Annotated in this window: 56 protein-coding genes and 2 pseudogenes (2 of these 58 only partly in view); 31 read left to right on the top strand and 27 right to left on the bottom strand. The window is 70.1% G+C overall.

The window, feature by feature from the left end; translation table 11 throughout:
* A protein-coding gene (gene helR, locus NQU55_RS14920) for an RNA polymerase recycling motor ATPase HelR (protein ID WP_168094895.1) crosses the window boundary here: on the top strand, positions 1-84 show its end. 2,070 nt of this gene lie to the left of the window's left edge; 84 of the gene's 2,154 nt are visible here — the last part of the coding sequence; the start codon falls outside the window, past its left edge; its stop codon occupies positions 82-84.
* Between the two features lie 284 nt (positions 85-368).
* The gene (locus NQU55_RS14915; protein WP_168094893.1) at positions 369-1,679 is read left to right on the top strand and encodes a M14 family metallopeptidase; all 1,311 of its coding nucleotides are present in this window, start codon (positions 369-371) and stop codon (positions 1,677-1,679) included.
* A 31-nt stretch (positions 1,680-1,710) separates the two neighbouring features.
* On the opposite strand, the gene NQU55_RS36815 is transcribed toward NQU55_RS14915, so the two are convergent.
* A complete protein-coding gene (locus NQU55_RS36815) occupies positions 1,711-2,661 on the bottom strand; it encodes an amidohydrolase family protein (RefSeq protein WP_256790664.1) in 951 nt (316 codons plus the stop codon).
* Positions 2,662-3,206: 545 nt separating this feature from the next.
* Between NQU55_RS36815 and NQU55_RS14905 the strand changes: the two genes are divergently transcribed.
* The gene (locus tag NQU55_RS14905) at positions 3,207-3,908 is read left to right on the top strand and encodes an aspartate/glutamate racemase family protein (protein ID WP_168094894.1); all 702 of its coding nucleotides are present in this window, start codon (positions 3,207-3,209) and stop codon (positions 3,906-3,908) included.
* 46 nt (positions 3,909-3,954) lie between these two features.
* On the opposite strand, the gene NQU55_RS14900 is transcribed toward NQU55_RS14905, so the two are convergent.
* Positions 3,955-4,608 (bottom strand): SRPBCC family protein, encoded by a 654-nt coding sequence (locus NQU55_RS14900; RefSeq protein WP_256790663.1) that lies wholly within the window; start codon positions 4,606-4,608, stop codon positions 3,955-3,957.
* A gap of 144 nt (positions 4,609-4,752) precedes the next feature.
* Between NQU55_RS14900 and NQU55_RS14895 the strand changes: the two genes are divergently transcribed.
* Entirely contained in the window at positions 4,753-5,406 is a 654-nt protein-coding gene (locus tag NQU55_RS14895; RefSeq protein WP_256790662.1) for a TetR/AcrR family transcriptional regulator, read from the top strand.
* An 18-nt stretch (positions 5,407-5,424) separates the two neighbouring features.
* Here NQU55_RS14895 and NQU55_RS14890 read toward each other — a convergent pair whose 3' ends face one another.
* The 5 genes from NQU55_RS14890 to NQU55_RS14870 form a co-directional block, all read right to left on the bottom strand.
* On the bottom strand, positions 5,425-5,880 hold the full coding sequence (locus tag NQU55_RS14890; protein ID WP_256790661.1) for an SRPBCC family protein: 456 nt from the start codon (positions 5,878-5,880) through the stop codon (positions 5,425-5,427).
* A complete protein-coding gene (locus NQU55_RS14885; RefSeq protein WP_256790660.1) occupies positions 5,877-6,599 on the bottom strand; it encodes an ABC transporter permease in 723 nt (240 codons plus the stop codon). Before NQU55_RS14885 ends, NQU55_RS14890 begins: the two co-directional genes overlap by 4 nt.
* Before the next feature lie 86 nt (positions 6,600-6,685).
* The gene (locus NQU55_RS14880) at positions 6,686-7,321 is read right to left on the bottom strand and encodes an ABC transporter ATP-binding protein (RefSeq protein ID WP_168096545.1); all 636 of its coding nucleotides are present in this window, start codon (positions 7,319-7,321) and stop codon (positions 6,686-6,688) included.
* Between the two features lie 167 nt (positions 7,322-7,488).
* Positions 7,489-8,874 carry an FAD-binding oxidoreductase gene (locus tag NQU55_RS14875; RefSeq protein ID WP_256790659.1) on the bottom strand — a complete coding sequence of 462 codons (1,386 nt, stop codon included), beginning with the start codon at positions 8,872-8,874 and terminating at the stop codon, positions 7,489-7,491.
* Between the two features lie 48 nt (positions 8,875-8,922).
* Positions 8,923-9,900 (bottom strand): antibiotic biosynthesis monooxygenase, encoded by a 978-nt coding sequence (locus NQU55_RS14870; RefSeq protein ID WP_256790658.1) that lies wholly within the window; start codon positions 9,898-9,900, stop codon positions 8,923-8,925.
* 110 nt (positions 9,901-10,010) lie between these two features.
* Between NQU55_RS14870 and NQU55_RS14865 the strand changes: the two genes are divergently transcribed.
* Positions 10,011-10,577 carry a nucleoside deaminase gene (locus NQU55_RS14865; protein WP_168095885.1) on the top strand — a complete coding sequence of 189 codons (567 nt, stop codon included), beginning with the start codon at positions 10,011-10,013 and terminating at the stop codon, positions 10,575-10,577.
* A 270-nt stretch (positions 10,578-10,847) separates the two neighbouring features.
* Here NQU55_RS14865 and NQU55_RS14860 read toward each other — a convergent pair whose 3' ends face one another.
* Positions 10,848-11,378, bottom strand: a complete 531-nt coding sequence (locus NQU55_RS14860) for a GNAT family N-acetyltransferase (protein ID WP_168095886.1) — start codon at positions 11,376-11,378, stop codon at positions 10,848-10,850.
* A 124-nt stretch (positions 11,379-11,502) separates the two neighbouring features.
* On the opposite strand from NQU55_RS14860, the pseudogene NQU55_RS14855 reads away from it, so the two are divergent.
* Positions 11,503-11,906 (top strand): annotated as a pseudogene (locus NQU55_RS14855) (glycosyltransferase family 2 protein); the annotation flags it as partial.
* 26 nt (positions 11,907-11,932) lie between these two features.
* On the opposite strand, the gene NQU55_RS14850 reads toward NQU55_RS14855, so the two are convergent.
* The gene (locus tag NQU55_RS14850) at positions 11,933-12,391 is read right to left on the bottom strand and encodes an Lrp/AsnC family transcriptional regulator (protein ID WP_168095887.1); all 459 of its coding nucleotides are present in this window, start codon (positions 12,389-12,391) and stop codon (positions 11,933-11,935) included.
* A gap of 62 nt (positions 12,392-12,453) precedes the next feature.
* Between NQU55_RS14850 and NQU55_RS14845 the strand changes: the two genes are divergently transcribed.
* The 6 genes from NQU55_RS14845 (at position 12,454) to NQU55_RS14820 (ending at position 19,141) form a co-directional block, all read left to right on the top strand.
* Complete coding sequence (locus NQU55_RS14845; protein WP_168095888.1) at positions 12,454-13,209, top strand: AzlC family ABC transporter permease; 756 nt, start codon at positions 12,454-12,456, stop codon at positions 13,207-13,209.
* Positions 13,202-13,531, top strand: a complete 330-nt coding sequence (locus NQU55_RS14840) for a branched-chain amino acid transporter permease (protein ID WP_168095889.1) — start codon at positions 13,202-13,204, stop codon at positions 13,529-13,531. The genes NQU55_RS14845 and NQU55_RS14840 overlap by 8 nt, the downstream gene beginning before the upstream one ends.
* An 885-nt stretch (positions 13,532-14,416) precedes the next feature.
* Entirely contained in the window at positions 14,417-15,469 is a 1,053-nt protein-coding gene (locus tag NQU55_RS14835) for a cucumopine synthase-related protein (protein WP_256790657.1), read from the top strand.
* The gene (locus NQU55_RS14830; protein ID WP_168094911.1) at positions 15,466-16,578 is read left to right on the top strand and encodes an NAD(P)/FAD-dependent oxidoreductase; all 1,113 of its coding nucleotides are present in this window, start codon (positions 15,466-15,468) and stop codon (positions 16,576-16,578) included. Before NQU55_RS14835 ends, NQU55_RS14830 begins: the two co-directional genes overlap by 4 nt.
* Before the next feature lie 143 nt (positions 16,579-16,721).
* Positions 16,722-17,780 carry an AMP-binding protein gene (locus tag NQU55_RS14825; RefSeq protein ID WP_168094910.1) on the top strand — a complete coding sequence of 353 codons (1,059 nt, stop codon included), beginning with the start codon at positions 16,722-16,724 and terminating at the stop codon, positions 17,778-17,780.
* Positions 17,780-19,141 carry an aldehyde dehydrogenase family protein gene (locus tag NQU55_RS14820; RefSeq protein WP_168094909.1) on the top strand — a complete coding sequence of 454 codons (1,362 nt, stop codon included), beginning with the start codon at positions 17,780-17,782 and terminating at the stop codon, positions 19,139-19,141. The genes NQU55_RS14825 and NQU55_RS14820 overlap by 1 nt, the downstream gene beginning before the upstream one ends.
* Before the next feature lie 45 nt (positions 19,142-19,186).
* Here the strand turns inward: NQU55_RS14820 and NQU55_RS14815 are convergent.
* From NQU55_RS14815 to NQU55_RS14805, 3 genes and pseudogenes are all read right to left on the bottom strand, one after another.
* A pseudogene (locus NQU55_RS14815) lies at positions 19,187-19,843 on the bottom strand (histidine phosphatase family protein); the annotation flags it as partial.
* A gap of 106 nt (positions 19,844-19,949) precedes the next feature.
* Entirely contained in the window at positions 19,950-20,831 is an 882-nt protein-coding gene (locus NQU55_RS14810; RefSeq protein ID WP_168094908.1) for an LLM class F420-dependent oxidoreductase, read from the bottom strand.
* A gap of 67 nt (positions 20,832-20,898) precedes the next feature.
* Complete coding sequence (locus tag NQU55_RS14805; RefSeq protein WP_256790656.1) at positions 20,899-22,887, bottom strand: ABC transporter ATP-binding protein; 1,989 nt, start codon at positions 22,885-22,887, stop codon at positions 20,899-20,901.
* Positions 22,888-22,986: 99 nt separating this feature from the next.
* Here NQU55_RS14805 and NQU55_RS14800 point away from each other — a divergent pair, with 99 nt between their 5' ends.
* A complete protein-coding gene (locus NQU55_RS14800; RefSeq protein WP_256790655.1) occupies positions 22,987-23,427 on the top strand; it encodes a hypothetical protein in 441 nt (146 codons plus the stop codon).
* Positions 23,428-23,436: 9 nt separating this feature from the next.
* Here the strand turns inward: NQU55_RS14800 and NQU55_RS14795 are convergent, their stop codons facing one another.
* Positions 23,437-24,519, bottom strand: coding sequence for an NAD-dependent epimerase/dehydratase family protein (locus NQU55_RS14795; protein WP_168094305.1), 1,083 nt, complete (start codon positions 24,517-24,519; stop codon positions 23,437-23,439).
* Between the two features lie 162 nt (positions 24,520-24,681).
* Here NQU55_RS14795 and NQU55_RS14790 point away from each other — a divergent pair, with 162 nt between their 5' ends.
* The 5 genes from NQU55_RS14790 (at position 24,682) to NQU55_RS14770 (ending at position 31,458) form a co-directional block, all read left to right on the top strand.
* Positions 24,682-24,867: a hypothetical protein gene (locus NQU55_RS14790; RefSeq protein ID WP_168094306.1), complete on the top strand. Its 186-nt coding sequence runs from the start codon at positions 24,682-24,684 to the stop codon at positions 24,865-24,867.
* 20 nt (positions 24,868-24,887) lie between these two features.
* On the top strand, positions 24,888-26,228 hold the full coding sequence (locus NQU55_RS14785) for a lanthionine synthetase C family protein (RefSeq protein WP_168094307.1): 1,341 nt from the start codon (positions 24,888-24,890) through the stop codon (positions 26,226-26,228).
* Between the two features lie 89 nt (positions 26,229-26,317).
* Positions 26,318-29,638, top strand: coding sequence for a lantibiotic dehydratase (locus NQU55_RS14780; RefSeq protein WP_168094308.1), 3,321 nt, complete (start codon positions 26,318-26,320; stop codon positions 29,636-29,638).
* Positions 29,635-30,564 (top strand): phytanoyl-CoA dioxygenase family protein, encoded by a 930-nt coding sequence (locus tag NQU55_RS14775; protein WP_168094309.1) that lies wholly within the window; start codon positions 29,635-29,637, stop codon positions 30,562-30,564. The genes NQU55_RS14780 and NQU55_RS14775 overlap by 4 nt, the downstream gene beginning before the upstream one ends.
* 24 nt (positions 30,565-30,588) lie before the next feature.
* Positions 30,589-31,458, top strand: coding sequence for a phytanoyl-CoA dioxygenase family protein (locus tag NQU55_RS14770; protein WP_168094310.1), 870 nt, complete (start codon positions 30,589-30,591; stop codon positions 31,456-31,458).
* A 43-nt stretch (positions 31,459-31,501) separates the two neighbouring features.
* On the opposite strand, the gene NQU55_RS14765 is transcribed toward NQU55_RS14770, so the two are convergent.
* Together NQU55_RS14765 and NQU55_RS14760 are read right to left on the bottom strand one after the other, a co-directional pair.
* Complete coding sequence (locus NQU55_RS14765; protein WP_168094311.1) at positions 31,502-32,233, bottom strand: alpha/beta fold hydrolase; 732 nt, start codon at positions 32,231-32,233, stop codon at positions 31,502-31,504.
* Between the two features lie 113 nt (positions 32,234-32,346).
* A complete protein-coding gene (locus tag NQU55_RS14760) occupies positions 32,347-33,042 on the bottom strand; it encodes an SDR family oxidoreductase (protein WP_168094312.1) in 696 nt (231 codons plus the stop codon).
* 143 nt (positions 33,043-33,185) lie between these two features.
* Here NQU55_RS14760 and NQU55_RS14755 point away from each other — a divergent pair, with 143 nt between their 5' ends.
* Positions 33,186-34,142: a LysR family transcriptional regulator gene (locus tag NQU55_RS14755; RefSeq protein ID WP_256790710.1), complete on the top strand. Its 957-nt coding sequence runs from the start codon at positions 33,186-33,188 to the stop codon at positions 34,140-34,142.
* Here NQU55_RS14755 and NQU55_RS14750 read toward each other — a convergent pair.
* From NQU55_RS14750 to NQU55_RS14740, 3 genes are all read right to left on the bottom strand, one after another.
* Complete coding sequence (locus tag NQU55_RS14750) at positions 34,069-35,652, bottom strand: TROVE domain-containing protein (RefSeq protein ID WP_168096728.1); 1,584 nt, start codon at positions 35,650-35,652, stop codon at positions 34,069-34,071. The two genes, NQU55_RS14755 and NQU55_RS14750, sit on opposite strands and share 74 nt — an antisense overlap.
* Positions 35,653-36,141: 489 nt before the next feature.
* Positions 36,142-37,431, bottom strand: coding sequence for an MFS transporter (locus tag NQU55_RS14745; RefSeq protein WP_256790654.1), 1,290 nt, complete (start codon positions 37,429-37,431; stop codon positions 36,142-36,144).
* Positions 37,428-38,033, bottom strand: coding sequence for an ArsR/SmtB family transcription factor (locus NQU55_RS14740; protein WP_168094578.1), 606 nt, complete (start codon positions 38,031-38,033; stop codon positions 37,428-37,430). The genes NQU55_RS14745 and NQU55_RS14740 overlap by 4 nt, the downstream gene beginning before the upstream one ends.
* 247 nt (positions 38,034-38,280) lie before the next feature.
* Here NQU55_RS14740 and NQU55_RS14735 point away from each other — a divergent pair, with 247 nt between their 5' ends.
* The gene (locus NQU55_RS14735; protein WP_168094577.1) at positions 38,281-38,799 is read left to right on the top strand and encodes a hypothetical protein; all 519 of its coding nucleotides are present in this window, start codon (positions 38,281-38,283) and stop codon (positions 38,797-38,799) included.
* 90 nt (positions 38,800-38,889) lie between these two features.
* Positions 38,890-39,699, top strand: coding sequence for a hypothetical protein (locus tag NQU55_RS14730; RefSeq protein ID WP_168094576.1), 810 nt, complete (start codon positions 38,890-38,892; stop codon positions 39,697-39,699).
* Between the two features lie 43 nt (positions 39,700-39,742).
* Here NQU55_RS14730 and NQU55_RS14725 read toward each other — a convergent pair whose 3' ends face one another.
* From NQU55_RS14725 to NQU55_RS14710, 4 genes are all read right to left on the bottom strand, one after another.
* A complete protein-coding gene (locus NQU55_RS14725) occupies positions 39,743-40,063 on the bottom strand; it encodes a hypothetical protein (RefSeq protein WP_168094580.1) in 321 nt (106 codons plus the stop codon).
* 168 nt (positions 40,064-40,231) lie between these two features.
* Positions 40,232-41,140, bottom strand: a complete 909-nt coding sequence (locus NQU55_RS14720) for a lysozyme (RefSeq protein WP_256790653.1) — start codon at positions 41,138-41,140, stop codon at positions 40,232-40,234.
* 276 nt (positions 41,141-41,416) lie between these two features.
* Positions 41,417-41,668, bottom strand: coding sequence for a hypothetical protein (locus NQU55_RS14715; RefSeq protein WP_256790652.1), 252 nt, complete (start codon positions 41,666-41,668; stop codon positions 41,417-41,419).
* Between the two features lie 101 nt (positions 41,669-41,769).
* A complete protein-coding gene (locus NQU55_RS14710) occupies positions 41,770-42,582 on the bottom strand; it encodes a DUF899 domain-containing protein (RefSeq protein WP_256790651.1) in 813 nt (270 codons plus the stop codon).
* Between the two features lie 187 nt (positions 42,583-42,769).
* Between NQU55_RS14710 and NQU55_RS14705 the strand changes: the two genes are divergently transcribed.
* The 6 genes from NQU55_RS14705 (at position 42,770) to lepB (ending at position 48,741) form a co-directional block, all read left to right on the top strand.
* The gene (locus NQU55_RS14705) at positions 42,770-43,435 is read left to right on the top strand and encodes a DNA alkylation repair protein (RefSeq protein WP_372504723.1); all 666 of its coding nucleotides are present in this window, start codon (positions 42,770-42,772) and stop codon (positions 43,433-43,435) included.
* 169 nt (positions 43,436-43,604) lie between these two features.
* Positions 43,605-44,153 (top strand): hypothetical protein, encoded by a 549-nt coding sequence (locus NQU55_RS14700; RefSeq protein ID WP_168096847.1) that lies wholly within the window; start codon positions 43,605-43,607, stop codon positions 44,151-44,153.
* A gap of 321 nt (positions 44,154-44,474) precedes the next feature.
* Entirely contained in the window at positions 44,475-45,224 is a 750-nt protein-coding gene (locus NQU55_RS14695) for a 2OG-Fe(II)-dependent halogenase WelO5 family protein (protein ID WP_206330226.1), read from the top strand.
* Between the two features lie 2 nt (positions 45,225-45,226).
* Positions 45,227-46,024, top strand: a complete 798-nt coding sequence (locus NQU55_RS14690; protein ID WP_256790650.1) for a tRNA-dependent cyclodipeptide synthase — start codon at positions 45,227-45,229, stop codon at positions 46,022-46,024.
* Positions 46,025-46,059: 35 nt separating this feature from the next.
* Positions 46,060-47,613: an MFS transporter gene (locus tag NQU55_RS14685; RefSeq protein WP_168094433.1), complete on the top strand. Its 1,554-nt coding sequence runs from the start codon at positions 46,060-46,062 to the stop codon at positions 47,611-47,613.
* A 234-nt stretch (positions 47,614-47,847) separates the two neighbouring features.
* On the top strand, positions 47,848-48,741 hold the full coding sequence (lepB, locus tag NQU55_RS14680; protein WP_168094440.1) for a signal peptidase I: 894 nt from the start codon (positions 47,848-47,850) through the stop codon (positions 48,739-48,741).
* A 21-nt stretch (positions 48,742-48,762) separates the two neighbouring features.
* Here the strand turns inward: lepB and NQU55_RS14675 are convergent, their stop codons facing one another.
* Together NQU55_RS14675 and NQU55_RS14670 are read right to left on the bottom strand one after the other, a co-directional pair.
* Entirely contained in the window at positions 48,763-49,410 is a 648-nt protein-coding gene (locus tag NQU55_RS14675; protein WP_168094434.1) for a GNAT family N-acetyltransferase, read from the bottom strand.
* 134 nt (positions 49,411-49,544) lie between these two features.
* Complete coding sequence (locus NQU55_RS14670) at positions 49,545-50,405, bottom strand: LysR family transcriptional regulator (RefSeq protein ID WP_168094435.1); 861 nt, start codon at positions 50,403-50,405, stop codon at positions 49,545-49,547.
* An 82-nt stretch (positions 50,406-50,487) separates the two neighbouring features.
* On the opposite strand from NQU55_RS14670, the gene NQU55_RS14665 reads away from it, so the two are divergent.
* Entirely contained in the window at positions 50,488-51,387 is a 900-nt protein-coding gene (locus NQU55_RS14665; RefSeq protein ID WP_168094436.1) for an MBL fold metallo-hydrolase, read from the top strand.
* A gap of 75 nt (positions 51,388-51,462) precedes the next feature.
* Here the strand turns inward: NQU55_RS14665 and NQU55_RS14660 are convergent, their stop codons facing one another.
* Positions 51,463-52,191, bottom strand: coding sequence for a DUF4097 family beta strand repeat-containing protein (locus NQU55_RS14660; protein WP_168094437.1), 729 nt, complete (start codon positions 52,189-52,191; stop codon positions 51,463-51,465).
* Between the two features lie 373 nt (positions 52,192-52,564).
* Between NQU55_RS14660 and NQU55_RS14655 the strand changes: the two genes are divergently transcribed.
* Together NQU55_RS14655 and NQU55_RS14650 are read left to right on the top strand one after the other, a co-directional pair.
* A complete protein-coding gene (locus NQU55_RS14655; protein ID WP_168094438.1) occupies positions 52,565-52,765 on the top strand; it encodes an SCO3870 family protein in 201 nt (66 codons plus the stop codon).
* Positions 52,766-53,231: 466 nt separating this feature from the next.
* Entirely contained in the window at positions 53,232-53,633 is a 402-nt protein-coding gene (locus NQU55_RS14650) for a hypothetical protein (RefSeq protein ID WP_168094439.1), read from the top strand.
* A gap of 166 nt (positions 53,634-53,799) precedes the next feature.
* Here the strand turns inward: NQU55_RS14650 and NQU55_RS14645 are convergent, their stop codons facing one another.
* Positions 53,800-54,141 (bottom strand): hypothetical protein, encoded by a 342-nt coding sequence (locus NQU55_RS14645; RefSeq protein ID WP_206329680.1) that lies wholly within the window; start codon positions 54,139-54,141, stop codon positions 53,800-53,802.
* Positions 54,142-54,534: 393 nt separating this feature from the next.
* Between NQU55_RS14645 and NQU55_RS14640 the strand changes: the two genes are divergently transcribed.
* Positions 54,535-55,602 (top strand): serine hydrolase domain-containing protein, encoded by a 1,068-nt coding sequence (locus tag NQU55_RS14640; protein WP_284702532.1) that lies wholly within the window; start codon positions 54,535-54,537, stop codon positions 55,600-55,602.
* A 66-nt stretch (positions 55,603-55,668) separates the two neighbouring features.
* Here the strand turns inward: NQU55_RS14640 and NQU55_RS14635 are convergent, their stop codons facing one another.
* Positions 55,669-56,089, bottom strand: the 3' portion of a protein-coding gene (locus NQU55_RS14635; RefSeq protein WP_168096784.1) for a hypothetical protein. It continues 155 nt past the right edge of the window; only the last 421 of its 576 coding nucleotides appear in the window; its start codon lies off the right edge, out of view — the gene reads right to left on this strand; its stop codon occupies positions 55,669-55,671.

Genomic DNA, 56,089 nt, shown 5'->3' with positions numbered 1-56,089 from the left:
GGCACGGGCATCGAAGGAGCCGTCGACCGCTATGTCGCGATGACCCGCGCGACCCGGCAACTCGTCATCCTCACCAGTTCCTGACGCCTTCCCCGCTCGGCCGCTGCCCGTTCCCGGTGCCGGGTGCACATGCGTGTCCCTATCCGTGCCCCTTGGCCGCCTCGTGCGACCAGGGGCACGGCGCGCGCAGGGGTGCCGACGGGCCGGCAGATTCGGCACTCTGTTGCGCAGGAGTGGACCGGAGTACTTTCCGCCCCATGGGGACACGCGCGCGGACCACCCGCATGACGTACAGATCGCTCCTGACAGCGGCCGTATGCCGCCCCTTTCGACCGGTCGACCGGTCCCGGCCCCGTAGGCGCCCACCGATGACGGCTCGCACCCGTACCCGTACGCGCACCTTGGCCACCGGCTTCGCCGCCGCCGCACTCGCCGTGACGCTCGTCCAGGCACCTGCGCAGGCCGCTCACGCCCCGCACCGCACCGGCTTCGAAACCGGCTTCGAACTCAGCGACGGAAGCCGCTGGACCACTCAGGACGAGGAACAGCGGCTCCTGGCGGCCCTCGACCGGTCGAGCGACCGCGTCGCCGTCCGCCGCATCGGCACCACCCGCCAGGGCCGGCCGCTCCAGCTGGTCCGCGTCGGCCCGGCCCGCCGCACCGCCGAAACCCTCCTTCTGGCCTGCAGCCAGCACGGCGACGAACCCGCGGGCCGGGAAGCCTGCCTCATCAGCATCCGCGACCTGGCCCACGCCACGGACCCGGACACGCTGCGCTTCCTCGAACGCACCACCGTCCTGGTCGTCCCCACCGCCAACCCCGACGGCCGCGCCGCCGACACGCGCACCAACGCGGACGGCGTCGACATCAACCGCGACCACCTCGCCCTCAAGGCCGCCGAGAGCCGCGCGCTGGCCGCTGTCATCCGGGACCACCGGCCCGACATCGTCTACGACCTGCACGAGTACGGCGCCACCCCGCCGTATTACGAGAAGGACCTGTTCGACCTCTGGCCCCGCAACCTCAACACCGATCCGCGCGTGCACCGGGAGGCACAAATCCTTTCGGCGGACTACGTACGCCCGGCCGCCCAGGACGCCGGGCACAGCACCGGCACGTACGGCATCTGGACCGACCCCGTCACCGGCGACCCGGTCAAACAGGTGGCCGGCGACGGACAGGAGCGGATCCTGCGCAACGCTTCCGGCCTCAAGCACGCCATCGGTCTGCTCATCGAGAGCCGCGTCAACCCGATGACGGACGCGGAGAAGGCGGACCCGGCCGTGAACAACCGGCGTCGCGTCGAGTCCCACCTCGCCGCGCTCGACGGGACCTTCGCCTTCGCGGACGAACGACGTGCGCACATCACCGCGGCCACGGCCGCGGCACGCGTCAAAGGCCTCGCCGACCGGGGCCCGGTCCACCTCGCCGGCGCCGACAACGAACCCGCACCCCCCGACCGGACCCTGCCCGACCCGCCCTGCGGCTACCGGCTGACCGCGGAGCAGTACGCGGACACCCAGGACGAGCTCGCCCTGCACGGCGTCAAGACCGTACCGTCGCCCGCGGGCGGTGCGCTGGTCCCGCTGCGCCAGCCGCTGCGGGCCCTGGTGCCGCTGCTGCTGGACGCCAGGGCATCGTACGAACTGACCGCGGCCGAACCCGTGGACCACTGCTGACGGCTGAGACGCAGGTGTGCGGGGCGGGACGTCACTCCGCCCCACACACCTCCGGGGCCTCCTTCTTCAGGCCGAGCAGCCGGAAGTAGTTCTGCCCGAGGGCGATGTGGCGGAACGCCTTGTCGCCCAAGGCCTTGTTGATGCGGCTGGTGACCTCGAGCTCCTGCTCGTAGACCGAATAGTCCTTGTCCCGGGACGCGACGAAGTCGGTGCCGGGAATGGCCCGGGTCGGATACCGGTCGAGGAACGCGGCGTACTTCTGCCGGACACCTGGCTTGCTGAAGTACTGGTCCTCCAGCACGCGCCAGCTGAGGTCCAGGTTCAGCTCGGGGTGGGCGTCCAGGAGCCTTGTCATGATGGCGATGTGCTCGTCAGGGTCCATGGTGGACAGTTCCTTGGACAGTCCCATGTGCGCCCACACGATCTTGTTCTGCGGGTAGCGCCTGAGGGTCTCCTCCATCAGGTGGAGGTACTTCAACGGTTCCTTGTCGTTGCCGAGATCCGAGTGAATGGTGATCGGGATCCCCCGGTCCCGCAGCACCTTCATGAACGGCGCCCAGTTCTTGATGTTCTCGCTGGTCGCGGACGTGTGGTGATTGGGGAACAGCGCCTGCTTGACGAGGTTCACCTCCCCCGCCCACCGGAACATCCCCGGGAACTCCTTGTCGTAGAGCGCGATCCCGGGCGGGATCGTCTCGGGGTGGTTGAGGTCCATGAAGGTCATGGAGAGCGCGAGGTCGGGGTCCTTCGGCTTCGCCTCCATGTAGTTCACGGCGTTGGCGAAGTCGTTCTTCATGCTCGGCACCACGGGTGTGCCGGGACAGTTGAGGTAGTAGGTGCAGTCGGAGTCCACCGGCAGCATCTGCCCGATGCCGTAGATGCTCGCGTGGTGGACACCGCTCTTGTTCAGATAGCCGTTGAGCTCCTCGAACGGAACCGGCCGGCCACCGAACGGACGGAAGTGGAGGTGGCTGTCGACCACCGAGGTGTACGGCTCTCTCGCACGGTCGAAACAGCCGTGTTCCGCCAAGGCGCTGCCCGCGCCTGCCGGAGAGGCGGCGACGGCCACCGCCGTCAGAACCGCGCCGGCGATACCGAGGCGCCTGCTGATCCGGGTCGCGCTGCTGATGACGGCCTCCGCTCATTCCGTGCGAACGGAGGCCGGGCCAAGCCTTCGAGAAGGTGCCGGCACACCGCACACTTTCGTCACAGAGCGCTACTGAATCATTCCCCCGCACGCGTACGGGAGGGCGCGCGGGGTGCACCTGAAGCATCCTCACCGGCTTTCACACCTACAGGTGGCACCGCGCTCCCCCACCCGGCGGACACGGGGATCTGCAGCACGGATCCGGGCGGCCAGGTCCGCGTAGGGGACGGTTCTCCCGTCCGCAAACCACGCGACTGGCGGCGACACCTTGAAGCACTCAAAGCAATCCTTATCGAGATGCCGAATGCCTGGCGCCTACCTTATGGTTCGCGTAAGCGCGGTGACGTACGAGGAGCGGGAGCACAAGCGTGGACACAGGCATGAAGACGATCGGGCTGATCGGCGGGATGAGTTGGGAGTCGACGGCGGAGTACTACCGGATCCTCAACGAGCGGACGCGTGAGCGGCTCGGTGGTCTCCACTCGGCCCGCTGCGTGCTCTACTCCGTGGACTTCGCGGAGATCGAGCGGCTGCAGGTCCAGGGCCGATGGGCGGAGGCCGGCGAGGTTCTGGCCGGCGCCGCCCGGTCGTTGGAGGCGGCCGGTGCCGAGCTGCTGCTCATCTGCACCAACACCATGCACAAGGTCGCCGGCTCCGTCGAGGCGGCTGTCTCGGTCCCGCTCCTGCACCTCGCGGACGCCACCGCGGCCGCCGTCCGCGCCGCGGGACTGCGCCGAGTGGGGCTGCTGGGCACCGCGTTCACCATGGAGCAGGACTTCTACCGGGGCCGGCTCGCGGCGGGCGGGCTCGACGTGTGCGTCCCGGACACCGAGGGGCGTGCGCTCGTTCACCGGGTGATCTACGAAGAACTGTGCGTGGGTGTCGTCCGCGAGGAGTCGCGTACTGCCTACCGCCGGGTCGTCGAGGAGCTCGTCGCCGCGGGCGCCGAGGGCGTCATCCTGGGGTGCACCGAGATCGAGCTGCTCCTCCGCCCCGAGGACAGCCCCGTACCGCTCTTCCCCACCGCCCGCCTGCACGCCGAGGCAGCGGTCGACGCGGCCCTGGCCGGGCACGCCGGTTGAGGGGTGGCGCCTGCGGCCCATTCGCGGCCGACGGGGACTCCGGTGTTCAGTTCGGCAGGTTGCGGGTGGGTGCTTCGGCGGCGGCCTTGAGGTCGCGCAGCCACGCTTCGAGGCCCTGACGGAGGATCTCGGTCGCAGCAGGGACGTTCGCTTCGACCTCGGCACCGGTGTGGGTCTCTTCGGTGCTCACGCGGACGCCGTCCTTGACCTCGGTGAAGTTCCATACATGGACACCGTCGATGCGCAGCCCTTCGGCGACCGCGGGGCCTGTCCAGCGGATGCAGGAGTTGCGCTTGAGCTGTTCGACGGTGGAGGTGATCTCCAGGCTGGTGGCGGGAGTCGAGGGGTTGGGAGGCACGGGGGTCGTCCACCGGAACGCCGAACCCTTGCGGAACGGGCCGTGGTCGAGGCGTTTCATGGTCGTGATGCCCCCTTGCCAGGACGGCCAGCGCTCCACGTCGGTCTGCAGCTCCCAGATGGTGCGCAGCGGTGCGTGGATCACGGTCTCGGTCCGGGAGCGGACGAGGGCGTCGGGGTCGACGCCTTCTCCGCGGCAGGTGAGGGATTTGGCGGGGTGAGAGGCGGTGGCGACGGCCCCGGCCGGTGCGGCAGCGGTGCCCAGGATGCCGATGGCGGCGAGCGGGACGGTGAACCGGGCGGCGCGCATGCGGGTGCTTCGGGTGCTACGGATGCCGGCCATGGTGTTCCCTCCGTGTAGATGGCTAGATGCTCGAACCTTCGTTAGGAGTTATAACGCGACAGGAAGTGAGGGGTCAACAGGTGCGTGATAGCCTCTAACTGAATCTTGAAGGTGTAGCCACGCAGACGGGGAAGGTGGCAGGCCATGGCGACGACGGACGCGAGCAACCCGCGGGAGCGCTATCGCACCCAGGTCCGCACGGAGATCAAGAAGCACGCCTGGGAGCAGATCGCCACGGCGGGCACGTCCGCGCTCTCCCTCAACGCGATCGCCAAACAGATGGGCATGAGCGGACCCGCGCTCTACCGCTACTTCGCCGGCCGCGACGATCTGATCACCGAACTCGTCCGGGAGGCGTACCGGAGCCTCGCCGAAACCCTCCGCACGGCCTCCGCCGCCGGTGCCGATCTGGCCGCACTGGCCCACGCCCTACGAGCCTGGGCCCTGGAGGACCCGCAGCGGTATCTCCTCATCTATGGCACCCCCGTCCCCGGCTACCAGGCACCCGAGGACGTCACCGGCATCGCCGACGAGATCATGAAAACCCTGCTCGACGCGTGCGCGGAGCTCGCCCCGGGCGGGCCCGCGACTCCGTTCACCGCCCACCTGGAAGAGCACCGGGACTGGGCGGACGGCCACCCCGCCCCGCCCGCGGCCCTCCACAGGGCCCTCGCCGTCTGGACCCGGCTGCACGGCGTCCTGTCCCTGGAAGTCGCCGGCCACTTCACCAACATGGGCTTCGACCCCGCTTTGCTCTTCGCAGCCGAACTGGACGACCTCATGGCACGCCCGGCCTGACGACGCACACGGCCGGGCCTACCCGAACCCGTGCTGAACACCGGCCACCACACCACGCTGCCCCGATCGCATGGCCACGGCGTGGTTGAGGTGGAAGAACGGGCGCGCCAGTGGCATCCAGCGCCGCAACGCGGCCTTCCTGACGCTGACGTGCTCGGTGAAGGCGGCCACGCAGCCGTGCCCGCCGTCGTCTTTCACACGCCAGCGCACGTTGCCGGTGAGGTCCCCTTCGAGTGCCGCCTCCAGGACACGCTCGACCGGATCGTCGACGAGTGGTGTCAGCCGTACCGTCAGCTCGTAGGGCAGCACCGACCTGATGACGATCTCGCACTCCCGCTCTCCGGTCCGCTTCACGGAACGGAAGGCCGGCCACCATCCGGGGTAGTGCTCGATGTCGGCAAGCTTCGCGTACATGGCGCCGGGCGGGAGCGGTGCCCTCCAGAGCCCGGCGAAGCGCATCTCGTGACGGCTCACGTCAGCCCCCTGGTCGGCTGTGCACCCCGGGGCACCCGGAGGTGGTTGCGGGTACGGGCGAAGAAGGCGGCGGTTCCGAGCCCCCACATGAGGAGGAACCACAGGGGGCCGAGCAGGAGGTGCCCGTACGGGGTGTCCGTCGAGGTGAAACCTGCGGCGACGCTGACCTGCGTCGGACCGTAGCCGGGGAGCAGTTGGAGCCCGTCCTTGTCGGCTCCCGTGTTGCTCATGGGGTTCTGCAGCATGGTGTCGAGCAGACTCGCCATGATGATGACGAACAGCGCCGCCAACTCGTTGCGCAGAAACGCCCCGAGGAGGACGCCGATACCGCCGTAAGCGACCGCGGCGGTGAACAGGCCGAGGGCGAGGAGCCCCGGCCGGACGGGATCCCAGTACCAGCAGATGACGGCCGTGGTGTAGCCCGCGATGAGGGCGGAGGCGACGGTCATGGCGATGACCTTGCTCAGGAGCAGGAAGGTACGGGGGTAGCCGGCGAACGCGAGCCTGCGGTCGAAGGCGAGGGACTTGAAGGTCGTGATGAACATCATGAAGCCGACGATGAGCGTGACCGTGTTGACGGCCCCGGACACCATCGTCAGGTGATTTCCGTTGACGGTGACGGTACGCCCCGTCGCGCGCAGCAGGAACCGAGCCGGCGCCGGGGTGACGAACAAGTGCTCCAGCGTCAGCCAGAGCGGGATGTACGCGACGACCAGCACCGAGGCGAGGTGGTTGCGAGCGTGTTCCAGGAGGGCGAACGAGGCGCCCGTGCGAAGGCCTCGCCGTCTACGGTCCTGCCTGCGGTTCACCGGTCGGCCCCTCGCGTCGTCACCGGACGCATCACGTCGGACTCCCCCGGTGCCGCCACTCCGTCACGCAGGCGGAGCACGACGTCGAGCCGCTGGGTGTCCCAGGCCAGGTGCGACACGACGAGGACGCAGCGTCCCTGCTCGCGGAGCCGGGCCGCGACGTCCCAGAAGCGGAGGTACGTCTCCCAGTCGAAGCCCTGGTAAGGCTCGTCCAGCAGCAGCACGTCCGGGTCGTGCATGAGCGCCAGGGTGAGATTGAGCTTCTGCCGGGTGCCTCCGCTGAGGGCCTCCACGCGGGTGTGCCGGTATTCGGTGAAGCCGAGTTCTTCGAGCAGTTCCTCGGCCCGGTCGAGCCCGTCCAGGTCGTAGGCGGTCCGGAACCAGCTCAGGTGCTGGTCGACGGTGAGGGAGTCGTTGAGCACGGTCTCCTGAGGGCAGTACCCCAGGGAGCCGGTGTGCTCGACCTTGCCGGAGTCTGCGGCGGTCTGGCCGCACAGGATGCGCAGCAGCGTGCTCTTGCCGGAGCCGTTCTCGCCCACGACGCCTGCCAGTGTGCCGGGCTCCAGGCCGAACGAAACGCCTCGAAGCACTCGGCGTGACCTGTAGGACTTGTGTACGTCGTGCACGCGCAGGGCGTGCGGGGTTCGGGGCACGGCGAGTGCTTCCTCCTGTGCGACGAAGCGGTCCGCAGCCCGCAGCCCGCAGTGGTCGTCATGGGCCTCCGCCCACCGCATAACGACGCCCACGATCGGGGAGTTACGCCTCCCGCCCCCGCCGGGCCATGCCGGGCTCCCTCGGGTCACGGTGCCAGGTAGGAGTGGAAGACGTTCTCCGGGTCCCATGCGGCTTTGAGCTCCTGCAGCCGGTCCCAGTCGGCGGGTGCGTACGAGCGCCTGGCACGGGAGGCGTCGGCTTCCAGGTCCGTCTCGGCGACGTAGCGCCCGCCGTGGCCCGGCGGATCGGCCGATGCCATGGCGTCGCGCAGCCACCGCGCGTTGGCGGCGTCCGCGGCCGGGTCGTCCCAGATCGCGTAGCACACGAGGTAGGACTCGCCGAGCGGCGAGAAGGCCATGTTCCTTAGCAGAGCGGGGTCTTCGGATACGGGCTCCACCGGCACGAGCGCGAGGGACTTGCCGGAGGGGGCATGGGCTATCGCGTCGGCCATACGGTTCAGCTGTGTCTCGTACGACTCCTCCGACCACAGCGTGTCGGCCGCGTACCGGTGCGCCGAAGGCCATGCGACATCGGCGCCCCGGTGCAGGCGGGCGAACGACGTCGGCTCGGGCTCCTGCCGGAGGACCGTGCTGTCGGCGAGGGGGCAGGACCCCGCGGGCGCAACAGCGGCGAGTGCTTCTTCTTGCGTCGCGGCGAACGCGGTCATGCCGAGCAGGATCCGCGGACCGGCCGGTGTCGTGGGGGTCGGTTCACCGGAAGCCGTGAGGACCAGGGCCGTCTCGACGTTCACCGGGAGTTCGCGTGCGACCTGTTCCGTCCAGGCCGCCACGGGACCGGCTGCGGTCAGCGGGAACGTGAGCCTGGTGGTCACGACGGCCCCCGGGTGGGGGTGCAGACGGAGCCGGAAGCGGGTGACGACGGCGAAGAAGCCGGGCCCCGCGCCGCGGGCGGCCCAGAAGAGGTCGGGGTTCTCGGTCTCGCTGCAGGTGACCGTCCGGCCGTCGGCGGTGACGGCGCGGACCTCCAGGACGTCGGCGCATGACGGTCCCCAGGCGCGAGAGTTCCAGCCGAGTCCGCCGCTGAGCAGGAACCCGCCCACCGCGACGGAGGGGCAGTGGCCCACCGGAAAGGCGAGGTCGTACGGAGTCAGCGCCCTGACCAGGTCCTCTCCGGTGGCGGCGGGCTCCACAGCGGCCGTCGCCGACCCGGGGTCGATGCTGCACCGCCGCAGCCGGGAGAGATCGATCAGCAGGCTTCCGTCGCGGAGCTGGGAGCCGGACCAGTTGTGTCCACCGGAACGGATCGAGATGCGGAACCCCTCGGAGCGTGCATAGGCGAGAGCCTCCGGAACGTCCTGCTCGGACGCCGCCTGCACGATGGCTTCGGGGAAGCGCTCCGGCTTGAGCCCGTTCCACACCGCGGCGGCCCTCGCGCTGTCGTACGCGCGGTCGCCTCGCCGGATCAGGGTTCCTTCGAAGCGTGCTGAGGGTGAGGGTGAGCGCCCGGGCATCCTCGCCTCCTCGGTGGCCTGTTGCGGCCGGCGGTGTGGGCCGACCGGTCAGCGGGTTGTCAGGCCGAAGACCACGATGAACAGGAGATAACAGAGCACCACTGCCGCGGCACCCACCACGTGGACGCGGAGGCTGCGCGCGCGGCTGGGTGCAAGCCAGAAGCCCAGAGCCCCGTTCACCAGAGGCATCAGAATCCAGGTCAGTATGCTGACGCTCAGCACGTTGCTGATGAACAGGCCTATGTATCCGGGTACGTCGAGATCGTCCAGTTCGCGCCCGACGGTCAGGTTCAGCACCATGACGGTGGGATAGAGCGCGAGGATCACGGACATGGCCTGCTTCCAGTCGGGCGGAGCAGCGTCCTGTGCGCCCTTGCCGAAGCGGAACCAGCCGCTGAACGCGGAGCCGACCTTGTGCACGTCGTAGGAGACGAAGTAGGCGCGCCCCTCGTCGAGCAGCCTGCTGCGGGTATCGGACTCGAGCCAGTCCTCAAGGTGCTCGCGGGAGTCGAACCGGAAGACGGCGACCCACCGTTCCTCGACCCCCTCGACCGGTTTGAACAGCTCGGATCCCATGAACCCGGGGAAATTCTCCTGCGCCTCGAGGACCTTCTCCTGCCATCCCAGGAAGTCCTCCTCGCGCCCGGACTTCACCTGGTGGGAGATGACGGCGGTGACGGTCTCGGGGGTCTGCTCGGCCTTCGTACCGCCGCGGAGCACCTCTTGCGTCGGATCCTCTTCGAAAAGGCCCCGGCCTTCGGCGAGCAGTTGCCGCCTGCGATCCGATTCCAGCCAGGCGGTCAGGTACTCGATCCCGGAGAACCGGAATACCGCCACCCATTCGTTCTCGGATCCGACGCCGGGCGGGTACACCTCGGAGCCCTCGAACCCGTCGAATTCGCGGGCCGCCTCGTTCGTCCGGTTCTGCCAGCGCTGGTACTCGTCGACGTGACCTGCGCGCACTTTCTGCGAGGTCACAACGGTGGCGTTCTCGGCCGTGGAGTCGCGGCTTGCACGTGGACTCACCTGGAGTAGCCTAGTCGATAGGGTATTTACAGGGCAAACCGGGCGTTTTGCTTGCCTGCTCCGCGAGCCCCCTCCGCAGCGGGAGACCGACGCCGATGGGAGACGCCTCGATGGAACACAAGGAGCTCATCACCGAGGCGGTGCGCCTTGCCACCGAATCCGTGGAGAACGGCTGGGGCGGCCCCTTCGGTGCAGTGATCACCCGCGACGGAGAGATCATCGCCCGTGGACAGAACCGGGTCCTCCTGACCGGAGACCCGACGGCCCACGCCGAAGTCGAAACCATTCGCAAGGCCGTGCAGTACCTCAACCCGGAAGCGCCGTCGATCGCCGAAGAGCACCAGAACGAGAGCACTCTGGAATACGTCCCCCGCCCTGAAGGCTCACCGGACCCCGTACCCGAACGGGCCCGCATGCTCCAGGGCTGCTCCATCTACATCAGCGGCGCTCCGTGCCCGATGTGCATGAGCGCCATCTACTGGTCCCGGATCGATGCCGTCTACTTCAGCTGCGCCCTGGAGGACACCCGGCGCATCGGTTTCGACGACTCATTCCAGTACGAGGACTTCGCGAAGCCGCTCGACGAGCGGCGGATCAAGATCGAGCAGCTCCATCCCGAAATCGGTGCGCACGCCTACGACGCCTGGACGAACAAGGCGAACCGTCACCCGTATTGAGCGGCCGCCGGCCGCCGGCGGTGCTGCCGATGGCGCCGTGAGGGGCTCCGCCACCGCGGCACCGCCGCCGTACCGAGCAGGACTGACGACTTGGGAACTACAGGAGAGCGTACGAATCCGAAGCACCGGGTGCTGTTCGTGTCGACGTTGACCAGGCAGGTCCTACTCCTGGACAGGGCTCCGTCTGAGCCTGCGCGGCGGTACTCCCGGCGGCCAGGACGGCCACTTGGGTCGGGATCCGGCGCCGCCCCTCCGTCGGCCGGCTCGCCGTCAGCCGACCCGCCGGGCCAGCACCTGCCCCGGCCAGGCTCCGGACAGGAACCAGCCGGTGGGAACAAACCCGTTCCGCTTGTAGAACCCGACCAGTTCACCCCCGCCGCCCGCCCAGCAGTCGACCCGCAGCAGCTTCACATCGGCCCGCCGGGCCTCCTCGGCGGCATGGGCCAGGAGCGCCGCCCCGATACCCCGGCCGGCGTACCGCCGGTCGGAGACCAGCAGCCGGACGTACCGCTCCGGTTCTTCTGCCGGTGCGATCGGCATCTGCGGGCTGGGTCCGGAGTCCAGCACCAAGGCTCCGACAGGCACCCCGTCGAGCTCCGCGAGGTAAGGGGCGTTCTCGGTCGTGTACCGCTCCACCCTCGCTACCCCGCCGGGCCTTTGCGAATAGGGCGTCGTGCCCCACTGCTCGGTATTGCCACGGGCGTTCATCCAGGCCACCGCGGAGTCGAGCATGCCCAAAACGGCCGGCGCGTCGGCCAGGCCGCCCGGTCTGATCCGTATGCCATGAGTGGTGTCGTTCACGACCGAAGCTTAGGCACGCACGAATGGGCCCGGCCCTGCCGGCCACCCATAAACGATGGATCAGCAGGTGGTGTTCCGGCGAGGGGCGTGAGGAGGTTCCGGCCGTCCTCGGCTCCACCGCCCGGGGGCCGTGGGCGGCATCTTCTACGGAGAGCAGGGCGGCGGACTGCTGGGGGCGCTCCAGCGCATCGAGTTCCACCGCTACGCCCGCGAGATGTCCCGGCGCGGGTACCCCGCGCCGACGTGCTCACCGGCACCGCCACCCTCTTCAGGGTCCGCACCCTGCGCGAGATCAGGTCCGCCCGGCTGGAGGACCGCATCGGCGGCGGCTCCTCGTACTATTCGCCGGCCTCCCTGACGGAGGACGACGAGATGACCGAGGCGGTCCGCACCCTGGGCTACCGCACCGCCTCCCCGCCGGGCTGCGCGGTCGTCACGGAGGTCATGACCACCCTCCCCAAGCTCTGGCACCAGCGGCTGCGCTGGCAGCACGGGGCCGAGAACCTGCGCGACTACGGCTGGACGCGCGATTCTGATACCCCGTCAGGGGCGGCTCACCGGTTGGCCTTGATCTCCTTCATGGTCAGGTGGGATTCGAGGCGGAGGACGGCGGGCAAGCAGCTGAGTTTGCCGGTGAGGAAGGCCTCGTAGGCGGCGTGGTCGGCCACGGCGACGCGGATGAAGTAGTCGGGGCGCCCGTACATACGGCGGAATTCGACGACCTCGTCGTAGGAGGCCACCGTGTCCTCGAACTCCTCGAAGCTCTTGCGGTCCTGGGCGTAGATCTCGACGTCGACGAGGACCTCCAGCCCGCGGCCCGTGGCCTCGGAGTTGATGACGGCCCGGTACCCGGCGATGACGCCGGTCTCTTCCAGCCGCTTGACCCGCCGCAGGCAGGGCGGCGGGGTCAGGCCGACCCGCTTGGCCAGCTCGACGTTGGTCAGCCGCCCGTCCTGGCGGAGATGAAACAAAATTTCTCGATCAACGTCATCCAGGCTCACTTCGTTGCTCACAGGCCCATCATAGAGCGACGAATAGCAACCATATGAGGCGGGATTCTTCCTAAAATTTCTCTATGCACATAAGCCCTGCTGTCACCGAGGGCCGTCCTCGGCCTGCGCCCGCTCCCGTCCCTCCGCCCACCGGACCGTCCGACGCGCGGGCGGCGTTCAACGACTCCGCGGGCGCCGGCCTGGGATTCATCCCACTCGGCCTCGCGTTCGGGGCGCTCGTGACCCACTCGGGCCTGGACTGGTGGTGGGCGGGGCTGTCCGCGACGCTCGCCTTCGGCGGGTCGTTCGAGTTCCTGCTCATCGGCATGGTCACGGCCGCGGCCTCACTGGCGGCCGTCGCGCTGTCCGCGTTCATGGTGAACGTCCGGCACGTCTTCTACGCACTGTCCTTCCCCCTGCACCGCGTACCCGGCCGCCTCGGCAAGGCGTACGCCACCTTCGCCATGTGCGACGAGGCGTACGCACTGACCACCGGGAAGCAGGCCCGCTCCTGGTCCGGCCGGCGCATGGTGTGGCTGCAGTTCTTCCTGCACCTGTACTGGGCGGGCAGCGCGGTGGCCGGAGCCCTGCTCGGTTCCCTCATCCCGGACAGCGTCACGGGCCTGGACTTCGCCCTCACCGCCATGTTCACGGTCCTCGCCCTCGACGCCGTCCGGGACCTGCGGGGCGACATGCCCACCCCTGCGCTCGCCCTGCTCAGTGCCCTGGCCGCCCGGCTCCTCTTCCCGGGCCAGATGCTCCCGGCCGCCTTCGCCCTGTTCACCGCCGCCCTCCTGGCCCGCCACTTCACCACCGGCAGGAAGCCGACCCATGCCTGACACGCGCTACGCCATCGCCGCCGTCCTCGTCGCCGCCGCCGTCACCTGGGGCCTGCGGGCCCTCCCCTTCGCCGCCCTCACACCCCTGCGCTCCAGCAGCATCGTCCGGTACCTCAGCACCCGCATGCCCGCCGGCGTCATGGTGATCCTCCTCGCCTACTGCCTGCGCGACCTCCCCCTCACCCACACCCGAACCCTGGCCCCGCTGGCCGCCCTTGCCGTCACCGTCAGCCTGCACCTGTGGCGCCGCAACGCGCTGCTGAGCATCCTCGGCGGCACAGCGACCCACGTGATCCTGGCCAGCACGGTCTTCGCTTCCTGAAGCCCAGCCCGACTCGACAACCTGCACCGGGCACCGGGCACCACTTTTGCGGCGCCCGGCCACCACTCGGCTGCTCGGACCGGCCCCGTCGGCACAGACGTCACGGGGCCGCAGTCCGGCACTGCCACTACCGAAGAAGAACCAGCTCAGGCAGCGATTTCCGACGCACTGGCGCCATTAATGGAATGCACCGATCCGGTCACAGACATCGACCCGCCGAACGGCTTCCACGCATCCACCGGCGCTGCAGAGTACCGCGGGTCGAATCCAATGTGAAGGGTTGACCCCTTGATCGTGGCATGTATTCTCTAATTGAGACACGGCATCGTTTAGGAAGACCTCGGTAGACCCCGGAGGGATCCTTGTTAGACCGGTTCGGTTGGCAGCCGCAAGTCAGCAATCCAGTTACCTTCAGTGGGCGCATCCACAACGAAGCTTACCTTCGCGGGGCGCACGGTTTCATCAGGGCGTCCGCCCATGACCGTGCAGCCGTTGAATTACCCACTCCTTCCCCGATGCACCGGAAGGGTGGCCATGCATAGATATGTCCAGGCGTTCTGGAGTGCGGGCATTTAGGCGTGACGCGCGATGCCGGTCGGCATGCGCGACAACATTCTTGAGGATTTCGCCAAGAATTGCGCAGAGTCCGCCATTTATGCAAGACCAGAAAAATCACCCATAACGCAGGGCCGTGATGCCCTCGCCGCGTCGACCCCCAGCCCTGGCCGACGCCCCCGCCGCCTCCAGGTAGGGGCGGCGTCTTGATGTCCGCCTAGTGCTGCGCGCCCCTGCCCGGCCACCGAGGTCAACCCGGATCACCCGGATCCACTCCCTTGCGCGCCCCATTCGTAATTTTCGTCATTGCCGTCAGCTGACGCGAGTGGATTGAGCGCGCCCAAAAACGACTCCGCCCGCGACCCTTTCGCAGGGAAATTACAGCAACGGCATCTCACTGAACAGGGGAAAGTCTTGACTCAAACGTCTTCCGGTCGGCATATCGAGATCGCCTGGCCCGACCTGGGTATCACCGTGACCGCGAAACTCGACGGCCGCAACACCGAACTTGCCGACGCACTCTGGGAGGCATTGCCCTACCAGAGTCTGCAGGGACACGCGCTGGTAGCGGGACAGCATCTGTATCACGCGGCACCGATACCATCGCTGCTGCATCTGTCCGCGTCCACTCGGATACCGGATCGACGCGAAGCGCCCGATGGAACCGTATTCTGCTCCGCGCTTCAGCATTTGGGCATCAAGTACGGCACGCTGACCGAACCGATGCCGGCATCCCCGGTGGGACAAATCCGGCCGGAGGACATTCCCGCACTCCAGGAAGCCGGGCGGGCGGTCTGGGATTCGGTCTATTCGACGAAGAAGCCGATCCTGGTGGAGGTCCGCAAGGCGGGCACCGAAGGCGGCCACCGCATTCCGCTGCTGACCGCCGCAGATCCCGACGCGAGCCGTCTCCTCCACGACGTGTACACCGCGACCGAGCGGGCTTGGCTGTCCCCGCCCCAGGAGCTCGCCGATCTCCACGAGGGGGTGATCCCTTCCGGGGCGGGAAGCTTCGAGACGGTGCTGCCCACGCTGTTGTTCGTCAACGGCGAGACCCGCCCGCTGGGGTACGCCACCTACGGTGGTCTGGTCCGGGCCGCGGTCCAGGACATGCCGATGGATTCCTTGCGTCACATGGCGCGCCTGCTGGTCGGCCTTCCGGCCGAGTTCCTGGGCTACTGCGGCCTGGAACAGCTTTGGAGTTTCACCCAGCGCTTCCTGGCCTGCCTCGACCAGCTCGATCGCGACGATTTCCTGAGCGTGGTGAACCAACTGGCCCTCTACGTGAACTGCTTGGGCGGCTGGAACCTGCACTTGTACCCGTGGGACTCCGGAGATCACCTGCGCCAACTGCGCCCCAGTGAATCGGTCCACCAGTCGTGAGCCGACTCCCCGAACGCACAGAGGCCCTTGTCATCGGCGGCGGTGTCATCGGCAACTCCATAGCGTGCCTGCTCGCCGAGGCAGGCGTCGGTACCGTCCTGCTGGAGCGTGGCGCGCTCGGATCGGGATCGTCCGGGACCACCGCGGGCGTTGTGCGTACCTACTTTCCCGGCAACGCGCTCATCAGCAGCCTTGCCGTCCGGAGCCTGGCGGCTTATCACGCCTTCACCGAACGGACCGGGACCGACCTCGGTTTGAAGCGCATCGGCTTGCTCGTGCTCTTCTCCGACGAAGAGCAGGTGCAGGACTTCCGGCACACCCAGGCTGCCCAGCAGGCAGCCGGCGTGGACGTGGAACTCGTGACCGCTGCCGAAGCGGCGCGGCTCAACCCGCTGGTCGACGAGCGAACCGTCCTGGCTGCAGCCTGGGCGCCCGAGGCCTACGCCGTCGATCCCGCCGCGATCGTGCGCGGCTATGCCACCGCCGCCCGGCAGGCCGGCGCCGTCCTGCGGACGGAAACACCCGTCACCGGCATCGACCCGGACGGGCGGGTCCACACGGCTGCGGGCAGCATCCGCGCCGACACCATCGTCTGCGCGGCAGGCCCCTGGGCGGGAACGGTCGCCGCCATGGCCGACGTGCAGCTGCCCGTGGCCACCTACCCCGTCGAAATGCTCCTGACCGACGCCCCCGGCAGTGCCCCGCACGACGCTCTGCCGATGACCATGCACCCGTCCAGCCTGCGGATTCGCAGCTGGGGAGACCGCATCCTCGTCGGGATGGGCCGCCCCGCTCCGGAGGAGACCCGGCAGACCTGGCTGCAACGGGTTTCACGCCACCTCGGCACGACCTACCCGGCCCTCGCCGGAAAGGGCCTCGAGCACGGGTGGAGCGGAGACCTGGATGTCAGTCCGGACGGAATGGCCTTCATCGGCCGCGATCGCTCCCGCCCGTTCTTCTACGCGGCCGGATTCTCCGGTCAGGGGCTGTGCCAGGCACCTGCCGCCGGAGAGATCATCCGAGACCTCGTGCTCGGCAAGGAATCCTGGATCGACACGGCCGGCCTCTCCACCGACCGCTGCCTCAGCGGTTCGGCCGAGGCCGGCTAGGAAAGGCCGCTCCACCGGGCGGCAGGCGAAGGTTGTCCTGCCGCCCGGTGGCGGGTCGGGGTTCGCGGAGCGTCCGCAGGAGATCGCCCGGTCACGACGCAGCGGCGCCGGGCATTTGTTCCATTCTTTCGAGAGGAAAACCCATGGTCGAGCACACTGGCGGAGAGTTCGTCCGGGAGATGATGCGATGGCACTTCAGCCCGGAGACCGGATCACCGTTCTGGCTGAAACGGGCCGAGACCCTCGGCTTCGATCCGCTGACCGATGTCCGGGACTTCGACGACCTCGGCTTGTTCCCCAATGTGGTGGACGAACTGCGCGACGTCGGCATCCGTGAACTGATCCCCCGTGGCTACGGTGACGAACACGGGGCGGCCGTCTACGAGAGCGGCGGCACCACAGGGCAGCCCAAGCGAGTGATGTACGCCGCGGAATGGCACCGGCGCAGCGTCGAGTGGTTCAGTGAGCGACTGGATGCTCACGGCGTACCTCGAAATGTCGACTGGCTCAGTGCGGTTCCCACCGGGCCGCACAACGTCGGAGCGATGGCGGTCGATGCCGCGGTGTCCCGGGGTGGGCTGAACTTCAGCATCGACCTGGACCCGCGATGGGTGAAGAAGCTGCTGGCGCAGGGTCTGACGGACATGGCCGAGGCCTATACCGATCATCTCATCGAGCAGATCGGTTACATTCTGGCCAGCCAGGATGTGGGCGTCCTTTTCGCCACCCCGCCGATGCTGGAGCGCCTCGCGCAGCACGACGACCTGGTCGAGTTGGTGAACCGGAAGGTTCGCGCGATCATCTGGGGTGGTACGCATCTGGACGCGGACACCCGGGATCTGCTGCGCGACGAGGTGTTCACAAGCGCCAAGTTCGTCGGCGGGTACGGCGGCACGATGATGCTGGGCACATCGGTGGAGCGACCCGGCCTCGGTGACGACGAGCCGTGCGTGTTCGACTCCTTCGCTCCGTACACCACGTTCCGGGTGACCGACCCCGACACCGGCCTGGTGGTTCCGTACGGCGAGCGCGGGCAGATAGTCCTGCATCACATGAGCCGAAGCGCCTTGTTCGTCAACAACATCGAGCGGGACTACGCCACCCGAATCGCACCGTTGGACGGGGGCTTCGGTGATTCGGTCGCGGACGTCACGCCCGCGGCGTCCTTCGACGACACGAAGGTGATCGAGGGCGTGTACTGATGCTGCCCTTGGACGTTCTAGGCCCCGGCGGCCCCTATCGGTCCCGGCGCCAGGAGACCATTCGAGACATTGCCGGAACCCCGGTGGCGACCCTGAGTCTCGCGCCCTCGCTCTACGTCACCCGCGCGATCAAGGCCCTGCGCCGTGCGCCGGCGCTGCCCGTCGACGCACGGATCGCGGCGTTCGCGCAGGCGGGCCGGGCCTTCGCCACGCAGTCGGTCGCGGGAATGACGGCGCAGGAATATCAGCACACCGTCAGCTCGGTCACCGGGATACCGATCACGGTGGTGCGCAGTGCCACCGACGACATCGCGCGGGCCGCCGAGCGGATCCACCACAGCGTGGAGAACGCGCGGCCGGCCGCCGCGGTCGGCTCGTGGCGCGATCCGCGGGCCCGGGGCGGTGCGGCGGTGTGGACCCGGCGCGGTGAGGTGTTCGCTGTCCATGCGGCGGGCAATCACCCTGCGGTGCACCAGGGTTGGTTCGATGCCCTCGCGCTCGGCTATCGCGTTGCCGTGCGCCCCTCCCGTCGTGAGCCGTTCACTCCGCACCGGCTGATCACCGCCCTGCGCGAAGCAGGCTTCGGCGACGAGGGAATCGCGCTGCTGCCCACCGACCACAACGTGGCCGACGATATCCTCCGGCACGCCGACTTCGGAATGGTGTATGGCGGTGCGGACGTCGTGGCCAAATATGCGGGCGATGGACGCATCCTGCCGCAGGGCCCCGGGCGCTCCAAGATACTCATCACCGCCGAAACCGAGTGGGAGCCGATCGTCGACACCATCGTGGAGTCGATCAGCGGTGGTGGGGGCGTCGGTTGCGTCAACGCCACCGGCGTACTGGTCGAGGGCGACCCCTCCCCCGTGGCCGCGGCGATCGCCGAACGCCTCGCCGCGCTGCCCAGCCTGCCCGCTACGGACGAACGCGCGGTCCTGCCCGTGATGCCCATCGGTCCCGCCCGCCGGTGGGACGAGCATCTGCGGCAGCGGGCAGCGGGCACCAAGGCGTGGCTCGGCGGTGACGGCATCGTCGGCGACCTCGGCGATGGTTCCGCGGCGCTCCGGCCGGCGGTGCACCAGCTCGACAGCCCGTTCGCCGAACAGCTCGGGATGGAATTGGGCTTCCCTTGTGCGTGGGTTGCACCGTGGGACCGTGACGCCGGGATCCGGCCGCTGCGCGACACCCTGGTCCTCACTGCCGTCACCACCGACGAGAACCTGATCGACGAGTTGGTGGCCGAGCCGACCATCGCCAACGTCTACGTCGGTGACCATCCGACGCCGTGGATGGAGCACGGGCTGCCGCACGACGGCTACCTCGCTGAATTCCTCATGCGCACCAAGACCATTCGACACTGACCGATGAGGGCGTCGTGCCTGGCACCGCCCCATCGGCTGCCGAGGTCAGCGGTGACGGTGGTCCGCCAGGTGCGACGTGTCGTTCAGCGATTGCACCGACACGTTCCCATCCCCGTAATAGGCGACGGCCGACAGTGAGGCCGCCGACAGCTCCATCCGGAACAGCGACTCGGGCGGCGCGCCGAGCGCCAGCCGAACCAGCGTCCGCAACACCCCGACATGCGAAACGACCAACACCGTCTGTCCCCGGTACCGGGCCAGGAGGCGGTCCCGCGAGAGTGCGGCCCGGCGCGCGACCGAGGTGAACGTCTCCCCGGTTCGGCCCGGCACCACCGCCGGAGAGGCGCGCCAGGCTGCCAGCTCGTCCGGGTAGCGCTCGCGCACCTCGGCGAACGTCAGTCCCTCCCAGGCGCCGAAATCCGCCTCGGTGAGCCCTTCGTCGACGTGGACTTCCAGGCCCAGCAGTCGTGCCGCCGTCTCGGCCGTCTGCCGGGCGCGGCGCAGGGGTGAGGACACCACCGCCTGCACCGCGCCGCGTGCCACGAGCATTCTCGCGGCGGCCTCGGCCTGCCGTTGCCCGGCCTCGGACAGCGCCGGATCGGAGCCGCCGCTGCCGGACAACCGCTTCTCCGGTGTCAATGCCGTCTCACCGTGGCGTAGCAGCAAAAGGGTCGTGGGGGTGCCCTGGTCGGCGGGCGCGGAATTCACGCCTCCTGCTTCAGGACTGGTTCCGGCGCCGATACTCATCGGGTCATCCCTTTTCCCTCACAGCCCCCGTCGCCGACGGCATTGCGGCGAAGTGTGCAGTTCAGCGAAGCGCGGCGATGACCGGGGCGAAGCTCTCCATGTTGTATTCCATCACCGTGAAGTAGGTGAAGCCGTAGCGTTCGCGGCGTTCCTTGAGTTGCTGCGCCATCTCCGTCGGCGTTCCGACCAGTACAGAAGGCAGTTCTTCGGGGCTGTGCGCGGCGTCGGGCGGCAGCGGCTCGAACCTGTCGGGTATCGCGGCGCGTTCGGCGGGCGGAATAACCTGCTGTATCAGAATATTGAGCTCCACGGCGTCGGCGCGGTCACCGAGCAGGCCGCGCACGTAAGCGACCCGTTCTTCCGTCTGCGCGATGCCGGCCAGATGAAGCACATCGCCGGCGGTGTTCGCCCAGCCTCCCGTGAAGGCGATGATGTCGGCGTGTGCGGCTGCCAGCCGCAGCAGCCGGTCGCCCCAGCCTCCGATCAGCAGGGGCGGCCCGGAGGGCTGGGCCGGACGCGGCTGATACCCGGGGTCCGCAAACAGACGGCGCAACGTGGTGACGGTCCGTTCCAGCTGATCGACCCGCTTTCCACCGCTGGGGAACGGAATCCCCGCGGTGTCGAACTCGGCCTTCACGTAGCCTGCGCCGAGCCCGAGTTCCATGCGCCCGTCGACGAATTGGTCAGTGCTCGCCACGTCACGTGCGAGAAGGACGGGGTTGTAGAACGGGGTGTTCAGCACGAACGTACTCAGCCGTACCCGTTCGGTCGTTTCGGCGGCGAGCACCATTGCCGGAAACGGAGCAGAGAATTCCAGGTGATCGGCCACTCCGACCACATCGAAACCGAGTTCTTCGGCTCTGCGGCACTTCGCGATCCACTCGCGTCGCGAACCGGGAACGAACATGTTGACACCGAAGCGAAAAGGGCGCTGCGAAGGCATGGTGACTGTTTATCACACGATGATCATCCCGTCATCCCATTGGGTGGGACGGCATCATCTCCATCGGTTATCCATCAAGGTCTTCTCGGCGACGACTTGCCTGTCCGGCACCGGATGCGGTCGTCGCGCCGGCGTACGGGGGCTGCTGCGGTCCGTCCCGGAACTGCTCCGCCTGGAGGCGGTAGGCCGCTGCGAAGCTGCCCTGCGCGGCCAGCAGGCCGTCGTGGTCGCCGTGTTCGATCACCTTGCCCCGGTCGAGGACGTAGATGGTGTCGGCGCAGCGCACCGACGCGAGGCGGTGGGTGATGAGGACGACCGTGCGGCCGCTGTCGGCCAGGGCTCGTATACGGTGGAAGACCTCGATCTCGGAGGCGGCGTCGAGGGCCGCGGTGGGTTCGTCGACGATGACGACGGACGCGTCGCGGAAGTGGGCCCGGGCCAGGGCGAAGCGCTGCTGCTGGCCGCCGGAGAGGCCCTGGCCGCCGTGGAAGCCGCGTTCGAGGAGGGTGTCCCAGCCGCGGGGCAGCGTGCGGATCAAACCGTCCACGTCGGCGAACTCCGCGGAGCGCTGCAGGGCGGCCTCGTCGTGGGCGCGTTCGGGACGCCCCAGGGTCACGTTGGCGCGGGCCGTGAAGGGCCACTTGAGGAAGTCCTGGTCGACGAGGGCGACGCGGTCGAAGACGGTGTCGCGGTCCAGCTCTCGGATGTCGGTGCCGTCCCAGGTGAGCCGGCCGGAGTCCGGGAGGTAGAGACCGGCGATCAGCTTCGCCAGCGTCGACTTGCCCGAGCCGTTGTCCCCGACCAGGGCGACGACGCTGCCGCGCGGAATGCGCAGGCTCACTCCCGTGACCGCGGGGGCGGCCTGCCCCCGGTAGGTGAACGAGACGTCGTCGAGTTCCAGGACGGCCGGCTGTCCGGTCAGCGGACGGCCGCCGGCCGGAATGGCGCGCTCGCGGGCCAGGGCCACGGCGCGGTCCAGGTCCAGGAGGTAGAGCGACTGCTCGTACAGGTAGTTGACGTTCCGCACCAGTCCGGACAGCTGGCTCGTGGTGTTGCGGACGGCCAGCACCGCGGTGCCGGCGGCGGCCATCGGGAGGTGTCCGGAGACCAGGAGCAGCCCGAGGACGGCGTACGTGCCCCCGGTGGCGGCGCCGGACACGGCACCGGCGGCCAGGTCGGTGCCGGCGGCGGCCAGCGCGAGCCGTTTCTGCTCCGCCGTGGACTGATCCGTGAGCTCCCGGTACCGCCGCAGCAGATGGGGTCCTACGGCGTGGGCGCGGAGCTCGCGGGCCGGGTCGGGGGCCAGCAGCAGGTCGGACAGGCGCCTGCGCACCCGTACGTGGTCGAGCCAGCGCTGGATGCTGCGGTAGACCCGGCGGGCCGTGCGGACCGTGCCGTATCCCTTGGGTATCGCGGTGAGCAGGAGCAGGGGCAAGAGGATCGGGTGCAGCACGGTCAGCACCCATGCGGCAGCGACCAGTGAGATCAAGCCATTGAGCACGGCTACGGCGTGCCCGATCAGGCGGCGCGCGGCATCGGTGCCGTATTCGGCCGTCTCCAGGAGCCGGCGTACCCGGGCGTCCTCCAGATCGGCGAGTTCCACCCGGATCGCGTGGGAGAGCAACCGGAGCGAGGCGGCCCGCTCCACCTGGGGTTCCAACCGGCCCGCCGCCAGCGCGGACAGGGCCGTCAGCAGCGCTACGAGTACCGCCGTACCGGCCACGACCAGCAGGGACGGCAGCGCGGCGCGTACCCGGTCCGGTGTCGGGCCACCCGCGAACAGGTCGACCAGCACCTCGTTGGTGGCCAGCAGCCCGAAGGCGGTGGCCGTGCCGCGGCCCACCTCCGCGACGGCCACGGTGACGAGGGAGACGCGGTCCACGGCCCAGCCCATCGCGGCGGACCGCGCCAGCAACGCCGGGACCCGGCCGGCCATCCTGTGGAAGGGGATCTCCAGCGGCACCTGCTCGTGCCGGGCCGACGCCTCGTCCATGCGGAGGCGGCCCCCGAAGAGTTCCCGTTCCGCGTCGTTCGTCTGCTCCTGATCGGACGTCACTGGGCCCGGCACCTCCCGTTCCGGTGTCGTTCGCCGGCGTCTGAAAGCCGTTGTCTCAAAGCGATGTCCTGTCCTGTCGCGTGTAGTTCAATCGGACTTATGACTCGGCTGACCACCACATCCCGGTCCGGACGGCATGTGCTCGGCAAGCAGCTGGGCATCGTCACGCTCTTCGCCGCGTTCGCCGGGTGGCTGATTTTCATCACCGTCTCCATCGCCACGGAGGACGACGGCAGTGAACCGAGCCCGCAACGGCTCGCGGAGGCGGTGCAGCAGGAGCTGCGGAAGGGCGACACGGACGCCTTGCAGAAACGCTTCACGGACGACACGGCGGGCGAGAAGTACGCCGAGACCTTCCTCGGCAAGCTCAAGGGCGTCCCCGAGGACCGGATCGCGGTGCGGGTGGTCCGGGACGCGCTGCGCGTCGACGTCGCCGGCGACAGCAGTACCCCCTCCTGCACGGCATGGACGCTCGTGGAGGAGGACAAGGGGCACTGGAAGCTGGACGCGGCTCCGCCCGCCCCCGGCTCGGGTTGCTGACCGGCGCCGTCACGCCTGCCGCACCCGGACGTCCGCGGTCCCCGTCTCCCGACCGCCGGGCCGGCCGTTCGCGTCCGGCGTCCCCGCTCCGCCGGTCCGGGTGTCCCAGGCCCGGAGCAGGGCGTCCTCCCGCGCCGGGGCGAGCGCATAGGCACCGGCCGCGTAGTCCCGGCCCGCCGTACCGCCGGCCGTCATCCAGGCCCAGGTGTCGCGCACGGTCTCGGCAACGGGCCGGGTGCGCAGGCCGGTGGCCTCCGCGCGGGAGGTGTCCACCGACCAGGCCCCCGCGTCGTCGGCGGCCCACAGCGGCAGGCCGAGCCAGGGACGGACGTCGTGGGCCCGCAGGAAGGCCTCGTCGGCCCAGACGGTCTCCGCGCCGATGGTGCCGACGGCGTCCAGGCAGTGCGTCAGCAGTTCGCCGATCGTGGTCTGTCCCGCCGGTCCGGTGACGTTGAACGCCCCGGCCGGCTGCGGGCCGGCGAGGACGTCGAGCAGCCAGCCGGCCAGGTCGCGCGCGTCGAGGAAGCGCAGCGGCAGGCCGGGCGGCCCCGGGGCGAGGATCCTGCCGCCCCGCGCGGCGCGGTTCAGCCACCGCGGCAGGCGCCCCAGGTCCTCGTGCGGCCCGAGCAGGAGGCCCGGCCGGACGATGAGGGAGCGCGGTCCGAAGACCTGGGTGACCGCCCGTTCGCAGCCCGCCTTGAGGGTGTCGAAGTCCGCCTCGTCGAGACCGGCGTCGGAGGGGCAGGGCCGTAGGCGGGAGTCGTCGGTGACCGCGGCCCGGGGCCAGCCGAGGGCGGCCAGCGACGAGACGAACGCGTACCGGCCGGCGGCCCCCTCCAGCTCCCGGGCCGAGGCGAGAACGTCCCGGGGGAGCATCCCCGAGGTGTCCACCACCGCGTCCCACGGGCCGCACGCGGCCAGCCGCCGGAGGTCCGCCGTCCGCGTGCGGTCACCGCGCACCACCTCGGCACCCGGGTGGTCCGGGCCGTGCGTCCCGCGGTTGAACGTGGTCACGCGCAGGCCGCGCGCCAAGGCCTGTGCCACCAAGGGCCTGCCGAGGAAACCCGTTCCGCCGAGTACCAGGACGTGCATGACTCCCCCTTGCTCACGGCCTGTTGGGTGAGGAGCACGAACACCGGTCGTTCGATTCCCCAGTCCCTCACATCACTGTTGACACATGTTCGAACGCAACTTAGCTTCTGTGATCGCGTGTTGAAAACTGTTCAAGAGATGTTCCGAGAGGAGTGATCCGTCGTGTCATCCGCAACGCTGATCGATCTGGACAGTGAGTTCGACCTCGACATTCACATCGCGTCGCCTGACGCCCTGGACACCGAGCCCACGGCTTGGTGGTGCACCCACCCGTACAGCTGCCGCTGGACCAAGTGCTGTTCGGGCTCCGAGAGCCCCGAGGGCGACCCGACCGCGTTCGGTCGCTGACGGGCTGGAGAAGAATCGAAATGGAACGGGACGTCCCGGCCGTCGTGCCCGCAACCCACTGCGGCCGTGACGTCCCGGTCCGCACGTCGCCACGTGACACGGCCCTCGGGATCGTGCGCGAGGCGGCGGGCCGGCTGCGTGACCCGCAGGCGGCGCCCCGGTACGCGGACCTGGCCCGGAGCCGGTCGGCGGGAGGCTTCGAGTTCTGGCCCACCGCCCTGTCCTCGGGGCTGCCCAGCGTCGCCCTGCTGATGACCGAACTCGCCCGAGCCCTGCCCGGCGAGGGCTGGGACGCCGCGGCCCACACCCACCTGAAGTCCCTCGCCGAGGCCACCCGGGCCCGGCCCGTCACCGGACTGGGCATGCACGGCGGCCTCGGTGGCGTGGCCCTGACCTTCGCCGCGGCCGAGGCCATGGACCCGCGCTACCGCACGGTCCGGCGCTCCCTCGACCGCGCGCTGGCCGAACGCGTCCGGGATCACCCTTGGCGCCACGGCGAGGACGGCGTACAGGACCACGACTACGACGCGGTCAACGGCGCCGCCGGACTGCTCGGCTACCTCGTCACGGCCACCGACGCCGGTCCGGCCGTCGCCGAGGCCGTCACGGTGCTCGTCGACCACCTCGTCCGGCTGGCCGGTCCGCCCGACGCGCCGCGCTGGCGGATCGCCGCGCACGCCGACGGCCACGGACATCCCGGTGGCCACTACGACCTCGGCCTCGCTCACGGCGTCGCCGGCCCGCTCGCCGCCCTCGCTCTCGCCCGCCGCGCCGGCCACGGCGGACCGGCCCTCGACCGCGCCCTCGGCGACACCGCCGACTGGCTGCACGCCCGCCGCACGGAACCCGTCGCCGCGTTCGGCGCGCCCGACTGGCCCGCCACGGTCCCGGCCCCCGCTCCCGCCACGGATGCGGGGCAGCCGCCCGGCCGTCCCGGCTGGTGCTACGGCGGCCTCGGCATCGCCCGTGCCCTCTGGCACGCGGGCACCGCCCTGGGGCGGGACGACCTCAAGCGGCACGCCCTGCGCCGTGCCGCGGCCGATCACCGGCCCCAACTCGACCACACCGCCGGGGACTCGCCGGGCCTTTGCCACGGCACGGCCGGGCTGCTGCGGCTGTGGACCCTGTTCGCCCCCGACGACCCCTCCGGCCGGGCCCGCGCGGCGGCGGACGCGGCCCTGGCACGGCTGGCCGCCGAGTACGACCCGTCCACCCCCCTCGGCTACCGCGACGAGGAACGACCGGGAGTCCACCTGGACGACCCCGGCTTCCTCACCGGCGTCTGCGGCGTGCTGCTGAGCATGCTGGCCGCCGTCACCGACACGGCCCCGCTGTGGGACCGCAGCCTGCTCATCGACTGACGGAGCGGCACCGCCGAAGCGGGGAGCGAAGCGGCACACCCTTGTCGAAGGATGCGCCGCCCCACCCACTGGTGAAGGAGAGAGCGCACGTGACCGTCCGCACCGCGGAGCCGGACCGGCCCCTGTACGAGCCCGCGCCGTTCTACGTTCTGCGGGCCCCGGCACTGAGCACGGACGTCTTCTCGCAGGCCGGCCCCCGGCCCGGTAGCGACGTGCGCACGTGGGAGGCGGACCTGCTCCGGACGGCCGCCCTGCCCGCCGTACGGCTCGCCCTCCGGCTCGCCAGCCCGTCCCTGGCCGACGCCGTCGCGCACCGGCTCGCCGGGCCGGACCCGTCCGAGACGACCGCCGACGGGCAGGAGTCGCGGCGGCGCGCCCGCACCCGCGCCGCGCTGCTGCGCTACGTCACACGCATGAGCACGCGCCCCACCCCGTTCGGGGCGTTCGCGGGCGTCTCCGTCGGCCGCTTCGCCGACAGCAGCACCGAGCGCCTGGGCGCCACCGCACTCGCCGCCGTCCGCACCCGCGCCGACTTCGGCTGGCTGCTCGGCGTCATCGAACGGATCGAACAGGACGAGACGCTGCGCGCCGCCCTGCCCGTCCACGTCAACCGCGCCTGCCACGTCGTGGACGACCGGCTCGTCCTGCCGCAGGCCGACGTCTACGGGCGGCGCGACGTCCGGCGGGCCACGGTCCGGATCTCCCGGCCGGTCGCCGCCGTCCTCGGCCACGCGACGGAACCGATCGCCTTCGGGGACCTGCACGCCAAGCTCGCCGCCGAGTTCCCCCAGGCCGGTCCGCAACGGATCGCCGCGCTCCTCGGCAAGCTCCGGGAAAGCCACTTCCTCGTGGGCGCCCTCCGCCCGTCACTCACCGACCCCGACCCCACCCGCTCCGTGCGCGACGCGGTCGACCGCCTTCCCGGCGGCGCATCGTTGACCGCGGCCCTGGACGATGTCCTCGACCGCACCGCCGGCCTCGACCGCACCGCCGGCCTCGACCGCGCCGCCCTTGCGGACGCCGACGACGCGCTGCGCGCCCTCCACCGCAGCCAGCACGCGCTGTGCACCACCACGCCCGCCGCACAGGCCGACGCACGCCTCGCCACCGTCGGCCGCACCCTGCACCGGGACGTGGCCCAAGCCGCCGCCGACGCCGCGGAGCTCCTGCTGCGCCTGGGCCGGTTCCCGCACGGCCACGACCACCTGTCGGCCTACCGGGACGCCTTCCTGGAGCGGTACGGCATCGGGGCCCGGGTACCCGTGGAGGAGTTGCTGTCGCCCGAAACCGGGCTCGGCCCACCCGCCACCTACACCGAACCGCGCCCCGTGCGACCGCCTGCTCCCCCGTCCCCCGCCCGTGAACAGGAGCGCGACGACATCCTGCTGCGCGTCGTCAGCGGCGCGCTCAACTCCGGGGAGACGGAGGTCGAGCTGACCGACGACCTGATCACCCGGCTCACCCGCTGGACACCCGCCGACTCGCCCGCCCCGTCCGCCCTCGACGTGTTCCTCCAACTGCACGCCCGCAGCCGGGAGCACCTCGACCGCGGCGACTGGCGGGCCGTCCTCGGCGTCACCCCCCTGGCCCCGGGGGGCCGCTCCCTCAGCCGCTTCCACGACCTGCTCGACGAGGCCGAACTCTCGGCCCTGCGGGAGCTCTACGAGGCCGAGGCGCGCGCCGAGGCAGCCCTGCCGGTCGAGCTCAGCTACCTGCCCAGCGCGGGCCGGGCGGCGAACGTCGCCCTCCACCCGGTCGTCCGGCCCTACGAGATCGCCGTCAACGTGGCGCCGTCCGTGCCCGCCGACCGCGTGCTGCCGCTGTCCGACCTCACGGTGGGGGTCGAGGGCGGGCGTTTCGTCGTCCGCTCCCGGCGGCTGGGCCGTCGGCTGTCCGTCGGGCAGAGCCACATGCTGACCACCATGCAGGCGCCGAACGCCTGCCGGTTCCTCCTCGAAATCGCGGAGGACGCCCGCCCCCTGCCGTCCGTCTTCCACTGGGGCGGCGTCGGCAAGGCCCCGTTCCTGCCGCGCCTGGTCCGGGACCGCATCGTGCTGAGCCCCGCCCAGTGGAACGTCACCGACACCACGGTGGTCCCGCAGGGCCCGGGCAGCGCGGACGAGCGCTGGTTCCGCGGCGTCCGGCGCTGGCGCCGGGAGTGGCGCGTGCCGCGCCACGTGTACCTGGTCGAATTCGACAACCGCCTGCTCCTGGACCTGGAACACCCCGCCTTCGCCGCCGAACTGGCCGCCCAGCTGCACCGGGCCCGGGAACAGGGACGGCAAAGGGTCGTCGTCCAGGAGATGCTGCCCGACTTCGATCACCTGTGGCTGCGGGACGAGGCCGGGGCGCCCTACCTCTCCGAGGTCGTCGTCCCGGTGGTCACGACGGGAAGCCTCCGCGCCGGAAACGCGCCGGCGGAGGCGACGCCCCCCGTCCAGGCCCCGGCCCGCCGCCGGTCCGACCGGGTCCTCGCCCCGGCGGACCGCCGGTGCCTGCCCGGCGGCGACTGGGCGTACCTCAAGCTCTACGGCACGCCGGAGCAGCTCGACCGCGTGGCGGCCGGCCGTGTCCCCGGCCTCGTCCGGAGTCTTGAGGACGACGGCCTGCTGGACCGCTGGTTCTGGATCCGGTACGCCGACCCGGACCACCACCTGCGCCTGCGGCTGCGGGGCGCCGTCCCGGAGGCGGGGGAAGGCGTTTTGACCCGGGCGCTGCGCTGGGCCCGCGAGGCGGCCGACGCCGAGGGTCTGTCCGCCGTCGCGGTCGACACCTACCGGCCGGAGACCGAACGGTACGGCGGTCCGGCCGCGCTCGCCGCCATGGAGCGCGCGTTCGGCGCCGACAGCACGGTCTGCGCGGCCGTACTCGGCGACGCGCGGGCCGCGGAACCCGGCCCGGGGCGCCTCATGGAGGCCGCCTTCACCCTGGACCGCTTCTTCGCCCACTGGGGGCTCGACCCCGCCGAACGCCTCTCCCTGGCGGCCGACCTGAGCGAGGGCCACCGCGCGGACGACACCGTCCGCGGCCTCGTCCGCCGCCTCGGCCTGCGGATCGCCGCCGCGGACCACCCCGCGCCCGCCGAGCCCGGGGACGACGCCCCGCCGCCGGACCTCCTCCGTCCATACGCCGACCTGCTGCCCGCAGCCGCCGGCACGGTGGACGGGCTGCACCGGGCCGGTGACCTGTGGCAGCCCCCGCGCGAGATCCACGCGAGCCTCGCGCACATGCACGCCAACCGGCTCTTCGGCATCGCCCGCGAATGGGAGAACCGGATGTACACGCTCTGGGTGCAGGCGCTGCGCGCGGCGTCCCACCGGAGAGCGGCGGCGGACGAGCCGGCCGGGACGGCACGAGACAGGAAGCCGGCCGGGACGGCACGAGACAAGAGGAGCGTGGAAAGCCCGTGATCACCCACCTGCTCGACCGTCCCGAGGACGTCGCACGAGCCGTCGATGCCTTCCGGGAAGACGGTTACGTCGTGCTCGACGGCCTGTTCACCGCACAGGACGTGGCCGGCTTCCGGAGGCTGCGCGAACGGGCCGTCGCCGACACCCGGTTCACCGACGGCACCGACGACCGGCCGCTCTTCGTCACCAACCTGGTGGAGCGCTATCCCCGGGAGATCTGGCCGGCGGTCAGCCGGCCCCGGCTGCTGCGGTTCGCGGAAGCCGTCATGGGCCCCCGGGTCCAGCTCGACAGCACCGTGCTGTTCGGGGCCCCGGCGATGGAGACCGAACTCCGCGGCCTGCCGGTGCACTGGCACCGCGACCGCTTCGGCTCCTTCCCCCAGGGCGGCTACGCCCACCCCCTGCTGATCATCTGCTTCCTCTATCTCCAGCCCATGACGGACGACGCGGGCCCCCTCCGCGTCGTCCCCGGCTCCCACCGCCGCGCCGTGACGATCGCCCCCGACGCGCTGGACCGGCCCCACCCCGAGGAGCGGCTGCTGGCCACCCGGCCGGGCCACCTCGTCGTCATCCACCACAACCTGCTGCACTCCGGCTCGCACAGCGTCCTGGCGGAGGAGCGGCAGTTCCTCGGCATCGGTTTCAACACCTCCGCGATGCGCCAGGACGACACCTTCACCGGCCCCAACTGCACCGCCCTCGCCCGCACCGCCCGCCGCACCGGCGACCGGCGGGCCCTGCGTCTGCTGGGCCGCGACGACACCATCAACCTGCGCCAGAACGCGGGCTTCACCTCACCCGAGGACTCCGTCTGGGCGCGCTGGGCGGACGAGGACGACCGCGCGCTGAACCCGGCGGAGGACAAGGCCGTCCGCACCGCCCGGGCCGCGCTGCTGCCCGACAGCTCCCAAGGACCGGCGGCGTAAGCCCGGGAAGGAAGGAAAACCCTGATGCGACTCTCCCGGGAGCAGGTCGAGCACTACCGCAACTTCGGCTACGTCGTACTGCCGCGGCTCCTCAGCGACGACGAGACCGGACGCCTGACGGAGGAGGTCCGGCGGGCCCACGCCGACGCCTTCGCCACCGACGAGCGGACCGACGGGGGCGGGATCCCCGGCCGCTACCTGCCCATGATGACGCCGGAACGGACGCCGCTGAGCCTGTCCCTGCTGGAGGACCCCCGGTTCCTCGGCACGGCCGGGCAACTCGTCGGGAACGTGCTGCCGACCTTCGCGGAAAGCGTCCTCTTCTACCGGGAGGCCCCGCTGCACAAGGACGCGGTCCCCGGGATGTCCGGCATCAAGCTCATCATGTACCTGGAGCACGTGAAGGCCGACACCGGTGCCCTCCGGGTGCTGCCCGGCTCCCACCACGCCGACTACAGCGCCGCACTGGCCGAATGGCACCGCGAGTCCGGTGTCTGGGCGGGCGAGTGGGACGGCAAGCGCCTGCGCCGCCAGCTCGCCGGGCTCCCCCTCCAGGTGCTGGAGACCCGGCCGGGCGACGTCGTGGCCTTCGACTGGCACCTCTGGCACGCGACTCTCGGCGGCATCGACCGCCACCAGTGGACGGTCAGCTACGTCAGGGACCCGGAGACCCCGGAGGAGACCGAGCGCTTCCGCCGGCAGATGGCGGCCGTCGACGAATCCGGGCTGGACCTCCCGTACGACCCGGCAAGGTACCCGCGGTACGCAACGGCCTGGCTGAGCACGGGCCTCGGGGACGAACAGCACGACCGGACCATCGGACGCATGCGGGAACTGGGCATGGTCGCAGAGGAGGTCGCAGAGGAGCAGGAGCGGGCTCCTTCCGCCCGCTGAAGCGGACGACGGCGGACCGGCCGGTCCTCGCCGACGGGGCGAGTCATCGTCGCGGAGCGGGGAGGGTGGAGGTGGCGGTGGCGATCCGGCCCAGGAGAGTGGCAAGTTGCCGGGGCATGGAGAGGAACGGCGAGTGGCTGCTCGGCAACCGGTGGACGGAATCGGCGCGCGCGGCGAGCTCGTGTTGCCGGGACGGTTCGAGCGCCTGATCGTGGTCGCAGACGATGTAGCTGGAGGGCACGGTGCGCCATCCTGCCGTGGTCACCCGCTCCGTGAAGGACCGGACGCTCTGCGGGCGCAGCCGGGCCACGGCGCGGTCGGCATCGGCCTCGGGCACGTCGTCGAAGAGTATGCGCCGGGCGTCCTCGTACGGCGGGGTATGGCCCGTGCCATCGTCCGGCACGGGCGCTCCGATGAACGTGAACATGCTTTCGCCCACGTCCAGTGGGAAGGCGGCGAGGTACACCACCCCTGCCACGTTCGCGGCATCCGCGACGGCCTCCGTGGCGGGGACGCCTCCATAGGAGTGGGCGACCACCACCACCGGGCCGTCGATGCGCCGGAGGCTGTCCCGGATGACGTCCGCGTCGTCCAGCATGCCCGCCGGGCGGGCGCCGCCGTACCGGCCGGCCGAGGGATTGGCACTCGGCAAGTCGACCGCCTGGGACCGCCGGCCCTCGGCGTCGAGCGCGGCGCGTAGAAGGTCCCAGCACCAGGCTCCGTGCCAGGCTCCGTGGACCAGCAGGAACGTCGGCCGGTCGGTGTCAGCGTTCATGTGCGGTACCTCCGTTGTCCGAGCGGGGTCGCGGGCCGGCAGGTCGAAGCCGGTGATCGTGACGCGAGGTGGCGTAGCGGCCTACGAGACGCGGCGAACGCCGGTCACGGCCTCTACCAGGGCACATCATGCCCCTGGTGGTCGAGGAAGTGGAGGCCGGGTACCCCCCGGCGGCTCTCGATCGTCTCCGCCACCCCGGGAACGCTCTCCTCCACGCTGAGATCGGCGTCCGGTCCCCCGAGTTCGGTGCGCACCCAGCCCGGGTCCATGAGCAGCAGTGTCCGCTTGCCCTCGGCGTAGCGGGCGGCGTAGCTGCGCATCAGCTGGTTGAGGGCGGACTTGCTGGCCCGGTACAGGTCCTGCCCGCCCTCCGTGTTGAGAGCGATGCTGCCCTGGTCGGAGGACATGACGCCGATGGTCCCGGTCGGCGCGACCAGCGGGCGGAGGGACTCCACGACGCGCATCGGGCTGAGTGCGTTGGTGACCATGACCTCGGTGAACATGTCCGTCGGCACCTCGCCGATCGGGATGTCGCCGCGTGTGATGGCGGCGTTGACGAAGAGCAGGTCGAGGGTGCGCTGTGCCAGTCGGTCGCCGAGGGCCGATATCTGCTCCGGCTCGGTCATCTCCAGCGACTCGACGGTCAGCCGTCCTTCGGACGCTTCGGCCAGGTCGTGGAGGCCGGTGCGCCGGTTGCCGCGGACCGTGCCGATGACGTCCCAGCCGCGGCGGAGGTACTCGGCGGCGAGGCCGAGGCCCAGGGTCCGGGAGGCCCCGACGATGAGAGCGGTCTTGCGTGTGTCGGTCATGTGATTCCTATCGTGGGTCAGGGAGTTCAGGACCGTCGGAGTGCCGGAGCGCCGGTGACGATCACTCATGGTTCGAGTCTCCGAGTGATCCAGCCGGGCGTCCAATACCCTTCCGGCGCAATTGATACCGTCAAGGCATGGATCTGGATTTGGATCTGCGGAAGCTCCGCTATTTCGTCGCGGTGGCCGAGCACCGGCACTTCGGCCGGGCGGCACAGGCGCTGTTCATCGCGCAGCCGGTCCTCAGCCGGCAGATCCGCGCGTTCGAGCAGGAACTGGGATGCCGGCTCTTCACGCGGACCACGCGCAGCGTTGAACTGACGCCTGCCGGACAGCAGTTGTACGACGAGGCGCAGAGGATCACCACGGTGGTGGCCGCGGCGCTGCGGCGCGTACACGAGGCCGAGCAGGGCGCGCAACGGCTCGTCATCGCCTTCTCGCCCGGCCTGCACGTGTCGGAGGCGATCCGGGCGTTCACGGCGAGCCGCCCGGAGGTCGGGATCGATGTCTTCCCGCTGCGCTGGTGGGAGCAGGACGCGCCGCTTCGCGACGGCCGCGCGCACGTCGGATACCTCCGGCACCCCTTCGACGACTCGGGGCTGCGCACCGTCCCCATCGGTCACGAGACCAAGGTCGTGTGCCTGCCCGTGACGCATCCGCTGGCCGGCCGGCGCACACTCACGTCGGCCGATCTCGACGGTGAGCCGACCCTCGGCGTCAGGACGCGGCGGACGTCCTCAGTGGAGGAGAAGTTCGAGCTCATCGCCTCCGGGCAGGGCATCGCATTCGTCCCCGTCAGCGTCGCGGGCTCCTACTCCCGCCCTGACCTGGTCTACCTGCCCGTCACCGATGCGCTGCCCGTCGAGACCTGTCTGGCGGCGCCGGAGAGCAGCTGCTCAGGACCCGTACGGGACTTCCTGGACATCGCCACCGCCACCCTGCGCGACCACTCCGGCGATGCGACCGGGGCCGCGGACCCGACGGGTCCGACGGCCCCGACGGCAATGGCAGCGGCAGGGACAGCGCTCAGTCCTCCCAGGGCCAGCGTGCGTCCCGGCCGCCTTCCAGCAGCGGCACCATCCGGAATGCCGCGTCGGTGAGCCCGCCGAAGGTGTGCCGGTCGGCGGATCCCGACGGGCCGTGGCCGGGCCGGTAGCCGGCCAGGTTCCAGGTGTAGACCGGGATGCGGGCCGGGACCTGCTCGGTCGGGTCGCCCGCGTGGTGGTGGGCGGCCTGTTCGTCGGTGACGATCAGGACCCGGTCGTGGCCGCGGTAGTGCCGGCGCACCGCCTCGGTGGTGTCGGTCCCGCCGAGGCTCCCGAAGCGCTCGAGGACCTTGAGGACCGACTCGCCGCGGCGGTAGGCCACGGGCGCGCTGGTGGTGCCGAACTCGATGAGATCGGCGTCAGCCGCGCGCATGGCCACGGCCGTGCCGAAGATGGCCGCGGCGTCCGCGCGGTTGAGCTGGGAACGGTCGGACAGCGGTGACCACATGGAGCCGGAGCGGTCGACCAGGACCAGGGTCCGGCCGGGCAGCCCGGGCACGTTCTGCAGCGAGTGGCCCAGGGCCCGCTCCAGCGGGTACGCCCAGCGCAGTGAGGGCGCGTGCTGATAGGCGGCCAGGTACCGGAAGGGGAACTGCCGGGACCGCGCGACCTCTTCCGGGTCGGCTATCCGCGCCGCGACCTGCTGGGCGACCTCGTCGGAGACTCCGGCCTCGTCGAAGTTCCGCAGGTTGCGGACCAGGGCCATCGTGCCCATGGAGGGAATGACGGCCTCCCACGCCGCCGCGTCCATCGGGCCCTGCAGCCAACCGGCCAGCGCCTCCCAGGTCATGCCCGCTGCGGCGAGCCGCTCGGCACCGCCGGGACCGGTGACCACAGCCCGCCGCTCCCCCGCGGGCACGGCCATCAGCGCGCGGTGCGCGGTCAGGGTGCGGTCGGAGGCGGGCGGGGTGGCGGTGTCGGGGTTGTGGCGGCGGTCCAGGGCGTACTGGAACAGCGCGCCCTGCCACGGCTTGTCCGGGTCGGGCGTGGGGTGGACGAGGTTGAGGACGTCGCCGAAGCGGTAGCCCTTGGAGGCGGTGTCGTACTTCAGGAGGTTGCGGCCGGTGTACAGGCGCTTGGCCGCGTCGGCGATGCCCCGCTTGACGGGCTTCGGGACGTTCCGGCCGTAGGTGGAGGTCCAGTAGGCCAGCATCTCGCCAGGCTCGTCCGCGCGGCGCAGCACGGAGTCGACGACCTGGCGGTTGGTCGGGCCGTCGGTGGCGCCGGCGTCGAGACGTGCCTTGACGTACTCGGCGGCGCCCACAAGGGAAGCGGTGCGCATCTGTCCGTCGCCGCGCAGCCACCGGAGGAGGCCGGCGGTCCAGGCCGGGTCCTCGACGGCGAGCTTGCGTACGAGCGTGGCGAACCGGTCGTCACGAGCGGTACCGCTCTCGTGGTGGGTCTGCTGGGAGACGAAGTTGGCGACCGCGAGCAGGAACAGCTCGGAGCGCGCGTCCCGCGCGCGCCCCTTGCCGCCGAGGTGCGTGCGGGCGCGCCGCCCGGTCGTGGTCACGGGCGAGACGGGCCCGGCCGTCTTGGAAGCACGGGCGTTGAAGCGTGCCATGCGAATTCCCCCGAATTCGTCGGGGAAGCACGGCACGGGGGCGTCCGAGATCACGAGGTCGGCGACGGTACAGACAACTGCTCTTCCTGGCTGAGCTACACCAGCCCGTGGCTGGGGCGGGATTCGAACCCGCGACCGGCTGTTCCAGAAGTAACCGTCACCTGCGCACCGGACGCCCCGGTGCCGCGCCTCCCGAGTTCAAAGTGGCCACGGCATGGGATTCGATCACAACGAAGTAGCCGTGGCCCGCGCACCGGGAGGTGCTGAAGCTTGGTGTCCAGAGATCGAGGCGGCGGAACCGACAAGGTGCTCTGCCGACTGAGCTACACCGGCCTGTGTGCCGGCGGCGGGACTCGAACCCGCGGCCTCCCCATGAAGAGTGGAAGTAGGTCCTGCCTTCGCACCTGGACACGGATCACTCTAGGAGTACGGACATCCGGGGCGCCAAGGGTTTTTCATAGTTGGCGGGGTCGCCCGGAGTCCCGGCGTTCACACTCTCTGGTAGGTGACACCTGAGGCTCCGACCACGCCGGACGTCGGCAGGTTCCGGGTCCGCCCTATGGGGGAGAAGAGCAGGAGCAGCCCGGCGAGAGGCACGCCGGCCGTGGTGATCCACATGGCTGCATGGACCCCGAGGGCTTCGCCGAGGGTTCCGCCGAGCAGCGCTCCCAGCGGGATGGTTCCGTAGTTGAGGAATGCCGTGGTCGCGGTGAGGCGGCCGAGGAGCTCCGGTGGGCAGTAGCGCTGCTGGAAGCTCGCTTTGATGACATTGCCGGCCACGACACCGGCGGAGACGCAGAAGCCGCCGGCTATGAAGAGCAGGACTCCGGCTCCGTCTGTGGTCAGCGGGATGAGCAGGGCGAATACGGGCAGCCCCAGTTCGAAGAGCAGTGTCGCGCGGGCTGTGCCGACCCGGCCTGCGACCCTGCGTGCGGCGAGGGCTCCGGCGACGCCCCCTGCACCGGCGGCCGCGATGATCGCGCCGACGGGGCCGGCGTCCAGTCCGACGGTTCGGACGAGGAAGACCACCAGGATCGATTGGTATCCCATGAGGGCCAGGTTGGAGGTGGCGCCGAAGAGCGTCAGGGTACGGAGCCAGGGGTCTCGTGCGACGAGCCGCAGGCCCTCGCCAATGTCGCTGACCAGAGTTTTGGAGTGCCGAGCGGTTCCGGTGGGGCGCGCCTCGCGATGGCGGATGCCCGACAGGCAGAGAAGGGACACGAGGAACGTCGTGGCGTTGGCGAACATCGCGTTGACCGCACCGGTGAATTGCGCGATCAGGCCGCCCGTGCTGATCCCGGCGATCTGTGCGGCGGATGCGCTGCCGTGCAGCTTGGCGTTGCCTTCCGGCTGGTCGTCGGGTTCCAGGATGCTGGGGAGGTAGGCGCTGTAAGCGGTCTGGAAGAACACTGCGGCCGTGCCCGTCAGGAGGGCGACGGCCAGCAGCAGACCCACGCTCAGCTGCCCGGCCCGAGCGGCGACCGGGACGCCCGCGAACAGGACGAAGGAGACCGCGGCGGCTGCCAGCATGATCGGCCTGCGTCGGCTCCGGTCCACCCAGGCGCCCACCGGGAGGCCGATGATCAGCCAGGGGATCCAGCCGGCCGCGGTCAGCAGACCGACCGTGAACGTGTCGGCGTGCAGGTGGGTGACGGCGATCAGCGGCATCGCCACCCCGGTGACGGACGCGCCGAACTTGCCGGCGGTCTCACCGCACCACAGCAGACGGAAGTCCCGGTGGCGCCGCAGGAGGCCGCCGCGGCGCATGCGCCCGCTCATGCGATGCCGCGTCTCTTGCGGGGGAAGGACTGCAGCTGTACGACGACGGGGAGCGCGTCGGGGGACGGTTCGGTGTCCGGGGCGGGCGTGTGGCGGGCGATGACGGCCATCAGTTCGGCGTTGAGCGCCGCCAGCTGATCCGGTGTCATCCGCAGGTCGCGCCAGTCCGAGACCGTTCCGGCGTCGCGCCATGAGCCGTCCCAGTCCTCGTTGAGGTAGGTCGTCACCCTGCCGAAGTACTGGTGCACCAGCTCGTGCAAGTAGACCGACAGCGCGCCACGGCTGTCGGGGTCGTCACGGAAATCGGCGGTGTGCAGCTCGTTTGCGCCGCCGGCCCTTCTCCACCAACGCTCCCTCTTCGTGCCCCGCCCGGCCTCTTCCTCGATGAAGCCGTGCTCCGCGAGATGGCGCAGATGCCAGCTGACGGTGCCGGTGTTCTCCCCGAGCCGCTCGGAGAGCCCGGTGGCGGTGGCGGGGCCGTCCAGACTCAGCAGTTCGAAGATCTGCATCCGCAGTGGATGAGCCAGCCCGCGCAGGCTGCGCGCATCCATGCGGCGTGGGGGCTTGGCGGGTGGCGCTGTGCGCTGGGGTTCATCGGCCATGCCGACATCGTAAGTTGCAGAGGATTCTCTGCATAGAGTTCTCTGCAGAGAAAGCTCTGCAATGTGCTCCGAAGGCAGACAGCTGCCGTGGCGCGTGTTCTTGACGGAGGGTCAGTCGATTCGGGCAGTCACCCCGATCCACACTCGAACATATGTCACCTTTCACGACGAAACGATTCCCCTTTGTACAGTCTCTTCTTGGCGCGCTCACGCCCAAACCGGATCAGGCACGCACAGAGGAGCAGATATGCGCACATGGAGGACGGCGGTCGCCGCCGCGTCAATGGCAGTCCTGGCGTTCATCGGCGGCACCTCACCCGCCGCGGCCAGAGGGGCGGACGATGACCCGTCCGCCCCGGCCACCGTGCCCGGGGGACGGGACGCCGACGGCGGCAGCGTCGACGCCGGCAAGTCCGGTTCGGATGCCGACGCGTCCGCGGTGATCCGATGCGAGGGCCAGGTGCAGCGCCCGCACAACTCCACCCACGTGCCCGGCACCATCAACGTCGTCGTGACGGTCTCGTGCACGGCACCCGTGCCGGAGATCACCACGCGCGCGGCCCTGTACAAGAACGGGCAGCTCGTCAATCAGTCGGCGCTGAGGACGCAGAGGAACACCCGCAGCGCCCAGAACAACGCGGCCGTGAGGTGCAGCCCCGGCAAGTACCGGGGCTGGATGTACTTCAAGGTCGTCTTCCCGCCCGGCTACCGCCCGCCGACCGCCTCCGCCAACGCTCTCGGCCAGGAGGTCACCCTGAACTGCTGAATCCGCCGGACCCACTGGACCCGCTGACCCACGACCGCCGGAAGGACGGCACCGTGTTGCCATGGGGCGCCGCCGGGGAAGGATCACGGTGTGCGCCCCACCCCTGCCCGGATCCTGCGTCGGCGAGTGGCACAGCTCGACGCGGCCGTGGACCCGACCGCCGACACGGACGCCCGGCTGCGCCACTTCACCTCCGTCATGACGGCGTGGACCGAGCCTGAAATGACGGCCCTGGCGGGTGGACCGGCCATCCTGGCGCCGTCCGAGGTGGAGGAAGCGGACGAGACGGCCGACAGCTGCCTGCTGCTGGGCCGGCTCGCCCGGGACGCGGAATGTCTCGTCCGGGGGCCGCTCGACCGGACGAGACAGCACTGGATCGGCACAGCTCCGCACGAGCTGATGCCTCACCGGCGGCCCGCCCCGGACCAGGAGCACTTCACCGCGCCCGGCGGGGATCCCACCCCGCCCAGCACGAAGCCGTTCCACCTGGGGCTCTACACGTCCACGGCGCGGCGTGACGGGCCGGGCATGTGGCGGATGTTCCTCGACCTGGGATCGAGTCTCCATCCCCGGCCCTGGCAGACCTGGGAGCTGCCGGTCACGGATCCCGCCGCCGACGTCCTCGGCATCGGCGGCGCGAGCGACTGGGCGGCATTCGTCGGACGCTACCCGCTGGTCCGCGGCGACGACGTCTACCCCGACTGGGCGAAGGCCGCCCAGGACTTCGCCGGGGTGCACATGACCCTGCGCGCGATCGTCGCCGCCCAGGGGTTCCGCATCCCGGTGACGGACGGCCTGGCCGCGGCACCCTTCTGGGACATCGAATCAGTGCTGTGGCTGCGCTGGTGCTTCGCCACCCCGCGCCTGGTGGAGATCACAGCACCCGACTCCCGACCGTGACCGCTGTGACAGGAGCGGCCTCGCCTCGGCCCGGCCCGGCGTCCTACGCGGTGCCGGGCCCGTCGAGGAAGCGCAGCAGTACGGCGGCCTCCGCGCGGAGCCGCGCGGCTCGGTCGGCATGCGCGAGCGCGGTCAACTGCGCTGCAGCCTCCAGTCGCTCGGCGGCCTCGGCGCGTACGACATCAACCATGATGCGCTCGCTCAGTTCACGCCGCGGCGCTTCGGTCGCGCCGGCACCGACCGGCGAGTGCTCAAGAGCCGCGCCGCGGAGTTCGGCTTCGTCCACGGGCACCGCCTCGGCGTTGTCCAGCGCGGCGAGTGTCGCACGCAGGGCACTCACTGCGACCTTGTCGCGGGCGCGCATCGCTTCCGGCAGTGCTTGACGCATACGAAGACGTACAGACATGCCGATGACCCTATGGACCTGCCCCTGGGCTCACAACGCAATATGCGTGCAGCCGCTGATGAGTGAAGGACGGCAGCCCCCGGCACGTCGGTGCGGTGGCCCGCCGTCCTTCACCCCGTGGCCCGGTCAGTCGTAGGCGAGCGCCTCGAGCCTGCTGTACGAGCCGTTGAAGCGGTCGTGGTCGCCGACGGTGGGACCGGTGTTCGTGTGCTGCCAGAAGGTGTAGAAGCCCCAGCCGTTCGGCAGCTCACCTGAGGAGGAGCCGTAGCGCGGCACCCACAGCGGGTTGTACTTGCCGAATCCGCCGTAGTTGCCGGTGCACTTCTTCCACCACGTCGTAGAGGTGTAGATCACCGCGTCGCGCCCGGTGTGGTCGCGGTAGGCGTCGAGGAAGTCGTCGATCCAGTCGATCATCCGGCCCGTGCTCAGGCCGTAGCAGGTGCTGCCGTAGGGGTTGTACTCCATGTCGAGCACGCCCGGCAGCGTCCAGCCGTCGTCCGTCCAGCCGCCGCCGTGGCGGACGAAGTAGTCGGCCTGTGCTCCGCCGCTGGAGTTGTTCGGCAGGGCGAAGTGGTACGCACCCCGGATCATGCCCGCGTCGTACGAACCGTTGTACTGCTGGGCGAAGTGGGGGTTGGTGTAGCTGGTGCCCTCGGTCGCCTTGGCGTAGGCGAATCTGACACCGCTGTTCCAGAGCTTGGACCAGGCAACGTTGCCGTTGTGGCTGCTGACGTCCACACCGTTGACCGAGGCGCTTACCGCGGCGCTCGCCATGGGGTCCGCCGGGGGGAGGTCGGGCTCCGAGGGGTCGGGCAGGGAGGAGCCCTTGGCCGCCAGGCCGCGCTCACCCTCGTGAGCGCGGATGGTCGAGCCCATCCAGTCCTGCTCGGGGTGGGTCGGCCGGATGATTCCGGCCTCCGCGGCGGCGGTTCCGGGGAGAGTGACGAGCAGGGTGAGTACGGTCAGCAGGGAGAGGAGGATGGCCGCCGCTGTGGGGGGATGCGGGCGACCCGGGCCGGAGTGGTGCTCGGGCATGAGGTGCCTCCGAGGCCATGGTGGGGGGAGAGTGCGGGGAATTCAACGGTCACCGCATTGGTATGACCATCCCTTCTTTGATGATGTCCGCCCCCGGAAACTCTCTGCCGGAATTCGGTCCGGCCACGACGCTCGCCTCCTCCGGCAGTCGGACGCACGCTGCACTGTCACTGTCACGCTCACATCCGGGCCCCGGCAGCGCACGAGGGCCGTACGGTTCCCTGCGCCATGTGGGTGACGTGGGCGGGCGAAGCAACGAAGGGGCGAAGAACGAGCTCAGCAGTTCTCAGTGATCACGTCTTGCAGGGTCGAGAGGGAAAGGTTGTCGTCGGCCACCTTGGTACGGAGACTCTCCAGAGTCTGCTGGAGGGCCTGGATCTCCTGCTCGGGTGGATCCGGTTGCGCCTGGAGGCTCGCGATCTTGTCTTCGAGCTCACGGATCCGCTCTTCGGTGCGGCGGATTTCCTTCCCAAGTTCCTTTGCCAGACGCTTCATCATCTGGCAGGGCGATTCGTCGGCGGGAGGCATCTCCATCACTCCTCATCGGTTCAGTCGGAGAAGGCCGGATATCGCAGGCTACGTCCGTGCGCAGGGCACGGCACCCCGGTGCCGTCCGACGGAGTTCCGGCTCACTGGTGGCTGTCCCGGCCGAGGGTTTCCACGGGGGTCGCGCCGGGGCGGGTCCATTGCGGCACCGGGCGGCTGGTCGGGCCCCAGGTGGCGCGGCCGTCGGCGTCCGAGCGCCAGTACCAGCAGGCCTGACGGCTCTCGGCCGGGTACCCTTCGCGGACGTCGCCGATCACCGGCCGGCCCTCGGGATTGTCCTCCCACGCCTCGCCGCGGCCGTAGGGCGTCATGTCGAGCAGGCCGAGAGACCCGTTGACCCGCTCGTTGCCACGGCCTGTCGTGGCATAGGTGAGGAACACCCGGTCGCCGTCGCGCAGGAAAGAGACGAGGTAACCCATCTCTCCGCCGACCGGTGCCTCCACGCCCCGCACCGAGTACCAGGGCTGGGTGTAGCCCATGAACTCGACGTAGGCAGCCACCTCCTCCCACGGTCCCGTGGTCAGGACGGCGAACGAGACGCCCCGGGCGTTGAGGTAGACCGCGTCCTTCACGTGCCAGGCCGTGGTGGTGCAGCCCTCGCACTGCCCTTGGTGCGGCGCACCGTCGTACCACATGTGCTGGTAGACCACGAGCTCGTCGCGCCCCTGGAACAGGTCCAGGAACGGGACCGGCCCGTCGGGCCCGACGACCTCGACCGTCCCGTCGAACTCCACCATCGGCAGCCGCCGCCTGGCCGCGGCGATCGCATCGCCCTCATGGGTGTGCGCCTTCTCGCGGACCAGCAGTTCCTCGCGCGCCGCCTGCCAGGTGGCCAGGTCGACGACCGGCGGCTTGCCGGGGAGGTCACTGCTCGTGTTGCCGGGCGTGGTCGTCATGGCGTCCTCCGTGGTCTCTCGTGCCAGGCAGCGTCGTACCACGTCCTACGAGGCTCACCACGACAGACTCGCGCTCCGGCCCGGAACTCGTCACGGCGGAAGGTGCCCCCGGCCGAGCCGGCACGTGGGGCAGGAGGCCGACTCCAGCCGTAGGCTGGACCTCACGCGTGATCGACAGGAGGCTGACGTGGCCGAGACGTCGCCGGCCGAGGTGATGGCCGAGCTGGCCGGGCTCGAGGACCCGAAGACACGCAAGGTGAACGAGAAGCACGGTGACGATCACGGTGTGAACCTCGGCAAGCTGCGCGCGCTCGCGAAGCGGCTCAAGACGCAGCAGGACCTCGCGTGCGGGCTCTGGGAGACGGGCGACTCGGCGGCAAGGCTGCTGGCGATCCTGATCTGCCGCCCGAAGGCGTTCGAACGCGACGAGCTGGACGTCATGTTGCGCGAGGCGCGCACACCCAAGGTGCACGACTGGCTCGTGAACTACGTGGTGAAGAAGAACCCGCACGCGGAAGAGCTGCGCCTGGCCTGGTCCGCCGATCCGGATCCGGTGGTCGCAAGTGCCGGCTGGGCGCTGACCACCGAACGCGTGGCGAAGAATCCCGAAGGCCTCGACCTCGCAGGCCTGCTCGACGTCATCGAGGCGGAGATGAAGGACGCCCCGGAGCGGCTGCAGTGGGCGATGAACCACTGCCTGGCTCAGATCGGGATCGAGCACGCTGAGCACCGCGCCCGTGCGATCGGCATCGGTGAGCGCCTGGAGGTGCTCAAGGACTACCCGACCTCCCCGGGCTGCACGTCCCCGTTCGCGCCCGTCTGGATCACCGAGATGGTGCGCCGACAGCAGTAGGCAGGGTTCACGCTCATCGGCGATGGTCACCCGAGCAGGACATCCGGCACCGCACCGCCGCGCCCGGCACTCCCCCCCCCGGTGGCGCGTTCAGGCCCTCTGGCGTACCCGGGTGCGTCACCCCACCCTGAGGACAGAGTTCCGTCGGTCGGGACATCCGGGAGGGCACATGCTGTACGTCTTCGGTTTCGAGCGGATCGGCGTGGTTGCGAGCGACATGTACTTCGTGGATCCCCACCCCATCCCGGGGCAGGAGGGCGCCGAACGGGGCGTACGCCTGGAAGTACGCGTCCTGCGGCCCGGGGACCTGCCGGGAGGCATCTACGCGTCGCGGCCCATCGTAGTCGACCGCCCGGTGTGGCGTGCCGACCTCCTGGAGTCCGTGGCGGGCCCGTCCGGCAGCCTGGACCGGGCGCACCACCACCCGAGGTTCGACGGCTGGGAGCCCGGCGGGCGCGTCTTCGCCGAAGAACTCTCCGCCGCGCCGCTCGACTGGGTGGCCGGCAGGCTGGCGGACCTCGACACCCTCCTGTCGGAGGCCGGCGTCCCGGCCTCCGAAGCGGGCCCGGACGACGCCGCCGACCTCCGCAACGCCGTCCCCGACATCATGGCGGCGGTACGCAGGCTGCTCGACGGTGTGGCCAAGGGAGAGCTGGCCCGTCCGCCCGCCGGCCTGGCCGAGGAGGACATCGCGAACGCCCGTGTCAGCTGGCTGTGATGCTCCCTGATCAGCCCATGGGACGTCCCCTGCCCTCAGGGGTGTGAACGCACAGGCGCGCGCCCATGGCGGGCATCCGGGGTGCGCCCCCTCCCCCGCGACGGAGGCGCCACGCGGTCGTCTCCGTCGTCGGGAGGAACGGCCGATGCGCCCGCCTCATCCAAGGGTGCACCTACGAATCGATACACAGCATGAGGATCCGGTAATTACCGGTCGGGATGATGGAATTACCTGCAAAACGCCCCTGCGCCGCACTGTCGGGCACGCGGGCCGCACACACGGGGGACCATCATCAACGTCAAGCGCACCACCGCATGCCAGTTGTCCCAAGAGGACATCCTCTCGGTCGTCCAAGGCACCACGCTGGCCGTCCACGTCCCGGGATTCGTTCACCCGGAGGCGCTCGCCTCGGCGCGGCGGCAGCTCTTCGACCACCCCGACCGGGGCAGTCTGAGCCAGGCCGCGGAGTTCAAGCGCATCGGATTCGCCTACTCCGAGATCAGCGACAGCGCCTCGCGCGATCGCTACCACGCCGAGGCGCGCACCAACATCCAGCGGATGCGCGACCTGTTCGCGCCCTACGCCTCGCCCAGTGACGTCCTGCGGCTGCTGCTGGAGGAGACCTGGGCCGCCGGGGCCGGCCTGATGCACGTCGAAGGCCGCAAGGCGTTCATCGGCATCTGCCGCTACCAGGACAAGAACGTCGACCTCAATCCGCACACCGACGCCCTTGAGCGGAACCTGCCCGCCGAGCACGCGCGCCGCCTCGAAGCGCAGCTCTCGATCAACATCTACATCAACATCCCGCGCACCGGCGGCGAGCTGGAACTGTGGGGGACCGAGCCCGGCGAGGACGCCTACCGCCACCTCATGGACGGGCGGACCTGGGGCATCGACCGCGAGAAGATCGGTCCGCCCGTGGAGGTCGTCAAGCCGGCCCCGGGCGACCTGCTCCTGCTCAACCCGCGTCAGATCCACGCCGTGCGCCCGTCAGGGGACGAGCCCCGCATCACTCTGGGGCACTTCCTCGGCTACTACGGCACCGACCGCCCGCTCGAACTGTGGAGCTGACGGTGAACAACGACATCAAATCCATCGGCCATGACCTCAACGGCCTCAATAACCTCAATGACCTCAGCGGAAACGGCCGCACAGGCCTCGCCCAGCACTCCTACGCCCTGGACGGCCGCAGCAAGGCGAGTTTCGGGGAAAAGGCCAAGTCGCTCCCCCTCGCCGGAAAGCGGGCCGTCCTGCTGGTGAGCGTAGGCCAGCGCTACCACGAGGGCGATAAGCTCCGCGCCACAGTGGAACTCATCCAACGCAGCGAGTTCCGGCAGCTGACCATTGCCGTGGCTGATACTCTGCAGCGCACCAACTATCTCGGGTTTTCCCGGCAGGACGCTTACGACCGCGCGCTCAGGGCGGGGGACGAGTGGCTGCAGCGCAACGAGAAAACACTCGCAAGGCTCTCCGCGATCAGCGATGTCCTCCGCTGGGACGAGGCGCTGCGCGACCCGGTCTACCCGCAGTTCCGCAAGCACATCGAGGACGCCTACGAGCACGACCCGCGCTACCGGCAGGCTCTGCTCCGCACCGTCGGAAAGTTCCTCGACCGCCTCACGGCCCGCGACCCGGAAGCGGATATCGCGGCGGCGTCCCGGAATTGTCTGTCCTACCTCATCGAGGAATGCCCCGTCATCATGCCGACCTGGGCACACCGCGGATACGACTATGTGATTTATCCGCAGCCCATGACGGTGGCCATGGCGGAGACCCGCCGGCTGTTCGTCGAGGACGCGTACCCCGGCAAGGCGGACTGGCTCTCCCTGAAGTTCAAGAAAAGGGCCGCCACCGTCCAGGACGTCATCTGAAACCGCCCTTCGACCCGGTGTAGGGGAACATCACCGTGACAGCATCGACCGACCGCAAGTGGTGGGCATTCACCGGTGTCAGCCTCATCAGCTTCCTCGGCTGCATCGACCTCACCATCGTCAATACCGCCGCCCCACAGATCCAGGCCGATCTCGGCGCCTCCGTGACCGACCTCCAGCTCATCGTCAACATGTTCATCGTCGCCCTGTCGATGTTCATGGTGACGATGGGGCGGCTGGCTGACACCTACGGCCGGCGTCGCGTCCTCTACACCGGAACCGTCGTCTTCGCCCTGGCCTCCCTCGGCGCCGGACTCGCCCCGGGCACCGGCTGGCTCATCGCCTTCCGGTTCCTCCAAGGCGCCGCGGGAGCCGTCCTCTACACCTCCACGGGCGCCATCGTCCAGAACGCCTTCCCCCGGTCGCAGCGCGGCCGCGCCATCGGCGCCCTCTACGGCGTCAACGGCCTGGGCCTGGCCGTCGGCCCGCTGCTCGGCGGAGTCATCGTCTCCGCCGTCGGCTGGCACTGGGTGTTCTGGCTGAACGTCCCCCTCATCGCCGTCGCCCTGGCCCTGTGCTCCTTCAGCGTCAAGGAGTCCCGCGACCGGGACGCCCCCGGTCTGGACCGGCCCGGGCTCGTCCTCATCAGCCTGGGCATCCCCGCCGTGGTCCTCGCCTTCACCCTCGGCGACCACTGGGGCTGGTCCAGCGCACCCACCCTGGGCCTGCTGGCCTTCGCGGCCGCCTCGCTCGTCGCCTTCCACGCCGTCGAACGCCGCGCGACCGACCCCATCATCGACTTCCGGCTCTTCCGCCACCGCGCCTTCCTCGGCGCCATCGTCTCCGACTTCGCCCTGGCCTGCTTCTACGCCACCGTGCTGTTCCTGCTGCCCCTCTACCTCAGCGGCGTGCGGAGCTACGACGGTTACGCCACCGGTGCCCTGCTGCTGGCCTGCACCGCCGTCATGGCGGCGCTCTCCCCCGGCGTCGGCCGGCTGACCGACCGCTACGGCCCCAGGAAGCTCCTCGCCGCCGGCTTCGCCGCGTTCACCGTCTCGGCCCTGATGCTCGCGCGCATCGCCCCTGACACCTCCACCGGATACCTCGTCCTCGCGCTGGTGGCCATGGGCTTCGGCTGGGCCTTCATTCTCGGCCCCGCCACCGTCTCCGCGCTGTCCGCCGTGCCCGAGCGGCAGGCCGGTCTCGCCGTCGGCTCCTCCTGGACCTTCCACAACCTCGGCGGAGCCATCGGACTGGCCGCCGCCGTCAACCTCTACCGCCTTCAGGGCGAACGCACCCTGAACGCCGAACTCGCCGAACACCACGCACCCACCGGCCCCTGGGCGCAGTCCGTGGTCGCTGAACCGGAACACGCCACGGCGCTGCTGCGGCAGCACACCTCGCTCAGCGGACCGGAGATCGACGAGGTCTACGGCCAGGTCTTCTCCCACGGCATGCAGACCGCGATGTGGATGGTGGCCGGCACCTCCCTGGCCGCCCTCGCCGTCGTCGGCCTGCTCGGCCTGTCGGCACGCCGGTCCACAGCCGCCGCCTGCGAGGTGGCGGCCGACAACGAACTCGCCCGGTAGGGCGGGCGCGTCGACGGGCGCGCGACCGGCCGGGGAGTGCGGGATTCCCCGGCCGGCACCTCACGTACCGGCGCGGTCAGGGCAGTTCGCATGCTCTCCGGAACGGCCGTCCACCCTCCTCGCATAAGGTGACATCACCGGACACCCCGCTCGACCAGCGGGATCCGGGAGCCGCACCGCGGACGGAGCGGGCGGTGGCCGGAGCGAGGAGGGGACGTGGGCGACGTGGGGGATGTGGGAGACGTGGCGGTCGGCGCGCGGTCGGAACAGGACGGCCCGGGTGAGAGGCCCGAGGAGCCGGCGGGAAGGACGAGGAGGGGGCGGGGGAGACGGACCGGGAGGTCCGCGAAGGCGCAGCGGTCGCTCTGGAAGGAACTTCCCCTGCTCGTCGTGGTCGCGCTGGTGCTTGCGCTGCTGATCAAGACGTTCCTGGTGCAGGCGTTCTCGATCCCCTCCAACTCGATGCAGAACACCCTGCAGCCGGGTGACCGGGTCCTGGTCGACAAGCTGACCCCGTGGTTCGGCTCGAAGCCCGAGCGCGGCGAGGTCGTCGTCTTCCACGACCCGGGGCAGTGGATGAGGGACCATCCGACGCCCGAGCCCAACGTGGTGCAGAAGGCGCTGAGCTTCATCGGGCTGGTGCCGTCCGCCGATGAGAAGGACCTGATCAAGCGGGTCGTGGGGGTCGGCGGCGACACCGTCGAGTGCAAGGGCACCGGCCCGCTGAAGGTCAACGGCAAGCCGCTGGACGAGCCCTACGTCTTCCCCGGCAACACCCCGTGCGGCCTGAATCCGGAGGCCGAGTTCAAGGTCACGGTGCCCAAGGACCGGCTGTGGGTGATGGGCGACCACCGGCAGGACTCGCAGGACTCCCTCTACCACCACAACGAGGACGGCACGGGCTTCGTCCCTGTGGACGACGTGGTGGGCCGCGCCATCGTCATCGCCTGGCCCGTCGACCGCTGGGCCACCCTCCCCGTGCCCGCCACGTTCGACCAGAAGGGCATCGGCAATGCGGCGGCCGCCGCCGCCCCGACCGCGGCGGCCTTCGCCGGCGCCCTCCCCCTGGTCCTGGTGCGCCGGCGCCTGCTCTCCCGCCGCAAGGCCGAGGGCACGACACGGAACTGACCGGCTTACGGGCATACCGAATTACCGGCTTACGGTCTTACCGGCCCAGTGGACAACGTCTCCACGGGCCTCCCGCCACATCGACCAGAGGATCGGGCCGCCTCCGGGTACGTGGATCTCGTCCCGTACGGTGAACCCGAATCGCTCGTAGAAGCCAATGTTGGACTGCTTCGACGATTCGAGGTGGGCCGGCAGTCCGGCCGCGTCCGCCTTCGCCAGGCCCGAACGCAGCAGGGCGGCGCCGTGGCCGTTGCCCTGGGCCGCCGGGTCGGCGCCGAGCACCGCCAGGTACCAGTGCGGCTCCTGGGGAGTTGCCTTGCCGACCAGTTCCAGCATCTCTCCCAGCCGGGCGACGTGCTCGCCCAGCAACCCGTTGATGCGGGCCAGCGTCGCCTCGTCCGGGTGCTGCTCGGCCGTACCGGGCGGTGTCCAGAAGGCCGCCGCCGCGCCGGTGCGCTCACAGTGGCCGAGAGGGCCGTACTTGTGCGTGAGCATGACGTCGAACCACTGGGCGAGACGGTCCTCACGCCCTTCTTCGTCGGGGAAGAGCCACAGCATCATCGGGTCGTCCCCGAATGCGCGGGCCAGGATGCGCGTGGTCTCAGGAGCGTCGCCGCTCTCGATCGGCTTGGGTGTGTTCAGCGTGTTCAGCGTGTTCAGTGACTGCATGCGGCCAACGTAGGTCCCGAGATCTTTCCAGCACATCGGTCGTTCTACCGATGCCCCTGCCCCGTGCCCACGAGGGCCGGATGCGTGCTGACCGCCACTGACGCGCTCCCGGGCCCGGCTACCCGGCTACCCGGCTACCGGTAGGCGGCCGTCGCGATGCGGACGAACGGCTGGATCAGCGGGTTCGTGTCGCCCTCGTTCCACGCCGCCACCACACGGCTCGGCGCCATGTCGGTCAGCGGCACCACGGTCAGCTCCTCGGGCGGGGTATGCCCGAGCGGGATCATCCCGACCGTGCCGTTCCAGAGCACGGCCTGCAGGCACTCCTGGACGGCACGCACCACCGGCCCCTCGCGCGGCTCGCCGCCGTTCCAGTACGACTGCCAGACCGGATCGGTGCCGTCCGGGAACTGGAACCAGCGCCGGTCGGCGAGGTCGGCGAGCTGCAGGCCGTCGTGGCGGGCGTGGCGGGCGGCCAGCGGATCGTCGGTACGCAGCACGGCGCCCACCGGGTCGGCGCGCAGCTGGTGCACCGTCAGTCCGGTCTCGTCGAACGGTGCGCGGGTCAGGGCGATGTCGACCAGTCCGGCGCGCAGGCCGCAGGTAGGGTCGGTCAGGTCGGCCTCGCGGATGCGGACCTCGACGCCCGGGTGCCGCCGGCGGTAGGCGGTGGCCAGCCGCATGGCTCCCCGGTCGGAACTGTCGCCGAGGATTCCGACGGTGATGGTCGCGGCGCCGGCCGCCGCGGCCACGCGGACACGTATCCGGTCGGCCTGGTCGAGGAGCGTGCGCGCCTCGTCCAGCAGCACCGTTCCGGCCGGGGTGAGGGTGACGCCCGCGGAGGAGCGGAGCAGCAGGACGGCACCGACGTCCGCCTCCAGCTGTTTGATCGCTCGGCTCAGCGGCGGCTGGCTCATGTGCAGGCGGGCGGCGGCCCGGCCGAAGTGGAGTTCCTCGGCGACGGCCACGAAATAGCGCAGCGTGCGTAGCTCCATGACCGGCGACGATACCCGTACGGTATGGACCCCACCCAGCTGGTCCTGGACGCTCGCGGTTGTGGGGCGTTGGAATCGGAACATGACTGACGAGCTGATGCCCGACCCCGCCGTGCACGTCGCCGGTGCCCAGGAGGTCGCCCCCGATCTGCTGGTGATCCCGAACCGACGGGTCGGGCTGGTACCCAACATCGGCGTCATCGGCGGTACGCAGGCCGTCCTGGTCGTGGAGACGGGCATGGGCACCGCCAACGCCGAGCAGGTCCTCGCCTTCGCGTCCGAGGTGGCGCGGGGTCGGCGGCTGTACCTGACCACGACGCACTTCCACCCGGAGCACGCCTTTGGCGCGCACGCATTCGCCGGCCGGGCTACGTACCTGGTCAACCGTGCCCAGGCGGACGACTTGAAGAGGAAGGGGCCGGGTTACCTGGAGACGTTCCGGGGCCTCGGCGAGCCGGTCGCCCGGCGCCTCGACGGCGTCACGGTGCCCATGCCCGACGTGGTCTACGACAACGGGTACGACCTGGACCTCGGCGGCCGGACCGTACGGCTGCGGCCCACCGGCCGGGGGCACACCAAGGGCGACCAGGTCGTCGAGGTGCCGGACGCCGGGGTGCTGTTCACCGGAGACCTGGCCGAGACCGGGCAGTTCGCCATCTTCCCGTGGTTCCCGCCGTACGACACGGACGTCTCCGGCGTGCGCTGGCTGGCGGTAATGGAACGGTTGGCCGCCGCCGCGACCGGATCCCGGGTGATCGTGCCCGGCCACGGAGACCCGGGCGGGCCGCAGCTGCTCGCCGACGTCCGCGACTACCTGCGCGAACTGCGCGACGAGACCTGGCGGCGGCGCGACTCGGCGATGAGCGAGGACAGCATCGTCGCCGAGGTCCGGGCGCTGCTGGCCGAGCGGCACCCGGAGTGGGCCGGTCAGGAGTGGATCGAGCGAGGTGTGGGATGCCTGTGCGCCGAACACTCCCTATGACCGCGGCACTTCCGGGAGTCGTCGGCCTCGTCCCTCGGCTGTCTGACACTCGCCCCGTGCGGCGCTGAGGGAGGGTCAGGAGTGCTTGACGGTGATGGCGCCGCTGCCGGTGGTCACGTCGATCCGGTGCGTACCGGACGGGTCGTCGGTGACGTCGATGTCCTTGCCTCCGCTGTCGCTCTTGGCGGTCACCCGGTACCTGCCGTCGGGCACGGTGAGGGTGACGGCGCCGCTGCCGGCTTCCGCCCGGACGTCCTGGGGGGACGACACTGCCAGGTCGATGGCTCCGCTGCCGGTCATCGCGGCGACGGGCCCGTTCTTGAACCCCTGTCCGGTGATAGCGCCGCTGGAGGCTTGTACGTCGACCGCCCCGTCGACGTCCTTGAGATCGATGGCGCCGGAGCCGGCCTTCACCTTCACCGCGCCGGTCCTGGACAGGTCGACCGCGCCGCTGGAGGTCTGACCGGTCACCGGAATGCCTGTCGGCAGGTCGACCGTGTAGGCCACCGAGCAGTCGTCACTGCAGCGGCCGAGCACCAGGACTCCGTTCTCAACGCGGTGCGTCGGGCCGTCCGGGCGGTCTCCCCCGTATTCCACGTAACGGTGCAGGCGCACCTCGGCGCCACCCTCCTTGCCACGCAGGGTGACTCCGCCGGACCCGCTCTCCAGCCGCACAGAGGTGATCTTCTGCGACAGTGTGGCGTCGTCCTCGAAGCTCTTCCTGGCCAGCCCGCACGCGCTGATCCCGCTGATGGCAATTCCGGCCGTCGCGACGGCAGTGAGTAGACGAAGGCGCGCACGCATGGACTTTCACCGTTCCTGAGGAGGTCGTCGATCCCCTGAAGGGGGACGCCGAGGGAGCCTATGCGCCGGGGCCGGAGTACGACCATGGGGTAAACCCCCGGGACCTTAGCTCGTTCCTTATGGCCTGATCTCGAACAGAGACCGAGCGCAGTGCGGCGCTCCCTCGCGTCAAAGCATCCGTTCCCTGCAGGAACGGCATCCGGCCGAGGAGCCGCGGCACGAGTCCTGATGGGGAGGTCCCTGGGGATGCGAACCGGGTCGCACCGGCGTCGATCCCGGCTCCGAAGCGTCGCACCAGGCGCCTGAGGGGCGTTGACCGCGCACCCGTAGAGTGGGCGTTGACCAGGCCGTTTCACCGTTGGGAGGACATGGAATGAAACAAGTCCCGTTTGGCGCCCTGTCCGCTGGGCTCGCAGTGCTCGGGACTGCCCTTGTAGCCTTCGCGTTTCAGTTGCGCGCGGATGGCTACGAGCAGTACGTCCAGGACGTGGCTTATGTGGCCGGCACGGCGTACTTCACCGCGATCATGACTGTGGTGATGTGGTTCCGCACGGACCGACCGCACTCGAGCTGAGCCGTTCGGCCGTGGCGCCCCGCGCCACGGCAGGGTCTGTCTGGTGGGTCTGTCATTCGACTCACCGGGCACGCCCTGGAGTAGGGCGAGACGGCCCGCTCCGAAGTGCACGACATCGTAGGGCCGTTCAGTCCGTCCTGTCGGCTCATCAAGCCCCGCCCTTCTGGCAGCCCTTCCTTCCGCAGGGCCCACTTCTCACCAAAGGGTATGAATCCGCACGGCTCTTGAGAAGAGCGACCGGTCTCCGTCGACCCGCTCCTCCAATACGAAAAGAGCTCGGGTGGCGCATTACTGATGGTTTCCCGGGAGCTCCTCCCCCGCCCCGCTCACCCGGTTTGTACACTTGCCGACCAGCGGCAGGTCGCACCCGCCCGAGGCCGGACCGACGGCTCCTCTGAATTGGCGTCAACACCCCCTGCTCCACTAGACTTTGCGCACACACCAGCAAAAAGGAGTGGCGCCGTCTATGGGCACCAAATTCATTGAGGTAGACGAATCCCACAAGGGTCAGCCCAACGTGGAAGAAGGGGTAAAGACGATCGAGGTCGGTGGTCAGACGATCACGACGCCGATTTATGTCCAGCGGATCGACTTCGACGACCTCGCCCCCGAGGTGACCGACAATCTGACCACGGTCAAGTTCGCCGTAACGGTGACCGAGGAAATGGAGGACCTCACGGGGGAGGTCGACGAAGACGGTTCCCCGGTGACGGAAATCAAGGAAATCCAGGTGCCCAAGTGGCTCGAGGTTGACCTGGGTCCCGAATCCCTCAAGCAGTACGAAGAGGTCATGGCCCCCTTCTACGCCGCCGCCCGCGAAACCGAGGCACCCCTCGTGCCCGCGCCCCGCAAGCGCCGGAAGAAGTGATCTCGCGCCCCTCTCCTGTCGCCGGGAGAGGGGCTTCGTTGTCGCGGCGCCGCGCCACCGCGATGCGGACACGCCAAAACCGCACGCCGGGGTGGCGTGCGGTTGGCGATCATTGTTCGGTCATGCGGGGTGGGCCGCCGTGGCGAGCGTGTTCCACTGAGGGGGATCAGTAGAACATGAACGTCGGGCGCAGGCCGTTGGCGTGCTCCTGGGTGATGAGCTCACCGGCGCCGATTCCCGCGCCGTTGGCCGCGTTGGCCACGTCGTACGGCGAGCCGTAGTTGCCCATCCAGTGCCAGGTCTTGACGGCGACGTTCGCGTTGGTGCACTTCCGGAGCGCGATGCCTTCCTCGGCGGTGAGCACGGCGTCCTTGGCCGGCGTGTCGCAAACCGCTCGCGGCACCTTGGGCGTGTTCGGCTGCGGGCCGTCCGCCGCGGCCGCCGGGGCCGCCAGGCCGATCAGCAGGGCTATGGGGGCTGCTGCGAGGACGTAGGTTCGACGGTTCATGGTGACCTCCATGAGGGGATCAGATGTTCGACAGAGCGGACACCTGGACCCACGACCCTACGGTGGCCTCGTCGCCCCCGCACATCGAGTACGCCGTTCGGGTGACGACCGCCGCGTTGCCGGTCGTCCAGCCCCGTCGCCCGCCCCGCGCGTACCGGGGGCTAGCCCTACCTGGAGCCGGGCGGCCAGCAGGATCGTCCCAGGTGGTTGCATCCGGAAATGTTGGGCCCGGCACATATCCAGCACATGGATCGCTGGTTTCCCAATGTCTTCCGTAGGAGTGGGCTCGTGCGTGAGCAGGCGTGGCAGAGGTTTCGTTCGTCCGGGCAGCGGTGGGGTGGGCGGCGCAGAGCCGTGCCGGCCGCGGTCGCGGTGGTCGTCGGCGCCGTGGCGATGGGCGCCCTGGTGCCGCCCGCGGCGTCCGCCACCGCCAAGCCGGACACCGTTCAGCAGGGGCTGAACGCGCTGGTGCGCTCCGACGGCCTGCCCGCCGCGCTGGCGAGCGTCCAGGACCGTGAAGGCCGCACCCGTACCTACACCGCAGGGGTCGGCGACCTGGCCACCGGTTCGAAGGTGCCCCGGGACGGGCAGGTGCGGATCGGCAGCAACACCAAGACGTTCACCGCGGTCACCGTGCTGCAACTGGTCGGTGAGGGGAGGATCCGCCTCGACGCACCGGTCGACACCTACCTGCCGGGCCTCGTCCGCGGGGAGGGCATAGACGGATCCCGCATCACCGTCCGCCAGCTCCTGCAGCACACCAGCGGGCTTCCCAACTATGTCCTGTACCTCGGCGACGAGGTCCGGCATTACGAGCCCCACGACCTCCTCGACATCGCGCTTCAGCACAAGGCCCGCTTCGAGCCCGGGAAGAAGTGGGAGTACAGCAACACCAACTATGTGCTCGCCGGCCTGATCGTCGAGAAGGTCACCGGCCGCCCCCTGGCCGAGGAGATCGACCAGCGCGTCATCAAGCGCATCGGGCTGCGCCACACCTACTTCCCGGCCCCCGGTGACGCGACCATCCGTGAACCCCACCCCAAGGGCTACTACCAGGAGTCAGCAGGGGCGCCTTTGCGCGACGGCACGGAACTGGACCCCTCCTGGGGCTGGGCGGCAGGGCAGATGATCTCCACCAACTCCGATCTCAACCGGTTCTACACCGCGCTCCTCGGCGGTCGACTCCTCCCGGAGGCCCAGCTCACCCAGATGCGCACCACCGTCCCCGCCGGAGAACCGTTCGCCGCCGGCGCCCGCTACGGACTGGGGCTCGTCAGCACGCCGCTGTCGTGCGCGCCCGGCGTGTACTGGGGCCACGGCGGCAGCACCACGGGATACGAGACCCGGGGCGGTGCCACCGACGACGGCCGCGCCGCCAACATCGCGGTGACCTTGCAGCCGACCGACAAGGGAGCCATGAAGCGCGTGGAGAGCCTCGTGGACACGGCCCTGTGCCGTTGAACCGGAGGGGGCCTACAGAGGCAGGGCCCACCCGGACCGCGTTCGCAGCGAAGCGAAGCGAAGCGCTCAGACGTTCTCGATCCAGTTGGAAGGGACGTCGCAGATGAGGTAGGGGATGCGGATGTTGCACGGGCCGCACGAGTGCGCCGTCCATGAACAGGTCGCGCCCTTCCCGTGCCACTCACGGGAGGCAGTGGTGTTCTCGGGGCCCACGTAGTACTGCTCGCTCATGCGGACGTACTCCACCTCGCCCCGCTTCCCGGCCTGCGCAACGCGGTTGCCCAGTTCGAGCAGCAGCTTGACGGCCGCGCAGGTCTGGCCGATGCGCGGTATTTCCACGCCGTCCGCCGTCAGGGGGATGTCCACCTTCTCCCCCTTGACGGTCTTCCACTGCCCCTTCCACTTCAGCGGATTGTGCTCGACGGTGGGGACGCCCGGCTTCGCGACTTGCCAGGATCCCTTGTGGTAAGTGATCGCCTTGAGGTAC

This window comes from Streptomyces telluris (assembly GCF_024519335.1).
In the GTDB taxonomy this organism is placed as follows: domain Bacteria; phylum Actinomycetota; class Actinomycetes; order Streptomycetales; family Streptomycetaceae; genus Streptomyces; species Streptomyces telluris.
Note: the sequence above shows the minus strand (reverse complement) of the source record. Positions and strands in the feature narration are given on the sequence as shown.

Coding starts and splice junctions, on each gene's coding strand:
- NQU55_RS14915 (WP_168094893.1), top strand. CDS start 369: ATGACGGCTCGCACCCGTACCCGTACGCGCACCTTGGCCACCGGCTTC.
- NQU55_RS14905 (WP_168094894.1), top strand. CDS start 3,207: ATGAAGACGATCGGGCTGATCGGCGGGATGAGTTGGGAGTCGACGGCG.
- NQU55_RS14900 (WP_256790663.1), bottom strand. CDS start 4,608: ATGGCCGGCATCCGTAGCACCCGAAGCACCCGCATGCGCGCCGCCCGG.
- NQU55_RS14895 (WP_256790662.1), top strand. CDS start 4,753: ATGGCGACGACGGACGCGAGCAACCCGCGGGAGCGCTATCGCACCCAG.
- NQU55_RS14875 (WP_256790659.1), bottom strand. CDS start 8,874: ATGCCCGGGCGCTCACCCTCACCCTCAGCACGCTTCGAAGGAACCCTG.
- NQU55_RS14865 (WP_168095885.1), top strand. CDS start 10,011: ATGGAACACAAGGAGCTCATCACCGAGGCGGTGCGCCTTGCCACCGAA.
- NQU55_RS14845 (WP_168095888.1), top strand. CDS start 12,454: ATGCACATAAGCCCTGCTGTCACCGAGGGCCGTCCTCGGCCTGCGCCC.
- NQU55_RS14840 (WP_168095889.1), top strand. CDS start 13,202: ATGCCTGACACGCGCTACGCCATCGCCGCCGTCCTCGTCGCCGCCGCC.
- NQU55_RS14825 (WP_168094910.1), top strand. CDS start 16,722: ATGGTCGAGCACACTGGCGGAGAGTTCGTCCGGGAGATGATGCGATGG.
- NQU55_RS14820 (WP_168094909.1), top strand. CDS start 17,780: ATGCTGCCCTTGGACGTTCTAGGCCCCGGCGGCCCCTATCGGTCCCGG.
- NQU55_RS14810 (WP_168094908.1), bottom strand. CDS start 20,831: ATGCCTTCGCAGCGCCCTTTTCGCTTCGGTGTCAACATGTTCGTTCCC.
- NQU55_RS14800 (WP_256790655.1), top strand. CDS start 22,987: ATGACTCGGCTGACCACCACATCCCGGTCCGGACGGCATGTGCTCGGC.
- NQU55_RS14795 (WP_168094305.1), bottom strand. CDS start 24,519: ATGCACGTCCTGGTACTCGGCGGAACGGGTTTCCTCGGCAGGCCCTTG.
- NQU55_RS14785 (WP_168094307.1), top strand. CDS start 24,888: ATGGAACGGGACGTCCCGGCCGTCGTGCCCGCAACCCACTGCGGCCGT.
- NQU55_RS14770 (WP_168094310.1), top strand. CDS start 30,589: ATGCGACTCTCCCGGGAGCAGGTCGAGCACTACCGCAACTTCGGCTAC.
- NQU55_RS14765 (WP_168094311.1), bottom strand. CDS start 32,233: ATGAACGCTGACACCGACCGGCCGACGTTCCTGCTGGTCCACGGAGCC.
- NQU55_RS14760 (WP_168094312.1), bottom strand. CDS start 33,042: ATGACCGACACACGCAAGACCGCTCTCATCGTCGGGGCCTCCCGGACC.
- NQU55_RS14750 (WP_168096728.1), bottom strand. CDS start 35,652: ATGGCACGCTTCAACGCCCGTGCTTCCAAGACGGCCGGGCCCGTCTCG.
- NQU55_RS14745 (WP_256790654.1), bottom strand. CDS start 37,431: ATGAGCGGGCGCATGCGCCGCGGCGGCCTCCTGCGGCGCCACCGGGAC.
- NQU55_RS14740 (WP_168094578.1), bottom strand. CDS start 38,033: ATGGCCGATGAACCCCAGCGCACAGCGCCACCCGCCAAGCCCCCACGC.
- NQU55_RS14735 (WP_168094577.1), top strand. CDS start 38,281: ATGCGCACATGGAGGACGGCGGTCGCCGCCGCGTCAATGGCAGTCCTG.
- NQU55_RS14725 (WP_168094580.1), bottom strand. CDS start 40,063: ATGCGCGCCCGCGACAAGGTCGCAGTGAGTGCCCTGCGTGCGACACTC.
- NQU55_RS14720 (WP_256790653.1), bottom strand. CDS start 41,140: ATGCCCGAGCACCACTCCGGCCCGGGTCGCCCGCATCCCCCCACAGCG.
- NQU55_RS14715 (WP_256790652.1), bottom strand. CDS start 41,668: ATGCCTCCCGCCGACGAATCGCCCTGCCAGATGATGAAGCGTCTGGCA.
- NQU55_RS14710 (WP_256790651.1), bottom strand. CDS start 42,582: ATGACGACCACGCCCGGCAACACGAGCAGTGACCTCCCCGGCAAGCCG.
- NQU55_RS14700 (WP_168096847.1), top strand. CDS start 43,605: ATGCTGTACGTCTTCGGTTTCGAGCGGATCGGCGTGGTTGCGAGCGAC.
- NQU55_RS14675 (WP_168094434.1), bottom strand. CDS start 49,410: ATGCAGTCACTGAACACGCTGAACACGCTGAACACACCCAAGCCGATC.
- NQU55_RS14670 (WP_168094435.1), bottom strand. CDS start 50,405: ATGGAGCTACGCACGCTGCGCTATTTCGTGGCCGTCGCCGAGGAACTC.
- NQU55_RS14665 (WP_168094436.1), top strand. CDS start 50,488: ATGACTGACGAGCTGATGCCCGACCCCGCCGTGCACGTCGCCGGTGCC.
- NQU55_RS14660 (WP_168094437.1), bottom strand. CDS start 52,191: ATGCGTGCGCGCCTTCGTCTACTCACTGCCGTCGCGACGGCCGGAATT.
- NQU55_RS14655 (WP_168094438.1), top strand. CDS start 52,565: ATGAAACAAGTCCCGTTTGGCGCCCTGTCCGCTGGGCTCGCAGTGCTC.
- NQU55_RS14650 (WP_168094439.1), top strand. CDS start 53,232: ATGGGCACCAAATTCATTGAGGTAGACGAATCCCACAAGGGTCAGCCC.
- NQU55_RS14645 (WP_206329680.1), bottom strand. CDS start 54,141: ATGAACCGTCGAACCTACGTCCTCGCAGCAGCCCCCATAGCCCTGCTG.
- NQU55_RS14640 (WP_284702532.1), top strand. CDS start 54,535: ATGGGCGCCCTGGTGCCGCCCGCGGCGTCCGCCACCGCCAAGCCGGAC.